This is a genomic window from Pseudomonas sp. NFR16 (assembly GCF_900108875.1).
GTDB lineage: Bacteria > Pseudomonadota > Gammaproteobacteria > Pseudomonadales > Pseudomonadaceae > Aquipseudomonas.
Genome location: NZ_FNYJ01000009.1, coordinates 57,672 through 114,139 on the forward strand (window position 1 = coordinate 57,672; position 56,468 = coordinate 114,139).

The window sequence follows — 56,468 nt, forward strand, 5'->3', positions numbered from 1 at the left end:
GACCGAAACGCTCTGCAGTGAGCCTGTCGCCAGCATGGGGGGAGTCTTCGGGAGCAGCGTCTCCAATGCTCTGGGTAGCTAACCCAAGCCAAGAGCCACTTAGATTCACATCACTGTTCTGACTTGCGGAGTAATTGCCACCAGGCTGATCCCCTACACCGACCCATATCATGTTCATCTGCGCTCCGAAGATGGCCAGTTGCTCCAAGGCAATGAGTTTGTCTCCAGATCGCGAACTCGAGTTGGTAAAACCAGCGCCAATTTTGTCCTTCCACTCCTGCCCCATCCACGGTGCGAACGCGTGTTCGAGAAAAAGCTTGAAGAGGCCGTGCATCGAACCCATGTAGGTTGGGGCGCCGAACACAATGGCATCAGCTGCAGCGAGGCTCTCCATGATCGCTCCATCAAACCATCGCCCATTAGCACCGATCTGCTCTGGAATAATTCGCATGAGTTCTACTTGCACCCCAGCGAAAGCGCTCGCACCTTTCTGGATGTGCTCAGCCACGGTGAGGGTATGCCCATGCCCGGTGGAATAAACAATTGCGACCTTGACCATTTAATCTCCTAACACCCAATCGGCGCTTTGAATAAGGCGGTATGAGCGATAACTGGCGTCCGATGAAACATGCGCAGGCGCTGAAGTCGCCATCTGTTGAATTCACATCTCAAAGGTGTTGTTATCCACACTATGGATGACAAAAAACTCGATCTGAATCTTTTGCTGGCCCTTGAAGCGTTGCTCGCGGAGCTCAATGTCACTCGCGCAGCCAAGCGCCTGAATCTCAGCCAACCTGCTTTAAGCGCTCAGCTCTCTCGGCTGCGAGGGGTATTTGGCGACGAACTCTTGATACCGACTTCGCGTGGCGTATTGCCAACGGCGATGGCACTAGAGCTTCAAGCACCTCTACGTAAAACCCTCGATCAAATGCGGGAGTTGGTGAGCAACGCACGCATCTTCGATCCGTCCACCGCTAGCGCCACCCTGACCATCTCCGCAAGCGACTACATGCAGATCGCGATCCTCATGCCTTTTTTGCTGAAAGTGCATCTTGTGGCCCCCAACGTGAAGGTGATGGTAAGGCAGCTTCCAGACAGCCAGATTCTAAAAACTGAACTGGAGCGAGGCCTGACCGATATCGCGTTCCTGGTGACAGAAGGCTTGGAAGGCAGCGAGCTTCGACACAAGGAGGTACTTTCTGAACGCTACGTTGGCATCGCGAGAAAAGGCAGCATTGGTGAACGACCTATGCCAATCGATCGATTCATACAGTCCAGGCATATCATTGTTTCACCCAGAGGAGACGGTTTTAAGGGAGCGACCGATGACGCACTGGCGGCGGTCGGGCTAACCCGAAAAGTCGCCTTCGCCGTGTCGTCGTTCATGTTCATGATCGAGGCAGTTTCCCAGTGCGAGCTCCTGGCGGTTGCGCCACAGAGACTTGCCGAGCGTTACTCGGACAGGATCGATATGTTTGCCCCGCCGGTACCGGTGGCGGGGTTTGGAATCGCCATGGTCTGGCACGATCGAACCCACAACCACCCTGCCCGCATCTGGCTGCGTACCCTCCTTGAAGAGTTTTGCGCCGAGCACTGACAACTTGCAAACAACACATCCAGCCGCCGGATCAGATCCCGTTCAGCGTCGCATCCATCGTGATCTCGCATTTGAACAGCTTGGCCAACGTACAGTTGGTGCGAGCTCGTTCCGCGCAATGCCGAAACATTTCTTCCGAAATTCCGGGGACTGCAGCTTGAGTGACAATGTGCACCCCCTTGATAGCTGGATGGCCGTCATCGCCATAGCCCAGATCAACTGCCACAGATGTCGTAATCGACTGTGCGACGAAGTTGTTCATACCAAAGTTGTTTGCCAACGCCTGGTTGAAACACCCTGCATGCGCAGTTCCCAGAAGCTCCTCGGGACTCCCCCCCGGGGTGCCTTCAAAGCGGCTTGAGAAGCTATAAGGTTTATCTTTGAGCGTCTCACTTTCAGTAGAAAGCGTACCCACCCCCTCTTTCCACGTTCCCTGCCAAGTTGAATAGCCAGTAGCCTTCATACCCCTTACCTCTCAGCTGAAATGGAAAATTACTAGCTTCATTTTTTAAAGCATACACCAGCGATTGGCCCCACTGACAACGATTTTTTGCGATCAAAGCAAATAACAGTTGGCATTTGCGGACAATGCAAGGCGGATTGACTGCTTCAATTTATAAAGCTACCCTCTCTGCTAGCAGGCGTATGCTTGATGCAATTACCTTTTTGGCTCCTGGCCCGCTTGACGGGAAAACGCCAGATCCAGCCAGGAGTGTCAGATGGATCTTATGAAGCTTCCCCATCCATTATTCTGGACGGCCGCGATTCTGGTCGCAGACCTCATCCTTTGGCGCCTGATTTCAGAAACCCGCAGCCACTGGAAAATCGCTATTAGGTCGGCTCTGTTCCTTATGTTCAGCGCTGGACTACTGGGAGCCGGCCTCACCCCCTTGAACACTGTTCCAGATCAGTTCGATGGTGCCGAACACACGCTAGCCACAACGCTGGCAATTGCCTGGTGGCTTTTTGGAGCTCGCGCCATTACCGGGTTGATGATCCTGCTGCTGGAATCACGGATCGAACGCAAGGGCCATCTATTGCAGGATTTGATCGGCGCAGGGGTTTTTCTGGTTGCGCTCGTTGCAGCTGCGGCCTACATCCTTGACCTTCCGGTCAAAGGACTGCTTGCCACCTCAGGGGCGGTCGCAATTATCTTGGCGCTTGCCGTCCAGAGCACCTTGGCGGACGTATTTTCAGGCATCGTATTGAATGCAACAAAACCTTTCAGGGTCGACGACGTGATCAACATTGATGGCGTGGAGGGGAAAGTCGTCGAGATCGACTGGCGCTCAACCTACCTCCTGACCTCAGCCGGAAGCATGGTCGTCATCCCTAACGCGATGGCTGCGAAAACACGAATCGTCAACTTGAGTCGCCCTGATCACTTTCATTCAGTGACAGTCACGGTAGAGCTCCCTGTTCGGCTTCGTCCGGCCTCCGTCCTGGACTCACTCACCAAGGCATTGAAAGGTTGCCGTGAACTCATGTCCGAACCCGAAGGTAGCGCAGTCGTCACAAAGTCAGGCTTGAGAAGCGTGGAGTACGAAATCACGGGCTACGTACATTCCAGAGACCGGCGAGGCATAGCCAGAAACCAGTTGCATGACCTAATTTATCGTCAACTTGCGGCATCGGAATCCGTGCGGCAAAGCTCCGCACACCCAGTGGCGACGACACGGCAATTGGCCGCGCTGGATAGCGTGAGCGCGTTGCGCACGCTTTCATCCGAGGATCGCCTGGAGCTGGAGCAACACATGCGTTTGAGTTCCTACCCTGCTGGCGCGGTGATCCTTGAATTAGCTGTTGTCCCAGATGCCTTACTCATCGTTGAGTCCGGAGTTGTTACGGTCACCATGGAGCGATCCGATGGCCCATACGAACTGGGTAGGATGGGGCCTGGGGAGCTGATGGGTGAAGGCGGCGTGATTAGCGAATCCCCCACCGCAGTAAGATTTACCGCGCTTACGGACTGCGTCATCTATCGAGTGGATCGCACAGACATAACAGCAACTTTTGACGAGCACAGCGAGCTGCGGCGAGCGTTGGTCGAGCTTGTACGCACTCGCACAAAAGCTCGGGAGCCACTTCTGCAACATCGCCCGCTAGAAGATACACCGACAGGGCTGCTGCATTGGTTTCGCGGCAGGGTGAACAAGCCACGAGATGCTGGCAAGATAAGACGTTCGTAGAGGGAATCTGCTCGGGAACGCAGATCCCTTTGAATGGTTGCGCCTTACCCTCGGGTGATCGCCTCGAATATCTGCGCAACCACCGACGCCCCCTCACCAACGGCCGACGCTACGCGTTTAGTCGAATTTGCCCGCACATCTCCGATCGCAAATACGCCTTTACGATTGGTCTCCAAAGGCAGCACCAACCACTCCCTCTCCACATCTTTTGAAAGTGCTGCGCCCGTGAGTACAAAACCCATCTCATCCGTCTCGACGCAACCACTCAACCATTGTGTATTGGGATCGGCACCGATAAATAGAAATAGGTGGCACAGTTCAACAGTCTGCTGAGATCCAGTGGATCGGTGACGCAGCACTGCACGCTCCAAACCGGTTTGCTTTGAACCTTGCAACTCACTCACCTCCGTATCGGTATGGAGGGTGACGTTTGGAAGAGCAGCAATCCGATCTATGAGGTACTTGGACATCGACGCCTCAAGCCCCCGCCCTCGTACGACCAGATGAAGATGCTTAACCAAGGGAGCAAGGAATACTGCAGCCTGACCTGCAGAGTTGCCCGCCCCAACCAACGCAACATCCTTACCTTTACAAAGATTGGCCTCTATTGGGGATGCCCAATACGACACACCCACGCCTTCGAACTGCCCAGCGGTCTCTACTGGAAGCTTTCGGTAATGCACACCAGTGGCCACAACGATATTTTTAGCCTGGATTACAGCTCCCGTCGTCAACACCAACCGCAGAGGCTGATCAGGCTCGCTGCAATCAAGCTTTTCGACTTGTAAGGGGATACCCATTTTTGCGCCAAACTTCTGAGCCTGAACGAACGCCCGGCTCGCGAGTGCTTGACCCGAAACGCCAGTTGGAAAACCAAGGTAGTTTTCGATTCGCGCCGACGCTCCAGCCTGTCCACCATAAGCTCGCTGATCAAGGACGACGATCTCCAAGCCTTCCGATGCGGCGTAGACCGCCGTCGCCAACCCCGCCGGGCCAGCACCAACTACGGCGATGTCATACACCTTGAGCGGATCGATTTCCGGCGTAATCCCCAGAAAAATTCCTGCTTGCGCGTCAGTTGGTTGCTCAAGCACGTTCCCGTTGGGACAAATCATCAGCGGGAGTTTTTGTTCATCCAGGATACCTATACGCTCAATGAGACCTCGCGTCTCATCGTCCATTTCATCGATACTTACGAAGGAATGCGGGTATCCATTACGAGTCAGGAAACCTTGAAGACGCACTGTCTCCATATCATTTCGGTGCCCTACGATCACCGATCCAACTCGGTCAGATTCAAGCATTCCGACCCGACGCAAGATCAATGCCCGAACGATGATCTCGCCCAGATCGGCCGACCCTATAATTAGAGCCCGAAGATGTGCTGCGTCGAAAGGAACCGCCACACAGCCATCAGGGCCAGCCTTGCCTTGAGCCAAAGCAGCCCGACCTCCGAGCAATCCAATTTCTCCGGTGAAATGCCCTCTGCCGCCACTGCCGATTGAAGCTTCACGACCTAGACCATCACGTCGAACAACGCTGATGGCACCGTCGAGAACCAGCCAGATAGCGGCCCCGTGTGCCCCAACCTCAAATACTACTTCACCAGCAGCAAAGCGTTGCGGCTCTCTGATAGCAAATCGCAAGGCATCATTGATTTGAAGCTCTGTGAGGATGGGAAATTTTTGGTGAAGACGAGCGTCGCTTGAGCTCATGGAAGTTACCTGGAGGAAGAGACGATCAAGGAACCTAAGTGAGAGCGCGGAATACGCTCTCACCTTAGAAGGCATAGCCTTACTCAGGCTGGCAGACGCTCCAGCAGCTCAGCGGTAGTCAAAATCGCATGTGCATAGGTAGGGCCGTTGACATTGAAAGCTGCATGCATGCCTTCAGGGCTGAAAGCGGCAGCGGCGTCACGCACAAGCGTCACGTGATACCCAAGCTCCATTGCGAACCGACCTGTTGATTCAAGACAGCTATTGGCGATCACGCCAACCAAAATCACGCGCTGGATGTCGTGTTGCTTCAACTGCTGATCGAGGTCGGTGTTCGCGAAACCACTCTGAGCCCAGTGTTCATGAACAACAATGTCACCTTTCTGTGGGCCGAACTCGCTGTTGAACTCACCACCCCAGGTACCTACAGCGAAGGCTTGCAGCGGCACACCTTGCTTCTGAAAGGGGGTCATGTGCTGCCAGCCATCAAAATCACCCGCATGAGAGCGGTGGTGCGGCAATACAAAGATCTGCAGGCCAATCTGACGCGCGGCGGGAATGATCTTGCGCAGGTTATCAAACATGCCCGACTCATCAGCGGTGGGCTTGATAGCCCCGTAAAGCTTGCCACCTTCGGACATGAAATCGTTATAGGGATCTACAACCAGCAAAGCCGTACGAGCGGCAGGATATTCAGTGGTCATTCATTTAGTCTCTTTCAAATGGTTTATCGAGACGTGAAATCGATCGGCTGGTCGCTGACATTCCACGAATTACTCGAAGCACAACCTGGTCTACCCATCATGCGAGCTAAAAAAAGCTCGTAGGCGCTGATGCATTACTCAGGCAGCAGCTCAATCAATTCGGCTGTCGTCAGCACAGAATGAGCAAACATTGGTGCGTTAACGTTGTGCGCAACATGCAGCGCCTCTGCGCTGAACGCGGCAGTGGCGTCTCGCACGAGCGTCACGTGATATCCAAGCTCCATGCCGTACCGCGCGGTGGACTCGATACAGGTATTGGCAACCATGCCGACCAAAATGATTTTTTGAATAGCGTGCTGCTTCAGTTGCTCGTCAAGGTCGGTGTTCGCAAATCCGCTCTGAGCCCAATGCTCTTTGACGATGACGTCGCCTGACTGAGGGCCAAACTCAGGGTGCCATTCGCCCCCCCAACTACCCTCAGCAAAAGACTTGCTTTGCTTGGCAGCCTGCTGCATCGGACTCAAATGCTGCCATTTCTCATAGTCGCCCTCGCGGTAACGATGATGAGGGACGATGAAGACCTGCATTCCCGCAGTTCTTACCTTGAGCAGAATGGCCCGTAGATTTTCGAATAGCCCGACCTGCTCCGCCGTATCGTTGATCATTTCATACAACTTGCCCCCTGGGCTGAGGAAATCGTTATAAGGATCAACGAGGAGCAGCGCCGTACGTTCGACGGAATAGGGGTTATGATTCATGAGAGCTCCGAAAAGGAAAGAGCGGCCCTCTTGGCATTTTGGCTTACGTGACGAATCGCGGAAACCGCCCGGAAGGTACTGATTTTATTGGTCAATGCAGGAAATCCGAATCTGCAAGCTTTAAAATATAAAGCAATGATTCGGAAGGTCAAGGCTTCAATAGATGAAGTGAGTAATGTATATTTATTAGGATCAGTTCGAAAATAGCGCAGCTGCATCAGAGATGAGCTGCTATCACACTAGGTAGGAAATGGGAGCATCTTCGTCATGGGTTGGGAAGAGGAAGTAGGTAACACGCTCTGCCCGATTGCCAAGTCTCTGTCGGCCGTTGGGGATCGTTGGACACTTCTGATCATGCGAGAGCTGGTTTTCGGCGTACGCAGATTCGACGATATCCAGGCGCAGCTGGGGGCGTCCTCCTTTCTACTATCTACCCGATTAAAACGGCTGGAGAAAGACGGCATCATTGAGCGCCGACTCTACAGCGCGAAGCCTGAACGATACGAGTACTACGCAACGGCCAAAGGCAGAGCGCTGGACTCTATTCTTCTGATGCTTCGATCATGGGGGATCCAGTACTGCGACCATGTTCCCAACGAAGAACCCGCTGTCCACTTTCGACATAAGGCAAGCGGTGAAGTCGTTGACGAGTTTTGGAAAATTCCTCATCACGAATGGCCATTTTCTTTCGACACATTGGAAGGCCGCATGAGCGTTGGCTATGAGACAGAGCGAGAGATCAAACGCCGCAATTTTAGAAAAACCAAAAAGGCTTCCTAGGGATGGCGGATCCCAGTCATCCACCAGATCGATAGCAGACCCAACATCTTTCGATTTCAAATGATGGCTGCTCCTCGGTGAGACTATTCATGTCGGGCGCAATCCTATCCAACCTGAATCCCCTATTGAGGAGCAGAGCATGAAGATTCTGTTCGTGGTCAGTAGCTCAGAACTCGGCTACTGGCTTGCTGAGCTTACCCACCCTTACTGGCATCTTGCCGAGCGTGGACATGAAATCGACTTCGCCAGTCCAAGGGGCGGAACGCTGAAATTCGACTCTACCAGCGATTCATATTCTGAAAAATCCTGGGAAGCGAATGACTTGGTCAGCAAACGATTTCTATCCGATAAATCTCTGCTGGATCGAGTAAATGCATCTATTGCGCTCGCGGACGTGAATCCGCAAATCTACGATGTTGTAGGCGGCGGAGGTGCTGCTGTTGACCTCTTTCCCAATTCTGAGCTGGCAAAAATTCTTGATCACTTCTGGAACGAGAGCAAATTCATTGGGGCTATTTGCCACGGTGCAATCGCCCTCGCGAATAATCCTGAGCACGCCGCCGGCAAAACGGCTACTGGTTTTTCTCGCAATGAAGATCGACAGGTCGAAGATCTGTATGGGGGTGACTTCATACCAAACTTCCCACAACCGGTGATGAAGCGCGCCGGAATAAAATTCGTCCACACGTCCCCTTGGAACTCGAAGGTAGTGGTGGATGGAAAGCTCATAACCGCTCAGAACCAGCAGTCAGCCTCTGATTACGCAATCGCCTTCACACACTTGCTTAGTGAAAGTAATCCCGTTTTAACCGTCTAAGATCAAAAAAACAGGAGAAAACTCACCAGTTCGCTCCTTCAGGACTCATACACTAATCGCCAGGATGGTATGAACCTTATGAACATTACAGAGGCCACATGCCAAGAGTATCGCGCCAGCAGGCAAAGCTTAACAGAGTAGCCATCGTAGAAAACGCCGCCAGGCTTTTCCGAGAACGTGGTTTCAGAAATATCCCGCTTTCTGAAGTCATGTCTTCCTCGGGACTCACGCTAGGCGGCTTTTACGGACACTTTGAATCAAGAGAAGCACTTACCAACGAAGCCTGTAACCATGCGTTTGAGCAGGCTGTCCAGTTTTGGAGGCAGCTGATTGATGGGGCACCGAACAAGGAAACGGCAAGAAAGCTAATCATCACCGATTACCTGTCTCAACATAGAGTACAGAAAAGCGAGAAAACCTGTCCCGTGGTGGCCTTTTCCAGCGAAGTGTCTCAAGAAGATCATGACTCTATAATTAATGCGACCTATTCTGATGGACTGGCAAAACTCTTAGGAATTTATATGGAGGCCCTTGATGAGGTATCTTCACCTGAAGAGTTAAGACAGCAGGCATTGAATGAATACTCAGTCATGATTGGAGCACTGACCTTGGCACGGGCGGCACGAAGCACTAACTTATCAGAGGAAATCCTGAAGAACGCCCGAATGGTTTTAGGGGTTGACGATGTACAACTGGACAGCCGAAACAGTCCAGCGTCATGATGGCGCACCCTTTGCGGCCAACATATCATCTCAGTTACCAGGTATATGCCCGGCACCGGAAGCGGCATAATCCAAAAGATCCGGTGCAGCTGTAGGCACCGGATTACCTTTTGAGCCTTAGTATTTTCAAAGCTCCCTACCCCATGGCTCGATGACAATCTTTCCGATGTTTCTTCTTTCTTCGAGCGCTCGGTGTGCTTTGGCCGCATCCTGCAACGAATACCTAGTGTCTGCATGTATTTTTAGGTGCCCGGAAACGACGAGTTTCATGAGTGAGCTTCCTGCAGAGTTCAGCAGAGCGGTATAGGCCGGAGTGAAATACCCTGGTAGATAGAACCTCGTAAAACGCTGATTCTGTATAACGCCTGCGCAGCTTTCCAAAAGCGGCGCTGCGCAACTTTCTACTCCGTAATGAATTATCGTACCAAATTCGGCGAGACATTTAACAAGGCGTTGCGCCGTGGAACGGGAAGAACAATATCCAACATCTAAGCCTTTACCTCGGGTCGCGTCAAGCATCTGATCAACCCAATCAGTACTGCTCAAATCCACAGCTAGATCAACACCGACGCCGAGCGCGAAATCCCGTTTCGTTTGGGTGCTGGAAGAACCGATGATCACTGATGCTCCGGCTTGCCGCGCGAGCTGAACCACTTGGATTCCAACACCACCCGCTGCGGCCTCAACAAAAATAGCTTTGCCTTTGAGTGCAACCAAGTGTCGGGTGAGCAGATAAGCTGTCACACTCTGCCCCAGTAGTGCAGTAGCCGCGCCAAACTCAATCTCTTCTGGCAGGTACATAGCATTTGCTGCATCGACTACCGCATAACGTGCATAGCCTTTCGAAGGGACTCGGCACAGAATTCGATCACCGATCTCAAAGCCGAACACAGATTTACCCATCTCAACGATGCTACCGGCAACTTCGTTGCCGGGTTCATAAGGCAACTCCGTAGGTAAGACATAACGGTCAGCGCGCCGTACCGTGTCACCAAACAAGACCCCTGCCGCTTCGACTTTAATCAATAACTGACCAGATCGTGGGGAAGGTACATTTAAATCCAGCAATGTTAGAACATCGGGACTTCCAAAACTTGTAGCAATCACCTGCTGAGAGAGAGACATCGCCATTCCTCACCTTTACATGTGGAAACACGGATTATTTTAAACGCCATACTCGCGCATTAGCACTGTCACTTAAAAGCCCCTCCAAACACGGAGAGGCTGCAGCTTCTTAACAAAACAGTAGCCAATTGCAAAGATAAATACTCAACAGTATGGGAGGCAATCCTCCACAGGACGTTGCTTATTTTTTTCCAATAGCAACAATGGCGCTCAAGAAGCCATTCACAGTGGACACTTCGTGGCCGAACGCAGGATATGAAACTTCCAATGCGACCTTGTGCACAGCCTCATCGAACTCTGCGACCGCGTCAGTTAGATATGTCACATGAAATCCAGATTCTAAAGCCTGTGTGCCGGTGACCTGGATACAGGTGTTCGAAGTAAGACCCGCCAAAACCACATTTTCTACTTTAGCTGCCCGCAGCTGCTCATGCAGATCTGTTCCCTCAAACGCGTTGAAGCTACGATGGCGAGAGATAACAACGTCTCCTTCCACGGGACGCAGAGGCTCATAAAACTCAGCCCCCCACTCGCCGATCCAGAATACCTTGTTCTGCAGTGCCAACTGCCAGCGCGGTAGCACATGCTTCACGCCATCGAAGCTGTGCTCATGAAACCCATGAGGCACATAGAACACTTTTACCCCAGCCTTGCGTGCGCCCTCCAACAGTCGCTGCAACTGCGACCTGAGATTGGTCTTTTCAACCATAGGGCCAATGGAGTCTGCCAGTTTTCCTTTCTCATCAAGAAAATCATTAAGCACATCCACCAGCAATAGCGCTGTACTTCCTGCTAAATAGCTCATGCTCATTTGAAAATCTCCACGGTAATGACGGGTTTGTATTTGACAGCTAGCGGTAATAACTACATCACTCGGCTCTTCTCCCCAACCGCAACCGGCCTGTGCCAACCCTGCCAGAGGAACTACATATCGGTAGAGCAAAAAAGCTTATTCAGCCAGCTCGCTACTGATTTTCGCACTGCGTACCAGTTTATTTTTGCGCCACTCGCCGTGGGCTTTTTTTGATTTTTTCAACGGATGCCATTTAGGGCTATAGCCTTACCTGCTCCATGACTAATCTCAGGAGGAAGGAAGTCTTTGTCAGGGTCATAATCTGGTTTGAAATAGCTCTGTAGTGCTTGCAGATCGTCGGGAGATAATGTGCCCGCAGCCCGCTTAAGCTCAAGGATATCCAACAGGTAGTTATATCGTGAATTGTTGTAGTCGCGCACTGCGGTGAATAGCTGGCGTTGCGCGTCAAGGACATCCACAATATTACGCGTTCCGACGCGATAACCTACTTCAGTGGCTTGGACAGCATTCTGATTTGAAATGATTGACTGATTGCGAGCCTTCGCTTGTTCAACATCAGTGATCACGGCTCGATAGAAATTTCGCGCTGACTCCACCACCCGTCGCCGCACCCCCTCCCGCTGATGTTCACTCTCATCGAGACGTGCGACGGCCTCCGCAACTTGCGAGTTAATCAATCCGCCGCTGTAAATCGGAACATTCAACTGAAGACTAATCGTGCGCTGCTCGACGTCCCCACTGTACCTCGCCCCTGTTTTGCTAGGATTAGTGAAGCCTAAGCTGTCGTTATCACCTTTTTGAAAACGTGCGACGATATCCACAGTAGGTGCGTGGCCAGCTTTACGTTGTTTGACCGTTTCGTGCGCCGAATCAACCGCGTAATTGCTGACCCTTAAGTCCAAATTCTGCTTTGCAGCTGCATCGACCCAGTCGCTTGCACTTGCTGGCGAAGGAGGCACAAGTGGCAACTCATGCATAACCCCCTGCAATGATCGATATTCATGATCCGTGAGGGTGTTCAATGCTTGAAATGCGTCGTCTACCTGACGTTCTGCGACAATCCGATTTGCGCGCGAAGTGTCGTAACTTGCTTGGGCTTGAAGCGTATCCGTTTTGTCTGCAAGGCCCGTCGCAAAACGCGCACTAGCCTGATCTAACTGATATTTGAAGGCTGCCTCCTCTGCTTTGGTCGCAGCCAAACTATCCTGCGCGCGCAAAACTTCAAAATAATCCTGAGCACTACGCATTACCAAGTCTTGCTGTACCACAGCCAGTTGCGCCATTGCCTGGTCATTGACAGCTTCAGCCGCACTGAGCTGAAACCAACGATCCATATGAAAAACAGGCTGGATTAGCGTGGCTTGGTAGGCGTTTCCGCTCCGGTTTGAAGTCACAGACGGCTGGTCAAACGCAGTACGTGTGTCGCCTACCGTCGCTCCCGCAGAAAGGTTGGGAAGCAAATTAGCTTTTGCCTGGGGTACCACCTCCCGCCGTGCTTCGTACTCAGCCCTGGCCGCTGCCAAATACGGGTCGTTCTGAAGCGCTTCGCTGTAAACACTGACCAGATTCGCCTGAGATGCAGAGACATTCCCCGTCACTCCAATACCCAGACCAACGACACAGAGCACGGCCAAAGGCATTGGCGAGTTGCGCAGCATAGAAATTCCTTGGGATAGAAGATGGTCGCCTGACACTTCCCAGAATATACTTCATTTTTTGAAGCTTCAATGTGCTAATTGGATGGGTCGAGCGATGAAAAAACCAACAGCTATTGTCATAGGGGTGGGGGCATTCAATGGGCTAGGTGCAACCCTGTGTAAACTTTTTGCAGCTGAAGGGTTTCACGTCTGGGTCGCCGGGCGAACTGAGGATAAACTTCGAGCTGTCATCGACCAGATTATTTCGAACGGTGGCTCAGCCGAACCGGCCGTCATGGACGCTTCCAACGAGCAACAGGTAGTCGAACTTTTTGCGGCAGCCAACCAACGGCACGAGAACCACGAAGCCCCTAGCCTGGTGGTGTTCAATGGGGGCAGCTTCGCGCGTACCCCTATCAGGGAAATGTCGGCAATGCAGTTCGAAGAACACTGGCGTGGCGGATGCTTTGCTGGCTTTCTAGTGGGCCGAGAGGCATCTAAGACTATGACAATCCACGGTGGAGGTACCTTGCTGTTTAGTGGAGCGACAGCCAGCCTTCGCGGAAAAGCCAATTACGCCCACTTTTCCTCCGCGAAGGCGGGGTTACGAATGATCTCGCAAAGCATTGCAAGAGAGCTTGGGCCCATGGGAGTGCATGTGGCCCATGTCATCCTTGATGGGGGAATCATGCGCGAGCACAGCACAGCCCAAGCAACGCTCAACGTTCGAAACAGACCGGAAAAGAGCCTGATGGATTACGACGCTGTGGCTCAGGTCTACCTCCAGATTCATAGACAACCCCGTTCCGCCTGGACGGCGGAGATTGACCTGCGATCCAACGAAGAAGCGTTCTGAGTTAGCCTGCTTCCTTCTTAAACGGTAGCGAGCATGGCTTGATAGCGCGGTTGCCGTTAGGCCAACCGCTCTGCCCGAAAATCCTTTCATGCTAGAGGAGCTCCCTCGCTCCTCGCCGCTGCCCTGAGCTTTGAGTGGGATGATTTATCAGCCCACTGCTTCTTCCTCATATCCTCAATCCGCTACCACTCAGCGCAAAAAAATACCACGAACATGAATATAGCCCTGACCGGCTATGGGCGGTCTTCAATAAATTACGCCTGCAATGTATATTATGATCATACGAATCGAGATGCCGGGCGCTCAGCCAATATGTCAGGCATTGCCAGTTGTACGATGGAGACAATTAATGGGATGGGAAGAGGAAGCAAGCTCAACGGTCTGCCCTGTTGCGAAATCACTTGCTGCCGTGGGTGACCGGTGGACGCTTTTAATCATGCGCGAACTCAGCATGGGCGTTCGCAGATTTGACGACATCCAAGCTCAACTTGGAGCATCCTCGTACCTGCTTTCAACGCGGTTAAAACGACTGGAGCAGGATGGCATCATCGAGCGTCGTCTATATCGCGAAAAACCGGAACGTTATGAATATTACGCGACGCCCAAGGGACGGGCGCTTGATCCTATCCTGCTGATGCTCCGTGCCTGGGGCATGCAATATTGCACCCACACTCCCGACGAGGAGCCTGCAGTACACTTGACTCATAGACCAACAGGCGAAGTGGTAGACGAGCATTGGCGAATTCCTGAGAACGAATGGCCATTCTCGCTTGACTCACTGGATGCGCGAATCAGTGACCGGTTCGAGGCGGAACGTGAAGCCAAGCGGCGCAATTTCAGGAAAGGCGGAAGGTAACCACGCGCGCAGTTCGCATAGCCTATCTATCGAGCTGCAAATGAAAGGTCTCCTCCTGCTAACAGTTGCCACTCTCTGGTAGCCGATCAGGTCATCAATTGGCGACGGCCTATGCAGAAGATAGCCCTGTACAAAATCAACGCCTAGGTCTCGGAGGTGGTTTTGGACGGTGATGTTTTCAACGTACTCTGCAACTGTCTTCACCCCTAGAACCCGAGCAACGTCAATAAAACATCTGACAGCCGCATCATCTAATGAATCAGTCACCACATTTTTGACAAATTGACCATCTATTTTCAAATAGTCGACTGGCAAAGTCTTAAGGTATCCAAACGATGACGCCCCTGCCCCAAAATCATCGAGGGCGACACGCACCCCAACAGCTCTGATTTGCTTAATGAAATGGGCTGCGTCAGCAAAATTCGTTACGGCAGAGGTTTCTGTGACTTCGAAACACAAGCGCGAGCAAACTGGGGAGCCCGCACTCGACAACACCTCAAGCGTCCACGCATGGAATGCCCGGTCACCGACAGATTGTCCTGATAGGTTGATACTGAGGGTTTCGACTTTGGCGTCCACTGGCAGGGCTTCCATCCACTTGATCGCCTGTATGAGCACCCACCGATCTATTCGAGAAGCCAAGTGAAATCTTTCTGCCGCTGGGAGGAATGCTCCAGGTGGAATCAGGGCGCCATCTGCATCGAGCATACGCAGCAACACTTCCGCGTGAATTCCTTGGGACGAATGGTTGAGAGGCGTAATTCGCTGTGCATATAGTCTGAAACGCCCCTCGTCCAATGCTTGTTCTATCCTCACCGTCCACTGCATTTCACCATGGCGTAAAGCGTAGCCATCGCATGATGGCCACACATTGGAGCGCGCATTCACAACTAATGCTATAGATTTTATATGCCGATTTGGCGAATTTTCGACAATTCTACGTTTGTCCCATCAGCTAGATTGAGCGTCATTGCCGCGCCTGCTCCTCCCATCGTTACACTTGTGACTGTGTCAGGGAGATAGGTTTTCAGGTCAGTGAGCTTCCCATCCAGGCTGCCGGTTGCCTTGAAGCTGTAGTCCCCAGCATCCAGCGTCTTTCCAGCATCATCCTTGCCATCCCACGTAAACTTTACATCTCCTGCCTTTTGCTCTTTTAAATCAATAGTCCGCACAAGGTCACCATCGCTGTTGTAGATCTTGACGGTAGTTTGCGTACTAGAACTCGGCAGATTGACTGTACCGACCAGATCCTTACTAGTATCGACGTGCGTTGAACCGCTATCGACCACAACCGTGCGTCCAACCAAGCTTGAAGCTTGGAGTGCTTGGGACGCCTGATACATTCCCCCGATTGCATCGACAGACGTGCTCAGATTCTGCATCGTTTCAAGACTGCTGAATTGTGCCAATTGCGCGACAAACTGACTGTTGTCTTGAGGATCGAGAGGGTTCTGGTTCTGCATCTGAGTAACGAGGAGCTGGAGGAACGCGTCTTTTCCCAGCGAACTGTCGCCCGTATAAGAATTGCCAGACTTGCCTGAAGAACCTTGTTGCAACGACTTCACAAAATCGCTGGTAGCACTGTTATCAACAGAAGCGCTCATCGACGTCTCCCACTGTTTATATGGATATGCCCTCGCCTGCGGACACACAGAGACGGGCATCTGTTGGCGATTGAGAAACCGCCGTTCGCCTATATCACCCGCCCAAGGTTAGATGGATGACGCAGGACAAAAAAAGGCTGGATTCTCAAAATAATATTCACTTCAAATTATAAAGCAATATCTTTTTATAATCTGATTAGAAGCGGCAAAACTTAGCCGCACGTGGCAATTCCTTGCCCCTGCAATAGGGGCTCCGGTTGCCGGATGCAACTGCCATTCATCCTTTAAAAATTTATTAAATTTTTTTCAGCCGCTTTTTCCTGGAGAAAGTAATTCTTATCCTATTGATTTATATGGTTTTTTTAAGTTTCTCCAGACTGGAGAAGACACAAGGTCGTGTTGCTTTATTTTTTAAAGGGTCGTATCGTAAAACCTAGTTCACAACCAGCGTCGTTGTTCATCTTGCTCTACAGAGCGTTCAAGACGTTCAACAACGGCGCGCTTGAAACGCCGTCTGCACAGTGGAGCGTTCTCTGCCCTGCCGGAAGGGTGGAGTGACTACGAGCATTGGTAACTTCGATGGAGGGTGGGTAATCAGACGCCGCATCTTCCTGCGGAAGCTAACGCTTCAGTACTGAATTAACACTTGAATTCGCTAAAAACAGCGGCGACCCAGTGATATATGCAAAAGCGAGCATACGCCTGCCGGCTTCCTACCAGCACGCCTGATTAACGTTGAAAGGAGATACAAATGGCTAGTCCTATCACCCCGGCCACCGGTCTAGGTTCAGGTCTTGAAATTGGGAAGATTGTCACCGCGCTTGTCGACGCAGACAAGCTAGCAAAACAAACCCAGATTACCACTCAGACAAAACTGGTTACGACCAAATTATCGGGTATCGGTACATTGCAGTCAGCAGTGGCCGCCTTTCAGGACGTTCTGAAAAAGCTTGGAGATAATGACAACCCGGCTTTCAACGGTTTCTCGGCAAAGTCATCTAATGAAAACTCTCTGACGGTTACCTCCGATAACAATGCGGTACCTGGCACCTATAAAATTCACGTCAACAATATCGCCACGAGCTCTTCCGTCGCGACCGCCGCGTTTTCAGGCGGCACCAGCAGTGCCATTCCGACTGGCAACCTGAGTGTCACTCAAAATGGCATTACGCAAAGCTACTCCATACCTTCGGGCGCTACGCTGGAATCGGTAGCCAAAGAGATCAACGCGCAGAGCAAGACAACCAACGTAAGCGCCAACCTCATCACCGACGATAACGGCACGCGCTTGGTGTTCAGCTCCACCATAACTGGCAAAGGCGCTGATATCACCACAAGCAGCGATATCGCAGGCTTCACCATCGCTTCGAATACAGCGTTGGATGCATCTTCCGCTAGCAGCGCAGGGTACATCGGCAACCAGGCTGAAAACGCATCTTTCACTGTCAACGGGATGGCCATAACCAGCAGCAGCAATAAAATTGACAAGACAGTAGGGGGGATGACCCTTACGCTGCTGGGTAACAACACTGATTCAACAGTGAATGTAAGCACCAACGCCGACGGGTTGAAGACCTCGCTGCAATCGTTCATCACAGCGTATAACAATGTGGTCACCGCGATCTCTACTGTGACCAAGGCCACAATTAGCGATACCCCAGATCCAACAACTGGCGCAACCGTGACTCCAGCGGCACTGACCGGCGATTCGATGCCCCGTGAAATCCTCTCCGCGATGCGTGGAGTGCTGACAACCACAGGAGCTGGAGGCGACTTGTCAGTGCTGTCGCAGTTGGGTATCAGCACCTCTCAGACCGATGGTACCTTGTCGCTCGATGACAAAAAGTTTTCCGCCGCTATGGACAAGGGACTGGGCGGAGATGTGCAGCAATTGTTCAGTGGCACCGATGACTCTAACGGATTGCTAACTAGGATGAACACCGCACTCACGCCGTACACCCAAACTGGGGGCCTATTCGACGACAGGAAGAGCAGGCTGACCACTCAGGAGGACGACCTCCAGAACCAGCAGGCGGCACTTGACCTGCACGTTCAGAGTCTGACCGCCACCTTAACAGCCAAGTACAACTCGATGGACTCGCTGGTAGGCCAGCTTAAAGCCACAGCTTCCAGTATAACTTCTTTCTTCGATTCGCTGAACGCACAGAAATCTTGACGACGTATCAGTAGCCTGAAGGCCCGGCCAAGCGCCGGGTTTTTTCTGCTCGCGGCGCACTTGGGTGAATGGATGACAGCGACTCAAGAGTCCTTCACACCGATACAACCCGTCATCGTCTGAGTCCGCAATATCGCGAACGTCGCAACCGTTGGTTTCAAAGCCTCTCGGGCTGAATTTGCCGATCAGTATGCCCAATCCATACGCGGTACTTCAGGTGGGACAGATGTGGGCAACGGCGTATACACCGCCGCAGTGACTCAGGAATTTAGCCAAGGTACGCTGTCTACCGGTACTGGACGCAGTCTTGACCTTGCCATTCAGGGGAATTTTTTTCATGGTTAGTAACAATGGGGAAAAACTCTATACCCGAGCAGGCAACTTCCACACAGACCCAAACGGGTACGTTATCGACAATAATGGCGACAACCTGCAAGGTTATGGCGTCGACGCCAATGGCAACGTGCAGAAGGGAGCCCTGACGAACCTACGAGTGGATAGCTCAAACATGCCACCCAAAGCTACTGGCGAAATTTCTATTGCATCCAATTTAAATTCGTCGATGCCCGTTATCACTAAAACATTCGATCCTAAAGCCACTGATTCATATTCAACCACCATGAGTACAACCATCTACGACAACCAAGGTAATGCGCACACGCTAGATCAGTATTTTACTAAAACAGGAACTAACACATGGAGCATGCATACGCTGATTGACGGACGAAGTATTTCGGATCCAGCAACCGATCCTGTTGTCGCGGATGAAACCGAGTTGAAATTTGACTCTGCAGGCAATCTCATCACATCCCCGTCGCCTACGTCGACTGCAAACATTGGCGTCAATGCCGATGGCACTTGTTATAAAAAACTGGGTACCGGCTGAAAAACATACGACGGGGTCTGTTACTACCTGGACAGCCAATGGTGCAGGCGTAGCTCCCGCAGGCATGAAACTGGACATGCTTGCTACCACCCAAACTGATGCGAGTAGCGGAGCGACCTCAAAGCACCAAGACGGGAATTTTACCGGGCAAATTACGAGCATGAGCGTGGATCACTCAGGCAATATGTTTGCAACCTATACCAACGGAGAATCCCGGGTAATCGGCCAGGTATCACTTACCACGTTTGCAAACGCTCAAGGGTTGGAACCGGCAGGGGAACGATGTGGCGCGAGACTTATGCTTCTGGTACCCCTGTCACAGGGGAGCCTGACTCAGGCACGCTGGGCTACATCAATGGTTCGGCTCTGGAGGAGTCCAACGTTGACCTCAGTGCTGAGCTTGTGGAGCTGATCAAGGCCCAAGCTAACTACCAGGCCAACGCCAAAACAATTTCCACAGAAAGCACCATTCTCCAGACGACGATTCAAATGACCTAAGACTTCGTTCAGCCGTCAGGTAGCCCTTTATGAAGGACTACCTGACCGGAAGCACTTCTCAATGAAGCGATCATTCCACGGGAGCGTACTGCATCTCACCATTGCCGAATGACCAGTCTTCACGCTTCACATCGATCAGACTGATCCAGACATCTTCTTTACGAATCCCGGTCTTGGCATTAATCCCATCTGCCACTGCTTTATAAAACGCCTTTTTCACCTCAATGGTTCGCCCCGCATTCCAGGTAATCTGAATAAAGACTATTTTTGGTGTGTAGGTAACGCCGAGGTATCCGTCCGCTGGATAAACCAATTCGTCTTTGGCGTGCCGGTTTATGACCTGGAATCGGTCATGTTCCGGAACTCCGGCGGCATTCACCATGGCGTCGTAGACGACGTCACCTATTGCAGCGACGGTTTCTAAGCTGGTTTCGGCTGCAACATCAATTCGCGCTAAGGGCATTGGAGCAATCCTTTCTGAAATTTTTTGTGTCACCCGCTATCAGCAAGCGAGGGTTGACCTACCCTATGACATCGGTTTGAATTCATCAAACGCATAGTTTTTCTGGTAATCATGAGGTATTCGCATGCAATTAGAAGACTTGAGGGCCTTTACCGCTGTAGTGGAGTGCGCATCCCTTACAAAAGCTGCTGAAAGACTACGCCTGACTCAGTCGGCGGTATCGCGACGAATCCAAAATCTGGAGGAGTCGCTTGGGACATTGCTTTTTGACCGAACCAGCAGGCCCCCTGTACCAAACCTGATGGGGTTTCGAATTTATGAGGGCGCATTGGATTTGCTTCACGATGCCGAACAGTTGCGGCGGATTCCCCAGGAAACTGCGTCGCCCTGTGGGAAATTTCGGGTGGGTTTTATTCAGGTGGTGGCTGATGTCGTGGTGTTGGATGCAGTGTCATCAATCAGGAAAGCTTTTCCTGGGCTGGATATGCAGGTGGCAACCCATTGGAGTTCCGAGCTTCAACACCTGCTGGCTAAGGGGGAGCTTGATGTCGCAACCCTGTTGCTCCCGGCCCACAGTAGCCCGCCACCGGGCCTCGATGGGACATTCGTAGCGACTCTCGATATTTTAGTGGTGCAAAGCAAAAGGCATCCCGTGGTGGAGCAACTGACCAATATAAGAAGCTTGTCTGACTGTGGCTGGGTCTTGAACCCAAAGGGCTGTGGTTACCGAGCTGCGTTGGAGTCGGCAATGGGAGGACACGGGCAAGTGCTGAAGCTTGCCGTCGATACTCATGGTGCAGCTATCCAGATGCGCATGATTGCGGCCGGCTTGGGACTGGGGCTGCTGCCGAAAAAAGTATTTGAGGAAAGCTCACTGAGCGACGAGTTATCAATTGTCGAGGTATCGGACTTTTCGCTTCAAATGAATATTTGGGTCGTTTATCCGTTGCAACAGGGAAATCTGAAGCAAGCCTACGATCTGCTCAAGCGACACGTCATCGATACATTTCGAGTTCCATCTCAGTAAGGGGCTGCTTCTAGGCGGGAATCCACCCCATTCTGCACCCCTTTCATACTCTCCCCCGCTTTGGCCCAATCATTCGTGCCTCCCTGTGCCTCTGACGCCCCATCAAACAAGAATTTTCATTAATTGCCTTGTTGCTTTATTTTTTGAAGTGATCGAGCATACATTTCGTCATTCACTCATGTGCTCCGCATGCGACTGGAGAAAGATCTGATGAAAACTGGAACCGGAGATGGCTATGAGCAGCGTTGAAGATGTCGGATCCTCGGTGACTCTCACAGCGGTCAGATCCATCACTGCGGAGGAAATCAAGAAGGCCAAGGCTGGGATAATTGGGGGTTCTGACGGCAACCTTTTTGCAGTCGCCCATGACGATGATCACTCTGCCCAGTCTGAGCCTGTGCAAGAGGTTAGCTGGAAAGCCTCACAGGCAGAAGCTCTTCGCTGGTACGACAATGAATGCGAACAGTTCGCGCGACTGAGCGTCGACCTCCAAGCTAAGCGGGCAATCTCCATCAAAAATGTAGAGGAACTTCTGTAAGCCTGATGATGGTTAGGAACCACCATCACATTGTCAGCCGCCATTTAACCTTTGATAGGAAATGTGGAATGAGTTTGCGCGAGAGGATCGTTGGTGCTTGGAAATTACGCTCGTACACTGAGACACCGGTGGATGGCACTGAACCCTTTCACCCAATGGGCCCTAACCCAAAGGGTATAATCATGTACACACCCGGTGGATACATGTCAGCGCAATTCATGCTCGCTGAGAGAGCAAACTTCGCTGTCAATGATTTCTATCAAGGGACTGTTGAGGAGTACAAAGCAGCCGCCTCGACCTACGTTGCATACTCAGGCCCTTTTGTGGTCGATGAAGAGAAAAGTATGGTCACCCATAGCGTGTTCGTCTCTTTGTTGCCAAATTGGATTGGAAACAATCAACCCCGTTTGGTCAGCCTTTACGGCACAGTGCTCACCCTTTCGACCGCTATCCCGATTCAATCCAAAGGCAAGTCGGTGGTTTCCAAACTCGTCTGGCATCGTGCCGAGCCTGCCTGAGATATCGATTCGCCCTTGCTCAAAAGGGGGCACTGATCGCGTACATTTCAACCCCCCGCATCAAGCCCCCTTCCTAATGAAGCACCAAATAGCAATCGGTAGCCGCACCTTGTGGCTAGACGTCGACTGCTGCCAATGCCTTCCCAACATAGTCAACGAATACTCTGACCTTTGGCGACAGGTGTCGGCTCGATGGCCAAACCAGGCTCAACGGATTTGGTCTCCTGATACTGTCGTTTAAAAGAGCTCTCAGAGTGCCGCTAGCCAGTGGCTCACGCGCCAGGAAGTCAGGCATGCAGCCTATCCCTAACCCGGCGATCGTAGCCCCACGTAATGCCTCCATGTTGTTGCAGGTAAACACTGTCTCAGGATGCGGTTCCGGCTTTCCAGGTGTCAGGGACAACGGCAGTTCCTGAAGCTTTCCACTGGTTGGAAACCGAAATCTGATCGCAGTGTGTCTCGATAAGTCTTCAATGCACTCAGGGATGCCATGCGCCTCAAGATAGACCGGAGCAGCGCAGATCAGCATCTGCACAGAGCGAAGCGGTCTGGACATGAATCGAGAGTCCGACAAGGGCCCACTTCTAATGGCTACATCTACTCCCATGTCGATCAAATCAACCATGTTGTCATTGAAATCTATATCCAGATCTATGTCAGGAAAGCGGCTGAGGAATTCAGGAAGAATGGGAAGCAGCAGGTGATAGGTGACCGTTGGAGTGCTAACGCGTAACCGACCACGCGGCTTTTCGGTGCTGCGCGAAATAGTGGCTTGTGCGTCGTCCAGGTCGTCCAGGATTCGCCGGCACCGCTCCAGGAACTCTTTTCCTTCATCCGTCAAACGCAAACTTCGAGTGGAGCGCTGAAACAAACGGACGCTCAGCTGCTGCTCAAGCCTGGTGATGCCCTTCCCGACCGCAGAGGCAGATAGCCCCAGAGCTCTTCCTGCGGCAACGAAGCTACCGAGTTCGGCGGCTCTTACAAACGCCATCAGTCCGCTTAGCCGATCCACATTCGCCCCTTTCAATTCAATCATTTCGTTCCGGTATACGCGGAATTTAAAGCGTTTTTTAAACGATTACGACGTCTTTATCCTCTGCCGATCTCCCGCAGGCTCGCGCAACAAATGCCAGTCGCCTGCATCGTAAGATCGAGGAAATCAATAATGCCAACGTCAATAGCGCTGACTGCGATGCAGAAAACGCTGATTCTGATCGCAGTTTGCATCGCATCTATCACCATGCCCTTGAACTTCACGGCAGCTGCAGTCGCGATACCGGCGATTGGCCGAAGTTTTGAGGGCACTCCCATGGCCTTGAACTGGGTGACCAACGCGTTCATGTTGACGTTTGGGAGTGGACTGATGGCCGCCGGCGCGCTTGCTGACCACTATGGTCGCAAGACTGTCTTTATTGCAGGTATTTCCGGATTCGCAGTGTTTTCTGCGGCATCGACCTTCGCCCCAAACCTTCTTTGCTTTGACCTCTTGCGCGCAGCTCAGGGCGTTGCTGCTGCAGCGGCATTTTCTGGCGGGATGGCTTCGTTAGCGCAAGAATTTGACGGCGCCGAACGGGTGCGAGCATTCAGTTACGTCGGCAGTAGTTTCGGAATCGGGTTGGCTTTTGGCCCCATTGCTTCTGGACTGATGATCTCCACTGTCGGCTGGCAAACTGTTTTTCTTCTGATCACCTTGTTTGCAGTGATTGCTACGGTGCTAGGTGCGCGATACATGCGGGACTCGCGCAACCCGGATGCGAACGGTGTCGATTGGCCCGGTGCGCTGAGCTTTACCTGGGCTTTGACTGTGTTCACTTACGGCATTCTTAAGGCGCCTGAAAATGGGTGGAGCGATCCTGCAGTGATCGGCTTGCTCGTCTGTGCTGTGGTGTCCTTCGCCGTATTTGTGCTGATTGAGAGAAGGGTCGCGCAACCCATGCTTGATCTCTCTCTTTTTCGCTATCCGCGATTTGTAGGCGTACAGCTGCTGGCCGCCGCTCCTGCCTACGCATATGTCGTTCTACTGATCCTGCTACCCATTCGATTTGTTGGAATTGATGGCATGAGTGAGATCGCGGCTGGCCAACTGATGATTGCGCTTTCTGCTCCCTTGCTGTTTCTGCCGATCGCAGCAGGTCACATGACCAGATGGTTCAAACCTTCCACCATTTGCGGCCTCGGTTTGTCGGTTTCGGCAGTTGGTCTCTTTTGGCTGAGTCACAAACCAGTCGGCAGTACACCCCTTGATGTAATGCTGCCTCTGTTGGTCATTGGCTCGGGGATCAGCCTGCCGTGGGGGTTGATGGACGGCCTTGCGGTCAGCGTAGTGCCCAAGGAACGCGCAGGGATGGCCACAGGAATATTCAGTACCACCAGGGTCGCTGGCGAAGGTGTTGCCGTGGCAGTCGTCAGTGCCGTGCTTTCAGGATTGACCGCACAACATCTTGCTGCGTCAACAACCGAGCAGTCGAAAAACATGAATGAGGCCGCGCAACGACTTGTCACGGGAGATCTCGCGACAGCAGCCTCTATCCTGCCAGACACCGCTCATGAGTTGCTAGTTGCTAGTTATAGTACTGCCTTCAGTACTCTGCTGTTGATTTTAACTTCCATCACCGTCCTGACAGCCGCAGTGGTTTTCTTATTCCTGGACAGAGGAAATGTTGAGGACGAAACAGACGTTGAACGCACAAACCTTGATCAGCCGACCTGAATACGCGAAGAGAGAGACCGCCTAATAGTGCTTTCCGGAAGCTCTCATTAGAGCCAAATTCCCCCTAATTCAGTCTATTAGGCAGGCCTCAGGCACATCAAGCAGATGTGTCTGAGGCCCTTGCCGCTCTTATGCAGAACGTTAAGATTTCCGCCTTGAACGGCATCGATATCGTGCGGTAGCGATTGGGAGAAGGCGCCGACAGGGGTTGCTGGAAGGATTCCCTGTTATCGACGATTTGCACGCGGGCATGCTTATGACGGTGCTGCTCAATACCATACACGTGAACACAACTTTACTCCGACCAAATCTAGCCTCGGTCGATCGACGCGAAGATCCCCGCTCCAATGAAACGCTGGAATCGCTGGTGAATGTCCCTGACGGCATGTCCCTGCTTTGGTTCTAGTAGGATGTGGGCTAATAGATATCAGAAATGCCGGCGGCACTGCCTAGGGTGGCGTTTGCGTGGCGTATCTGGCTATACAGACTGCCCACACAGCATCGAGCATCAGAGGGGTATTCATCTTTGGCGCGCTGACCTGTCGTGATGACAGCATTGACGCAACAGCCGGAACTGCATTGAAAGCGGCTCGCTGGAGAAGCAGTCAAACCCAAGCCGGCGAAATATAGAAAAAACCCGTATCATTGATACGGGTACGAGGTAAACTTACTCACAGCAAGCACTCAATGCACGCACTCACAAGCATTTTGAACACTTTGAATTATAGCAACAGAGCCTTGATTCAAACGCTCTCTAGTAACTTGAGTTCAGGCTGAACCATTCTGACGTCGACATCGATTATTTGATATTCGACCAGATCATTAGCAAAGTACGGATCTTCGGAGATGATGGAACGGAGCTCTTTTTTATCAACTCCCTTGGACATGATCATACCGCCCAAGCCATTAACCTTCGCAGAGGCGAGAAGAAATACGCCTTGATCCACGTATTTCTTTACCCATTCTACATGTGCGTCTCTATAAGGCTCAACACTACCGAACTTCTCGGTCAAACTGAGATGTAAAAAATACATATAATTTACCTGTCTATTAGTCGCTAAAATTTATTAGCGCTTCGCAGCACTGGAAACGTCTTCTTCTGCGGACTTTACGAAGAAATCTATCGTGACCTTCTCGCCATCGATAGTATATGTCCCGCCCGCCTGGACGACAGCTACATCGGTAACGCCAACAAATGCAAGAATATGGCGCATGTAAGGCGTGAGAAAATCATATGGAAAAGTGGGAGTATCAGCTAGGTAAACGCCTGCACTAGCCACGATGAGTGTCGCCTTCTTCCCACTTAGCAGGCCCGTATAAGAACCGTCTGAGTTCGCTTTGAAGGTAACGCCGGCTCGAACGATATTATCAACCCACGCCTTCAGCGCCGCAGGCAGCCCAAAGTTATACATAGGGGTAGCGATGAGGTAATGATCACAACGATTCAACTGTTCGATAAAATCATCACTTATCTTTAACGCCGCTTTCTGCGCTTCATCTCGAACATCCACCGGAGTGAAGACTGCGCCGATCCACTCGATATCTACAAATGGTGGTGCTGATTCTGACAAGTCACAATGATATACTTCGCCTTCCGGATGATGACGTTGCCATTCGAGTTCAAACTTTTGACTAAGAGCCTTTGAGACCGACTGCTCGCCCCGCGCACTTACGTCAATTCTTAATAAATTTGTCATGAAATCCTCTGCACAAGTGATGTCATTGATAGGGGTAAAAGCGAAGTATTCCGTCCATTGATAATCTATTTCGTGGATGCACAGGTCTTCACGTTTTAGTTCATCCTGACCCGGATAGTAGCTTCAGTTTTTAAAGCGGTAAAGAAATGAATTTTTGCCAGTCCCGGATCAGTACAGCGCCGCATTGGTTGGCTTTTGCGTCTCGCGCTGCGGCAGGTTCGCTATCCGAACGCGTATTCGTTTGCGAGAGCCAAATAGCCATCTGCGTGGATGAGGTCAGCTGCGCCTAACCATCAGGGACTGCCAAGTCGTTCCGAAATCTCAAAGATCCAAGGAGGAACGGTAATGCTCGCTTTTTCCCACCCTTACCACCCTTCGAGAATCTCCCGCCAACCGCGTCGAATGGCTTCCTGACAAATCCAGCTCTTTCAGCTGCCCGCTGAATATGCGCGGCCCTCCAGTCTCTTCTCAGAACAAGCTGATTGAGCCGTCCAGAACGTAAGGCCCGGAGTCACGCAACAGTGAAAAATGTTTTTAAAAGGGCTCCGCATCCTGATCCTGCCCCTGTAGTATCAATTTTTGAAGCGACAGATGACGCGCGCCCTGTCCTTACCTTGTGGCTCCTAATCCCTACGTCAGCGTTACGTCGGGTCAGCTACGACCAACATAAACACGCCGCTGTAGGCCAACGTTCCCTTTGGGCAATGAGTCAGCGGCAAACCGTGATCAACGCCGGAGGTTTCGATGCAGACATTACTGATCAATGGTCAGGATCACGCTGTGGATGTCCCTGATGACATGCCACTGCTCTGGGTATTGCGTGATGTACTGGGAATGACAGGCACTAAATATGGCTGCGGCATTGCTCAATGCGGCGTTTGTACCGTGCATCTGGACGGACAAGCCACTCGCTCATGCGTACTGCCCGTCAGCGCAGTAGCAGGACGCAGGGTCTCCACAATCGAGGGGATGGCAGAGTTGCCGGTGGGTCAGCAAGTGCAGAAGGCTTGGCTGGAGCATGAGGTCGCTCAGTGCGGCTACTGCCAGCCTGGCCAGATCATGTCTGCCGTCGGTCTGCTTCAAGCCCACCCCGACGCCAACGATGAGCAGATCACGACGGCCATGGCCGGCAATCTTTGTCGTTGCGCGACCTATACCCGCATTCGCGCAGCCATCAAAAGCGTGAGCAAGGCCTGAGGAAAATTCCCATGACAGATAATGATCGAATGGTTGCGAAGGTCTCACGCAGAAGCATTCTTAAGGGCAGCGCTCTTTCATTGGGTGGTTTATTTATAAGTGCCTGGCTACCTCCTATGGTCGGCCGCAGCTTTGCCGCCGCAACGGTCGCGACGGCCCGGCTGGGAGACAATGCTGCGCCAGGCTTCGGTGCATATGTGAAGGTCGCGCGCGACGGTCGCGTTACCGTGATATCACCGAAGATCGAAATGGGCCAAGGCGTACAGACAGCCATAGGCATGATGGTCGCCGAAGAGCTAGAAGTGCCGCTCAGTCAGGTGAGCATCGAAGAAGCGCCTCCCAACGGGGCTCTGTATACGGACACACTGCTGCAGTTCCAGGCGACTGGTGGCTCGACTTCGACCCGATTCACTTGGGAACCGCTTCGGCGAGCGGGCGCCACCGCTCGCATATTGCTGGTTCAAGCTGCGGCACTACGATGGAAGGTCGCTCCAAGCGAATGCCGAGCTCTAAGCGGTCAAGTCTTAGGGCCTGACGGCCAACATGCAGATTACGGAGACTTGGTAGACGCAGCATCTCTGCTTCCGATTCCAAATGACGTAGCTCTCAAGCCCATCGCAGATTTCAAACTGTTGGGCACTCCCGCGCAGCGGCTCGATACGCCAAACAAGGTCAACGGATCTGCGCAATTCACGATCGATCTAAAAATACCGGACATGCTGATTGCCTCCTCGCTAACCTGCCCGGTGTACGGCGGCAAGCTCAGAAGCGTCAAGGACGAGGCGGCACGTAAAGTTCAAGGCGTACGAGACGTAGTTCGACTGGACAATGCGGTAGCGGTGACAGCTACCAATTTCTGGGCTTGCCAGCAGGCGCTAAAAGCTTTGGAGGTCGAGTGGGATTTCGGGGCCCACGGTTCCGTAGATTCTGCTCAGCTGGACAGCGCCTTGCTCGATGCAAGTTCCAGAGATGGCGTATTTGCTAAGCAAACGGGCGACATTACAGCGGCTATAAAAAGTGCGCCTAATCATTTCGAAGCAGTCTATCAACAACCATTTCTTTCGCACTCACCCCTGGAGCCCATGAGCTGCGTCGCCCATGTTCGCCCTGATATGTGTGAGCTGTGGGTCGGTTGCCAGGCACCCATTTTTGCGCAGATGGGTGCTGCTAAAATCAGCGGCATGCCCATGAAAAAGGTGGTTATCCATAACCAGCTCATTGGTGGCAGTTTCGGTCGCCGGCTTGAGTCCGACTTTATCTTTCAAGCCGTTGATATCGCTCGACAAGTCAGCTATCCAATCAAGCTGATCTGGAGTCGCGAAGAAGACATGACCCACGATAAATATCGCCCCCATTATGTCGACCGTCTCAACGCAGCGTTGGACAAAGATCTTCGACCGGTGGGCTGGGAGCACCGTATTGTAGGTGCCTCAATCGTCGCGTCTTACCTTGGTCAACTGCCGGAAAGTGGCGTAGATGGCGACGCGGTCGAAGTAGCGATCGAGCCAGTCTACTCACTGGAGAGCCTGCAGGTGCGCTACATCCGGCAAGATCCTAAGGCCATTCCGGTTTCTTGGTGGCGTGGTGTAGGCCCTTTGCGCAGCACCTTCCCAATCGAATGCTTTATCGATGAGCTAGCACGCAACGCGAAAGCCGATCCCGTGGAATATCGATTGGGTCTGATGCAGGAGCAGCCACGTGCACAGGCCGCATTAAGGAAAGTAGCGGAACTGGCTAACTGGAAAGAGGCGTTGCCAGCCGGCCACGGACGTGGCGTGGCAGTCAGCGCAGTGTTTGGCAGTTTCGTCGCTACGGTGATTGAGCTTGAGATGCAGGGAGAAAAAGGCATTCGCATAAAACGGCTGACCTCCGTGGTCGACTGCGGATTCGTCAACAACCCGACTTCGGTTAGATCGCAGATGGAGGGCGGCACTTTGTTCGGATTATCAGCAGCTCTGTTTAACGAAATCCTTATAGAGAAAGGCCAGGTAGTGCAGCGCAACTTCAATGCGTACAGGCAGATTCGGATGAGCGACGCCCCTGCAGTACACGTGCATGTGATGCCCAGTGTTGAAAGCCCTGGTGGAATTGGAGAAACCGGCGTGGTGCCAGCCGCAGCTGCGCTGGTGAATGCGCTTCATGCTGCTTGCGGAGTCCGTGAGCGTCGGTTGCCACTCAGCCGTTTCGGCTATTTCACTGTTTAAGGGGCGCCGTCATGAAAATGCTTAAATTTGTGCTCGCACTCTTGATCGGTGCATTTGCATTGACAGCGCAGGCCGCCGATCCGGCGCTGGTCAGCAAAGGGGAATACTTGACGCGTGCTGCAGACTGCCTCGCGTGTCATTTGGCTCCAGGTGGTAAACCGTTTGCCGGAGGCCTGTCTTTCAAGCTGCCGTTTGGCACGCTGTATTCCCCCAATATCACCCCAGATAAGGAAACCGGGATTGGTAACTGGAGCGACGATGAGTTCGTCAGCGCATTACAAAAAGGCGTAGGCAAGGATGGCAAACACTACTACCCGGCTTTTCCCTATACCTCCTATACCCTGATGTCCCGCGAAGACATTCTCGCAATCAAGGCCTACCTGTTCAGTCTGGAGCCGGTCAATCAGCAACCACCGCAGAACGATCTTTCGTTCCCGTTCAATCAACGCTGGGGTATGTTTTTCTGGAATCTGGTTTTCGCATCAAACGAGCGCTTCGTACCCGATAGCAAGCAGTCAGCAGAGTGGAATCGCGGGGCATATTTGGTTCAAGGGCCGGGTCACTGCGGTGAATGTCACACGCCGCGCAATGTGTTCCAGGCAATGAGCTCTGGGAAGTCGCTGGCAGGCGGAGAAGTCGGCAATTGGCGGGCTTACAACATCAGCTCAGACGTTAAGTACGGGATTGGCGCATGGCCTCAAGAATCGTTGATCAGCTATCTGTCGCAAGGTTACGCGCCTGGTTATGGTGGGGCTGGCGGGCCAATGGCGGATGCTGTTGAACACAGCTTGCGCTTCCTCGACCCTGCGGACGTTAAGGCGATTGCGGTGTACCTCAAATCTACGCCAGCGCAAAGCCAGGGCATTGCCAGGCCCGCACCAGCGGTCGCTGATCAACCTGGCGTCCCATTGGGTCACAAGCTTTTCTCGGACGCTTGCGCCGCATGTCATCGTCCGGATGGCAGTGGCAATCAGTCACCGATCGCCATGCTCATGGGGCTCAAGACTGTCAACGACCCAGCGGGCACCAATCTGATCGCCACGCTGCTGGAAGGCCACACGCCATCTGCGGTGCGAGCCGATCAACGCATGCCCGATTTTGGCCGCGCATACAACGATACCGAGCTCGCAGCCGTTAGCACATTCGTGTTGCGTCGCTTTGGACAGAGCGGCGCAGAAATCAGCGCCAAGGACGTTGCGAAAGGACGGGGAAACTCGTTGCATTGATCTCTGCTAAACAGCCTCGGACTTTACATGTCCGAGGCCACCCTTATACCGAAGCCCCCAATTCACCTTTGCGCGCAGGCGGCGCTTCAAGTCCCTTGGACTCCCGGGCAGAACGTAACCATTCATTTAAGACGGTTTTCAATAAGCGTCTTAGCGTCCAAGCATGATCCCCAAACCTAGCTCGATAAAAACCGTACCGGCCACGTAACGACATCATCGGGGAATGGCACCTGTTCTCTTCCACAGAAACGCCGCTGGATGGTAATGCGCCAGCTCATCCTCTGGGGCTGCACTCTAAAGAGTTGTTAATGTAAACACCGGACGGTTAGGCGCCATCTTCTGGGGCGTCATCAGCTCGCATTAGGCTGACGACGCAAAGGTCAGTTATTTAGAACGTCATCGTCAAACGACAAATCGCGCCACCAACGTATTCAGGTTGGTGGCCAGTCGAGACAACTCATGACTCGCAGCGCTTGTCTGATTAGCGCCGGCTGCTGATTGAGTAGACAGATCACGTATATTTACAAGACTCCTGTCAACCTCTCGTGACACCTGTGCTTGCTCCTCAGATGCACTCGCGATGACTAGATTCCGTTCGTTGATCTGAGCAATGGACTCGGTGATCTGGCGCAGGGCGTCTCACGCTGCGCTGGCAAGGCCAAGCGTGGATTGAGATCGTGCGGTGTTGCGTGCCATATATTCCACTGCGCCGGATGTGCTGTTCTGAATACCAGCCACCATGTCCTCAATTTCTTGCGTGGATTGAGATGTTCTGTGCGCCAATGCTCTGACTTCATCGGCTACCACAGCGAAACCTCGCCCCGCCTCCCCGGCCCTGCCCAGCATTCGCAGATACACCCGCAAATCCTCCGATAGGCCCGACCTCTGCAAATCTGATGGGCTCACCACAGTTTTGAATTATCTCGGCAGCAGGGCCGGGATTCTCTGCTCCATCATTCTGCTCGCTCATCGTAAACTGCACTCGTCGGATTGGGGGTCATGTCGAATTGACGCCGGGGACAGTATTTGGGCCCGACGTCCGTAGTCGTCCGGCCCGCGCCCCAAGGTAAATAGAAGATCCGGGTTTCTTCGAAGACGACATCGAATATTAGCGCCCCGTGGGAGCCGTCATGGCATATCCACGTTCACCAACATGAGCTCTTCCTCTGGCTTACTCTCATCGTAGTGAAGCTCTGGAATATCAGCTTCATCCGGCACCATCATCATCAACATGGCTTTGGCTTGATTGAATGCCATGGGGATTGAAAGTCCAAAGCCTATCGATGAGTAGAACTGAGATGAGAAGACACGTGCTGCGTAATCACCTATCTCTCTGTTCATCCCTATCGCAGCATCTATTTTGCCAACAAAGCCCTTGGCTTGGTTGTAGGAAAAGCAGGTATTGAAGAAGACCAGTCTTACGCTTCGCGAACTGACGGCAATCGCATTGACAATGGCCTCCTTGGAGATAGCCCAAGGGCCGCCTTGATCGTCTTTGAGCACCAGTTCATCATTGGGCGTTCCATGACCCGAGAAGTGCACGACGGTAGGCTTTAACTCGTTAATAGCCTGCAGAATATCCATGGCTTGCACAGCCCAGCGAGTCTGAAAGTTAACCGAGTCACGGTATTCCGAGGCCCTGATTCCTTGCTGAATGGAGCGTGACTCCTCATCCAGTGCCAATGGGCTCGAAGAACCGCTGACCGGATCGGATGCGAAGAACAACACCGTTATCCTTTCAGGCAGGGCCTTGAGCATCTCAATCTGCTGGGCGGTCGCGGCATGCATATGTTCATGCCTCACGAGCCCTGCGTTGAGATGATTCAGCTGGCGCGCGCGGGCCTCATCAGCACGTTTGTCCGCTAGCTGCTGCTTTTTCAGGTCATCGTCGCGTTTTTTCTGAGCGGTATCCTCTTTCTTGCGGGCGTCATCGAGCTTCTTCTGGGCCTTAGCCTCTTCCTGAGCGACCTTGCCTTGGGCGCTGACAAGCTTTTTCTGCTCATCAGCGATCTTGCTTTCGATTCGAGCAATCTCAACCATGGCCTTGCCGTGGTCGTCAGCGTGGCGGACAGCCTCGCGTTCCTTGGTGCTTCTGGTGGACACGCTTGATGCGCGAGCGGCAGCTAAAGAGGCATCCTGTTTCTTCTTCAACGCTACAGCTGCCTTCGCAGCCACTTTGCCCTTGTCACTTTGCAGCTTGGCGATGGCTTGCTGATGCGATATGACTTGTCTGCGATACGCTTCAATGCTCATTCATACTCCCGGTGCCAGGTCTGTCGCCCATCACCGACCGGTCAGCCCACAACCGTGCCGGTAGAGTTACAATCCACGATACAAGCTCTTGAGCCCTATCTCACCTGGAAACGGATCGCGGTATGGAAGAAACCATCGGCTACCTGCAGAACCGTTTCAAGGATGAGCAATCCAGGTTCGATCATTTCGAAAACAAGTGCGCAAAATTCCTAACTGCCGTATCGATCGTGATCGCAGCACTGAGCGCGTTGGCCGGCCTGAAGAATGGCCTGCTGTTTCAGCTGTCGTCCCCGATCTCCGTGCTGATTTTTTGCTCATTCGCTGCAGCTGCCATCTGCATCGGCTGCTCATGGGGCCATGCCTTCAGCGCCTTGCGGATCAGTGACTGCCCTGCCCTTCCATCGAGCAGGGTCACGGCTGAGTATCTGAGGAACGTTGATGCTGATCAGCAACAGCTACACATTTATAACTGCTACATCGATACCCTGGAAAAACTCAAAGCTGCGATCGACGAAAAGTCCAAGCCGTTAGAGCTCGCCTATTCAGAGCTCGTATACGGTGCGGGTTTCATCGCCCTACTTGCAGCGCTCATTACTCTCAGAGAACTCAGCGCATGACCGATTCGAGGAAACCCCAGAACAATCAGAATCAAACACCGCCACCGCCTCCCACGACTGAATATCAGCGAAGATCCGAAGAGCAGGTGGTCAACCGCACCACACCGCCTAGGAAGCGTTGATAATGTGTGCCGGCCTCGAAAAAGGGCCGGCAATCCCAGCCCGCCAGTAACCCCCCTCCCGCAGAGGGTTGAGGCATCTGCCGTCGAGTAAGCCTCTGAAACGCTGCCCAGTACCACGAGCCCCCATGAACCTCACCCACGCTACCCTCGTCCTGCTTTTAGCGGCGAAGATCCACGGCACAGATGCGGGCGTCAGGGCCGCAGCCAAGAATGTGGTCAAAAAACTCCCTCGCAGTCAGCGCGACCTCATCTACCTCGTCATCGATAGCAAGCAGCCACTCGAAATGGTCTGGCAAATCGCGCTGAATCTCGACGCTTGATCCCCATTGGCACCATAACCGGGCGAAACAGGGCGAAACGCCGTCCGGTATCCGCACATCCTGAACAACCTGATCATCGACTACTCAGGCCATTGATCTCGGAACGGTGCCCAATACGACCCCTTTCGCCAGGTATGAGTAAGTGCAACGCATCGAGTAGAAACGAAGATCGAGGCCCGTTACGTTGGTAGAAGCCGGGTGCGTCCGCCCCGGTTAACCATGAAAAACGGAGCACAAATGCAATGACGCCAGTAAAGGGTATCGACCCTCGCATCACCACACCCGAAATGCAGACTGCACACCGCTACATGAACCGACTGGGCGGCCTCGCAAGCATGATTCTCGGGATTATGTGGGCTTTGGCAAACGTGAAAGTCACACCATTCGTAGCTGAGGTCGCAGGTATCTGCTGCTTTGCCTACATCATGTACATCGGTCGTGATTACCGTCGGCAATACAACGAAATCGCCAAGGCATTCACTGGGCTTAACTGGATGCGTCTCGTGTTGAGCGCCTGGCCAATGCTTGTGGTCATCGTGATCGTATCGGGGTTGCTGTCTAAAGGCCTCAGCTGGCAGCAGATAGGCGAGTACAAAGAACACCTGCTTGCCCTAGCGGCTTTCCCACTGTATCCCTGGCTCAAGCAGTGGTGGGAAGGTCAGTAATCGCGGTGCGGCCTGCCCTGGACTGACATGATGTAAACCGCCCAGGACATACTCGCAGCATCCGCGTAGCTGCGCACAAGGAAGGTCGAACATGGATCGTTCGACCATCCCGATTGACCTGCTTCAGCCCAGTGCGCAACTGAGCACCCATTCTAGAGACCAACCTCTGTAGGCTCTTGATTCGATATTTCCCACTCCCGCAACCGCTGAGGCTGAGGCTGAGGCTGAGGCTGATCCCAGCATTCCAAGCAGTCGTAGCCAAATGTCAGGGTCTCGGAGCTAACTCTTCCAGGTCGAAGGTATCTTGAGGGAAGAACAGCCTGAATTTTTCCAGACAGTTGCCCATAAGCCTGGTCGTGTCTTCGTAATCCCCGCTGTAGCGCCCTGACTTAGGGTTGATGAGCCAGCCGCCATCCACTTTCTTCAGCTCGCCCGCAATGCGCGCTGGCTTGAACTTGGTGATGCAAGGATGGCCACACGGTTTCAGTTCATCACCAATCAACAAGGGGATTTCTTCACCAATGAGCAGTGCACCATCGTGGGCTATTGCCCAAATCAGGTAGGTCAGCTCTTCCTGCGCGAACCGATCATGAAGCTCCATAAGTCGCCTGCGCTGGGGATCACGCAACACCTGCCGAGTAGGGTTCGTGGAAATCTGGCCGTCCAGAAACTCTTGTTCCTTCAGCTTGATCGGCGCGCGAAGTGGGCCATAGGTTTCGTCGAGGTAATCTTCCAGCGTCTCTTCACGATCACGCAACCGCGACAGGAATGACTGATAGAAGTGAACGGGCGCTGCGCGCTCGGCAATGTATGAGCCGTGTACTGCGAAGATCTTCAGAAGCGGTGTGCTCAGAATAACGTTATCGACGTAGATGGCCGAAACAGCGTTACCCTGCGGGATATCGCTTGCGTCGATGAAGACGCGAAAAGCTTTTACCCTGCCGTAGAAAAACTGCACTTCCCACTGCAAGCGGGCGAAGCTGGAAGTCAGGAACTTGACTTTGGCTCGCTTCCAGGCATCCAGAGCATCCGCACTAACCACAACAGACTCACCCGTCGAAGGATCGACATACTCGGCTGGAGCAGCATGCTTTCTGATTTCCTGCCGAATTTCGGAGATCGAACGCAATTTCACCGCGTAGGTGAGCTCCTCAACTGCCGGGCTCTCTGCCTGCTCCTGCGCTGGAGTCTCTGGTTCAGTCGACGAACTGGACAAAAGACCGGCCAAGTCTGCGAATGCTGTTGAAATTTTCTGGCCGGTGTAATGGGCGTAAAAAAATGGCAGCCTTGCCTTGGTGTCAGTAGGCATCGCAAGAAATTCTGGGACAATCAGCTCGTGAGGATCCTTCCATTGATTGGTGCCTTCGATCATCCGTTGCAGCCCGAGCGCCCAATCATCGGCACTTGCTTTAGGATCATACCGGTTGAGCTTTACCAGCTTCGCACGCGCATAAGGCCCTAGACGGTCATCGTGCACGTAAACGACGCTGTCGCTGTCCACTTTGTAGCCCAGGATACATACCGCATGCCCGGCATCGTAGTCTTCCAGCGTTCCCTCATCGGTGACCTTGGAGACTGAGCCCATCACGAGCAAAGGCAGATGGCTGTCGATGTGCCCCGTGACGGTGGCCAGAAAGTCTTCTTCCGACAGCTTTTGCTTTTTCAGATCCTCGGAGTGATGGCGAAGCCCTTCGACATCAAGGCAGCGCAAGATCTGCTTGTTGGTCAATTCCTTGTTGGGGAAGCTGTTGGAAGAGCCGTCAATGTGGTTGATCGCATTGAGGGTGATCTCGCTGCAGGAATGGATGGCTTTGACGTCCCGCCACTTCAGCGAGTGCAGCGATGACCAGATCGCGGTCGACGCACAGGCCGATACCACCTTGTCCTGTTCCTGGAAAGCGATAGACCAAACACTCAGTTTGATGCCGAACAGATCCACCGTGTATTCACGGGACAACCGGCATTTACGTTTGCCGACCTGGCCGGTCTGGCCAATCTCGACAGCGGGTTCCTGAACCTCTGGCTCAGACTCAACCGCTGCGCTCTCAACCACCGCGTTGTTGGCGTCCGCTTCGACCATCTGAGCGACTACCGGCGGCGCATCTAAATCCGACATGACCTTCAAGCAGGTCTTACCAATGAACGTCTTGGGCAGTGGCTTGATCACCATGAAACCCAGGTAGCTCGTATTGAGTTCAAGGGCCAGCTCTTCTGAACCTTCACCAGCCTCAAGTATGGTGTCGATAAGCTTGTGATCCACGGGCCTGGTGAAGAAATGCATCCGCGCGCACTGGTGCCCAGCATTCCCGAATCGCTTCACATAGTAGTGAGAGAAGTCTTCCAGATAATCCTTGTCGACGTAGTTGCGCTCAAGCAGCACAGAGACGGCGCCCATGTCCTTCAGGTAGTTGAAGATGTAGTCGACTTGGGGCTTTTGAAGGATGTCAGGGAAATCTGAGCCGAAGCATTGCGTCACCAGATTGCTCAGGGTCTGCTTCTCGAAGCTGGAAATCAGGAAAGGATTCATTGGCATAAAAAAAGCAGCCATCAGGCTGCTTTTCCTTACAAAAAAGGTGAGTTAAAGGCTGCAGGTCTTCGCGAGCAGCGCGTGGCCGACTGCCTTGTTGGCAACCTGCTTCTCAATCTTGTGGTCATAATCACGCTGACGCTGGCGAGCTTGCTCAAGCCGGTCGTTACTGTCGCGGTTAAGATCGCGAACGCGTGAAAGGTCAATCAGTGCCTGTAAGCTCATGGATTCTCTCGCTGAAAATGCACGTTGATTCAAATTAGCATGCGCAAACACAAGCGCACAACCGTCGAACCGTAGCCAAATGCATACGCATTGGCGCAAATGCGCGCGCAAGCGTTAAAAACGAAGGTCGGGCATTCTATAGCCGAAACATGCGCCCCGAAAGCTATTTTGAAACAAACCTTACGAATGGTGCGTTAAACCAATAGCGAAATCGAAGCGTATGTCGCATGCATCTGTTCGACTGCGACAGTGCGTTGATGTTCCGCTTCCGCCTGCGTGAGCGCTTGTGTGACCAGCGTCTCCTGCAGGGGAACCTATGACTGTATCGACCCAATTCACCTGAACTTGAAGCCCGCCAACCCTTGAGATTTGGCTCAATACCGAACAGCAAGAGTAAAGACTGAACAGCAGGAGCAAAGCCGTCGGTGAGCAATACCGCCATCAGCGAGTGGAATCCCCTCAAAGCTTCGACCCAAGCACCGTTTGCAATCAACTTCAAAATGGACGCAGCTTCTACCTGCTACCTTACTGAAGACTGCAGCCAGCGAGGCCAAGGTGCCTCGCCCGGATCAGCATCGAGATCGAACAACACGATCAGAATCGTGGCCCCTGCCATGGCTTGGCGCCAGGCTTCTTCTTGGCAGGTGCATTGACGACGCGGAGCAAAGCCTTCTGATCGACATCCCAGAAGTCAGCGGACTCATCAATGTAGCGGCTCGCCTTCTCCATGACTCTCACTTTGGCCTCCTTACGATCCACGTACCAGTAGCAGGCTTGATTGCACGGGTGATTGCAACGTAGGCCGTGCGCAGGGCCTCATGGCATTGCGAGGTGTCGTATCCACAAGGGTCGCCCTGGCTTCCCATCTTGGCCTGCCTGTAGAGGTCATTCTTGTAGGGCGAGGAGGACTTGACCTCGCAGTCGCCCAGCAGGAAAACCGCATCAGCCTGCAGCCCTTTGGAGGCGTGATAAGTGAGGATCTTGATATCGTCCTTACGCCCTTCGTCAGCGGCGCGCTTGGTCGGGCGATCAAGCTGACGGGATATCTCGTCCCTGTCTTTCCTTCTGCGCGACAGGAGAAGGATGGTTTCATTTTGTTCGTAGTGCCGAAGAACTTCTTGCTTCATATGCCCGTAGTCGGGGGCCAGCACCTTCACCGGTGCCTTGTCGTTCATGACGCGAGGGTTGGCCGCAAGGCCTCCCTTGTCGGAAGCGCCTCCGGTACGAATGACGATCTGTTCCGCAGCGTCGATGACCCATTGATGGGATCTGTAGTTGTCCCGAAGCGTCACAGCAGTCGTGGAGGGGGACGGGAACTGCTTGTCAAAGTCGGTGAAAAAGTGAGGTGAACTGCCCCGTCAGCCATAAATGCTCTCCCAGTAATCTCCCACCGCCATCAGCGACGCATAGGCAGGAGGCCCATCCGTCAGAACCCGCATGTTGCGGCGTTCGATTTCGGCAAACGTCGCTCGCACCCAGGAAATCGTGTTCGCGCCCACATCCTGGAACTCATCGATCATCAGCGTCGTCATGGGCTGAAGTACATGAGGCGGGATGACACGCAGATTCAACGCGCCTCGCTCACTAAACATCGCGAACATGGCGTTGAAGGTCATGACCGGCGGACTCATGTCCCGGAGCATGTCTTGGAATCTATTCCAGAAGATGCTCAGGGCCGCAAAAAACCGGCGATCCGGATCGTCGTTCGTCAATTTCATTTTCTTGACCGCCTCGATGACATCCAGACCGAGGTTTTCCATGAAGGATGCAGACGAATAAAACGCATCCATGATGGGCTGCCCGCCCAGCTCGCCCTGCACTTCGTAGTTGAATTTTGGGCAACTGGTCGCAAGGTGTTTGATGGCATCAACGGAGCCAGCAGCTTCTTTGTAGTTCTTCAGGTAGATCACCGGCGAAGAACAGAACGCCTGAAACAGCAGACGTTTGTCTTTGACGTTGCTGTTCATGTACGAGCTCTGACCAGGCGTTTTGAGTCCGCCAGGTTCGTTGTTGTCTACACCCAGGAGCACATACGCACCTAACTTTGGAATATAACCGTCGGCATGAAAGGTTTGCCCCAGTATGGATACGTCTCTGCCCGCTGGATCGACGCCCTCGATCGGCCATCGCCCTGCTTTGCTCCAAAGCCCCTCCAAGGCGTTGCATAGGGTTTGATCTAAGGCGGCCATGTCCTTGGCCTTGCGTTTGCGATCCAGCACGTCAGGGTGATCCTAGTCGAGCTGCTCAAGAATGATTGATCGGCGAACGAGATGACCTATGAGCTCTTTGAACACGGCGTTGCCGGCATAGAGTTCGTGGTAGCACCGGTTCATCAGATCCAGCTGTTCCGACTTCAACTTGACGTTGAGCATGGAACCGTCTTTTTCATCCTCATCATTTTTGTTGTCCAGGAACTCAAACGCCCTGACTTTTTCAAGGCCCTTGATGCTTCGGGTAAATGCAAGTATGCGGGAGTGGAACGTGCGAACGATGTCCAGGGACTCTTCTTCAGAGATTGTGCGCCCCCACTTTCCAAAAACCTCTCTAACTTTCCCTGCGAAATCGTGCTTGGACTCTTTCGTGAACGTCACCACTGTCAGGCTTGAAAAATCCACACCCAAGTAGTGATTCAGCAGCAGGAGCCTCAAGACCATGGTTGTAGATTTTCCGCTACCGGCGCCGGCGACCACCGAAGTGGTAGGCGTGGTGGACAGGATCATTTTCCATTGCTGCTTCGAAGGTTGTTGGTGCTTGGGCAGATTACGAGCCACATCGTCAATGAATCGCTGCCTCACCTCCGGCGAAATCCTGAAGTTCCACTCCTTGAAGAGTGTTCGCTCCTTGTCCCTTGGAGCACCTGGCTCTGACATAGGGCCTGGGCGGAGTACGACGATTTGTTTGCCGTCCTCAACGCCACGATCGTAACCCGCCCTGTCACCGTCCTCTCGACCTTCAGCCCAGCCGACCTCCCGTCCCCGACGCCAGGCAGAGGCTTGTTCGATGCCCCAGCTGTCCAACAACCGGTCGAGCACTCTGTGCATCCAACGCTTGTTGACGTCGTGATCAGGTTTACGGATCGGTTGAGACACGGGTGGCTTGGGGGTTGAGACATCCACTGCGGGTAAGACTCCAGGACGAATGTGGGCCCACCCCTTCGTGCAGGTGAGCTGGAAGCAGGTCGAGCAGCCTACCATCACCCACATGCGGTGCCACTGCGAAATAGTCCTTAGAACCTTGACCTAGAGCGGATGAATGGTCAGCGTCTCGCCCTACCCGTTATCGACAAAATCAGAGTTAACCTGAACCAGCCCTTGAATTAAGGCAGAACGCCATCACATAACTAATACCGGTGGCAATAAGGAATTCATCCAGGATTGCCCGGACTGAAGGAGCAAGACCATGGCAAAACCAACCACGATTCGAGAGATCAACGACAAGTATTCCTACAAGGATGAAAACCCGAACGGCAAGCGTGATGCCGCGTTGGTTTCGTGTGCCCAGTGTGATGACTACAACGAGCTCCAGTACATTTACGACTCCAAACTGCTGCCGCTGGTGAATGGCGGGAAGGTTACCAAGCAGGCGGCAATAGACGCACTTTCGCAGTGCTGTGAGGAGTTGGCCAACCCTCGCACGCGCGTGAAGTTCTACGCCCTGCTGACCAAAAAACTGGGCCACACGATCGGTTAACTCGTGAGCCCCTGACAGCGTCAGGACTCAATGGCCGTCCAAGCGGCGGCCTACGCTCATTCCTGTAACTCGCGCGTCCCCCATTCTGCTCTACCGATCCGATACGCCCGTCGGTTTACCACTGCCGTAGGTGCCAAGTGTTCGCCGAGGTATTTCAGCAGGATGCTGACCTTGGGGAGTCTTTCCTAGGTTTTGAGCCACACCAGGTTCATCGGCAGCCCGTCCGTGGCGAGCTCAGGTAGCACTTCCACCAAGCGGCCTTCATCCAAGTGTGTCTGGACAAGCCAGGTCGGCAATTGCGCGATACCGTGCCCAGCCAATGTTGCAGCCACCTCCCCTTCGCCATCTCCAACAGCAAGTCGCGGATGAATCAACCGGCGCTGCTGATCGTCTGACAGACGGTCACCGAAGTACCACGCGCCCACCTGACCATCGGTGTAGCCGTAAGCAACGCAGAGGTGATCCTCAAGATCGGCTTCATCCAGGAGCTTGCCAAGTTCCTGCAGAAACTAGGTGCAGCGCAAAAGACCATACGCTGAGCGCCAATGAACCGATGGCCAAGCCCTGGATACCGGGCATCCGGGCCCCCAATTCGCACCACGATGTCGATGCCCTTGTGAACGGGGTCGATAAAACGATCCGAGAACGAAATGTGCGGCTGCAGCAGCGGGTATTCCTTGAGGAAGCTCAGGATCAAAGGCAGCTCATGAAGCACCGTATGAAGCAGGCAGATCGATGCGTAACCGGCCATGGGGCATCTCAGCGAAGAAACAAGCTTAGAGACGCATGCGAGCTTGCTTGGCGTGGCTCTTCGAGCACGGCTGTCGTGAATCAAGCCACCAGCAGGCGTCTTGGCCCTGCGGGCTTCCATCCTCACGCGCTCGTATTTGCTTACAAACTACAGCGCCATTCGCGTTTTTGGCTCGGCAACAAATCGGGTACGGTAATGGGGAATGGAAACCCAGACTTTTACTGAAGGACGCTCTCTCGTGACAACCCTATCTTCGCTAGTCGCCGAACGCCTGAACAACCGTAAATTCCAGGTCGCAGGCAATGCTCATGGCCTATCCGGCGCCGGCACTGTTTTTGAGTACCAAGTCGATGGTACTGCGATCACCAGCACCTACCAAGGCGGGAAGATCCAGACAGGTCATCAGGTAGGACATGTGACGGGCCCAGATACCTTCGATCTGCTCTTCCATTGCATCACTAGAATATCGTATTTTTCCAGTCGAAAACGAGCCCACCAGCCTTTTGAACAGAGTTAAAGACTGATGAGCATTTAGGTACTCAGTGCCAGTCACCTACGAGAATTGTCTCAACATATACCTCACCATCAAGGCAAGGAAGCTGATCAACAAATTTGTTTTTCAAACAGCGCCAAAACAGAGTCTTAAATGCCACTAAGCCAGCATTTAAATCAGTAAAGACGACAGTTATAACAACTGCCGAAAGCGCCGAATCTTGAGCACAATCACGGATTGACTTCTCGTACATCAAAATAGTCTTAGGTACGGAGATCGCAATTATCAAATGATACTCCTGATCACAAAGTTGAAATTGGGGGTAATACAGGTCAAAACTCACACATCCCACTTTTACGGTATGCCATCCCCATTCCCATCGACTAGCAGGCAGCGCGGGACTCGTAGCGACTTGCCATACTAGAATTTCGTTATCACAACGACTGCGCTCACGTCTTTTGCTCATGTCATCTTCAATACTTTTCAGGGAATCACACTGCTGAAGTATTTTGTTTTTCTGCTTTTCGATCTCTACATCCGCGGAATTATGCGGACGCGAACGTTTAGCTTTTGCGAACTCCTTGTCCTCCGGACAAACCAATTCATTTGGGCCACGGACAGGTCTAGTTTCACGACTTCGTTGCTCCTCTCTCAGAAGGCGAATGCGATAGTCTTCCTTCAGCCTCAGCCTAATAAAATCTTCCTGTGTTGTATCTCTGAATTCATCACTAACTATTTCTGCGGAACAGGTTTTGGCGCAACCAAAAGCGAAAGGACTAATATCGGGATTACTCTTAATAAAATCTTGCGCGTACCGATCTACATCTCCCATAGATAAGCTATATGCTCTAAACGCCTTCTCAATGCGCTCCTTAGCATCTTGATTGAGCCCATCCTGTAAGAAGAGAACTATATCTGCCTTTACATCCACCTTTCGACTCGCAGATGTTGCAATTTTAAAAACGCTAATTTCCTGCCCTTTGTCGAGGAGCACCCAGTATTGGATAACACTCCAAGGCACATCAATATTTGAAATAGCTCCTCCTAGACCAAACGCTGGCACTGGAGATTTCGTGTAACCTGAGAACTCTGGAAGCGGCCAGCTCCACTGGCCGCCGGTATTTTCACTTTGTACAAATTTAACAAGCCCTGCATCAGAGAAATCAACTTTTGAATCACCAAGATATATCATTTTTATTCCCTCAATCTATCAGGTAGGCCCGGCTTCACTGCTGATTTCGAAGGGGGGGGGGGAGCGCCGCTATCGGCGCTAATCAACAATAGGCGGTAATCGAGCTCTACGCTTTGCTATTTTTTTGACGAAAATCAGGCGCAGGTTGCAATATTTCTGAGTCAGATTGTCCCTGTTCACGGAAGCTCTTCACTCTAGTAGCATTTCGGAGTTGGAATCCGCTTGCCAACCCTGCACATTACTGTCCAAATCTGCTACTCGGGCACTAAGACCATACGTTCAAAGCCTGCTTGTAGATCGCCACTCATGAGGAGGGGCTATTGGTGATCACCAAACTGAGCAGCCGCCCGCACTCCCTCCAGGCAATGGAGCACCTGGCTTCAGGGTACGGCTAGGAAATTCAGTCTACGGGTGCCTATTAATTTTTATCGCTAGTTGAGCAACTACAGCGGTCTCACCCGGCCTGAGACGCCATATGATTAATGAGAGGCTAACTTTTTAATAGCTAGCAAGGCATGCCCCACTATAACTTGGTCTAAGTTTTTAGGACGGCCTTAACGAATTCCACTGAGGAGCAGCCTATGGAATAGCAGGTCAACAGTGCTTGTGAATGGGACAAAAATTCCGAGGCCAAATTACGTAATGGCGAGGAAGCTTTTTTTGGACTGCAGATACTTCGCTAGCAGAAGCATCTCAAGAGATACTTCGCCGCATTAGCAAAATCTGAACCCAGTGCAATTTATTAACAAGATCCGAAGCCGGGAGATTAGCGTCGTCAAAATTTGTCGTTATTATTCTCGCGAGCCCTACTGAATATTAACCAGGGCATGCAAACAGCTGGAGCTACTTGAGCCCCTAAAGTGCCACTACACCCCAAGCAGCTACTTTACAATCCACTCGCTTATTATTGTGAGCCGCTCCCACCCGCTCACCTGCTCAACGCTATGCCAGTTTTTTTTATCTGAGTAAAACGCAATCAGCCGGTTAGCTATAGGCTCTACTACAACTGCCGAATCGAGAGGTGCTGTAGACGAGCGGTGTAGAAAAAGCCTCCCTTTGCATCCAGGCGACCAATTTGGAGATACGTATAATATTACAACGAGTGACCTGCCCAATGGGGTGAAATCATGATGCCGAGGAAAAGCAGGGACTTCTTCATTGGCGAGTCGCAACTGAATCATACTTTTGTCGTTTAGATCGATATCTTTACCGCACAGATTTCTGACGAAATGATAAAAATCCAGCGAATAAAAAAACTGCGCAACAGTTGACTCTGTGAGTAAGCAATAGTGAACCTTATTATCATCGCCATCCAGAACTCTGAACTCGTGAGAATGCAGTAACAAATGCTCCTGCATCGAACTGAACGATTTCGGATCTAGAAAATCATCTACAACCCAATGAGGCCAAGGCGCGAATCTCCTAAAACTGCTACGGACACTCTCAACTTCGGCCAACACGTCTTTTGATATACAAAGAGCATTCATGTATTTTTTTCTCTGGATGTAAGATCTGATCCCAAATCAGGATCAGATCAAATCTTCAGTCTTTTGACTCAGGCTTATCAACTCCACCGTCTTTAATGCCTTTGTTTAGACGCTCGACCTTTATTGCTTCCTTCAACTCTTTCAAGAGCTCTTCGATTTGGGGAAGAATCTCATCGACATCACGCTGCACTCCATTCGCATTACCTCCATTGCGGCAGAAATACTCCATTTGATCCAAGAAATTATCCACATCAGTGGAATTTGGATAAAATCGCACTGGATTTATTAAGGCACACTGGTACACGAAGTCGATAACCATGCAATCTCTCCTAGACTAATTGCAGAAAATGGATGCACCAACCAAGCTCCATTCGTACGTCAGCTAGACTGCATGGGCACACATGCAGGATAGACCAAAATTTTGAGGCGATAGGGTTTGATAGGCTCCCGAATTGATAGGAGGTATCGACTGATACCCCTGAACACGGTGCAGGCCCAAGTATGCGTACCCGCCCTAAGGTTGACGTGGATGAGTTATCGCCGTCAACTCATCGAGCTAGATGAAAAACGACTCGATTGTCTTGGGGATCCTGCCGCTGCGACGAGTGGTCGTAGCCAAGCCGCAAGCCGAGAAAGCTCATGCTTTCTGCTTAGGGATGCTCCGATCAACTTGCCGCGCAGCGATGGCGGGCCGTATTTCGCCAGGCAATCAGCGCTATGCCCTGAAAACGGCCTAACGCAGCGTGCGGCAGAGCATTTTCCGCTCGGTTTTCCGTGTTAAGCGCGCAACTCACCCAAACCCATCAATAGTTTTCGAGCCATCCACAGGTTCGACAGGGCGAACAGCGTGGTCAGTTGGGCCGTGTTTTTCATCAGCCCACGAAAGCGTACTTTCACGTAACCAAACTGGCGCTTGATGACCCGAAACGGATGTTCGACCTTGGCCCGTGTCTGCGCTTTGCAGTACTCGATCTTGCGCTTGGCTTTGTACAACAGGCTGCGTTTGTTCAGCTTGGAATACGTGCTGCGCCGAGCCGCGATTTGCCAGATCACGTCACGATTTTCGTGCTCTTCACGCTTCTCGACACCGGTATAACCTGCGTCCGCATAGACCGCGTTTTCTTCCCCGTGGAGCAGTTCGGCGACTTGGGTGACATCGGCCACATTGGCCGCAGTGCCGTGGACGTGATGAACCAGTCCTGACTCAACGTCAGCGCCGATGTGGGCCTTCATGCCGAAGAAATACTGGTTACCCTTCTTGGTCTGATGCATCTCGGGATCGCGCTCGCCGTCTTTGTTCTTGGTCGAGCTTGGGGCATGAATAATGGTGGCGTCGACGATGGTGCCCTGGCGCAGCGACAGGTCTTTTTCCTGCAAATAACCGTTGATGACTGCGAGGATGGCAGGCGCCAGTTGATGCTTCTCCAGCAGGTGCCGGAAGTTCATGATCATGGTGTCTTCCGGGATCGGCGCACTCAGTGTCAGACGCGCGAACTGACGCATGGGCGTGATTTCGTAGAGCGCCTCCTCCATGGCCGGATCACTCAGGGAAAACCAATTTTGCAGCAGGTGAATGCGCAACATGGTTTCCAGTGGGTAAGGTTTTCGACCGCCACCTGCCTTGGGGTAGAAAGGTTCGATCAGCCCCAACAGCCCTGCCCAGGGCACGACCTGATCCATCTCGGCAAGGAAGCGCTCGCGGCGGGTTTGCTTGCGCTTGCCGGCGTACTCGAAGTCAGAAAAGCTCATTTGGCTCATGGGCGGCTCGGATCAGGTGGTCAGGCGATTTTCGCATGCCCGGGACTTATTCGGAGAATCCCTAGATGCTTCACTCCTGGGGTGGCTCACAAGCTCTCAATCTTGACGACTTCATGGAAGAGTCGTAGGGGAATCGAGAGTTGAGGTCGTAGACGTCCGCAACGCGGAGCGGCTTAGCTACGACATACGTCCGCCAACGGCGGTACACCAATCGAACCCGTCATATGTACTGGACTCACCCATCGAAAGGGCATTCAACATGAAAGACGCACTGACCGCCGCATACAGCAACCTGATCCAGAATCAAGTCGAACTCGCTTCGACGCTTCAGTCCATCGTTGATGAAGCAGTACAACGTGGTGCACCTGAAGGCCACATCAACCAGGTGTGTCAGAGAATGGAGAGCTTGGCTTCACAGCTCAACGCCTTATCCAAGAGCTTGTTGGAACGTAACGACGAAATCGAGAACTGCCAGCGCGATAAGAATCAACCTGGCACTGCTTCCACCTGAACGATCCGCCCCTCGGCCACATCATTCACCATACCCTGCAGCCGAATTTCCTCCCTTTGAAACATCGCGATCATGCGGTGCAACGCCTGGGCATCTGGGTCATTCCCAGCTTGGCTCAACCTCTCAGCAATGCGCACGAGCTCCACAGCTGACCACTTCAGGTCAGCAGCAATCCCCTGCAAATCTCTACGCAAGTTTTGGTTTGTATCACTCATCTCAGCTCCCATTTTTCGTCCCTAGTTGGCTTTGACAGTCCAAAGCTGATCCAGCCGCGTCGTATAGCTCTGACTCATCAAATCGCGGCGCATCGCCCAACCTGGATCCTTGGGAACACTGGCCACCCGAAGCGTCCCCCTGCCCCATCTACCGTTAATGTCGTCCAGCACACTCATCAATGTATCGGCCATAGCCGGCTGCGAATGAGCGAAGAGGTCATCGGTAAACTCGCCTGGCTGACGCAGATCCATCAACAGCACTTCAGCTTTGCTGTACTTGAAGCCAGGCCTAAAGAGGCGATTAACCGCCTCGGTAGCAGCCTTCGTCATGAGCCGCACATCATTGGAAGGATACGGAAGCTCGACCAAAGCGCCATTCGCATACTTGGCCTCCTCAGGATTGAACATGCCCGTACGGATGCTCACGCGGATCTTCTTGCACAGTGAATTTTGCGCCCGAAGCTTCTCCCCCGCCCGCTGGGTATACGTGGCCACGGCCTCTTTAATCGGCTCGATGTCGGTCAGACGAGTGCCGAACATTCGGCTACAGCAGATTTCCTGCTTGGGCGGATCAGCCTCCCCGAGCTCCAGGCATGAAGTGCCGGCGAGTTCACGTGCAGTCTTCTCGATCACCACGCTGAATTTCTGCCTGAGCGTCCAAGCATCGGCCTTGGCCAAGTCCATCGCGCTCTTGATGCCCATAACTTCGAGGTGAGCTTTCATCCGCTTGCCTACGCCCCACACCTCGCCCACATCCGTGTTACGCAGCGTCCAATCACACTTGAATTGATCGCACAAATCCACCACACCACCTGTCTTGTCCAGGAGACGCTTGGCGGTGTAATTCGCAAGCTTGGCCAGCGTCTTCGTACGAGCGATTCCCACCCCGACCGGAATCCCTGTCCGCTTGAAAAGAGTCGCGCGTATGTGACGACCAAAAGCTGTCAGATCACCAGGAATGCCGGTGAGATCGGCGAAGGCCTCATCGATGCTGTAGACCTCCAGCGCCGGCACCATCGACTCGATAATCATCATCACTCGCTCACTGATATCACCGTACAGCGCATAGTTGCTGCTGAACGCCACGACCCCGTTACGACGCAAATGATCTTTGATCTGAAAATACGGCTGGCCCATCTTTACGAACGGCTTGGCGTCATAGGAACGCGCAATCACACAACCATCGTTATTGCTGAGCACCACAATTGGCGTTTTGGCGAGATCGGGCCGGAAAACCCGCTCGCAGCTCGCGTAGAAGCTGTTGCAGTCGATCAGCGCAAAGACGGGTTTAGGAGTTGTCATGATCGCGAACGCTGTACTTCACCACACCCCAGATCACCAGCTCATCTCCCTCCATCACGTGCATGGCCGGAAATTTAGGATTTTCCGACAATAGAATCACTGCGTTCTCACGAAGATGCAGTCGCTTGCACAATGGCTCGGTATTGAGCGCGGCGATGACAATGTCACCCGAAACGGGCTCGACGCTTCGATCAACGACGACAAGGTCACCGGAATAGATACCAGCGCCCTGCATACTGTCCCCTTCGATTTTGACCAAGTACACGTGCGGCGCACGGATGTCGAACAGCTCATCCAGCGAAATGTGCTTCTCGATGTGATCGGCAGCCGGAGATGGGAAGCCTGCCGGCACCTTGAACGAGTAGAGAGGCAGCTTTTCGCCGCCGTTTTCTAATGGGCCGAGGATTGTGATGCTCATGATGCAAGCCTTGTCGTGAATTACTGTACGTATATACAGTTAACGTTCTGCTTGGCTTTCGGTCAATCTCGTAAGAGCGAAAATTCGACAGGTGACATCATGTGCGGACGCTACTCGATCTACGAATCGATGGATCATTACCTCAAGGAGCTTGCACCAAAGCAGTTGGTGATCAATGGCGGTCAGCGAGCCGGTTGGAAGATGCATTTACACGCACTGATTACCTTCCGATGGAAAGCACGGCCTCCCCTGTTCCGCGAACTTGAGTACCATGCCCCATGAGCACGTACAGCGTGTTGACGCTCTCAAACAACAAACCATGTGTGAATGATTTCATGAAGGTCGTCCTGACCCAATCGCCACGCTGCCGCTTATTTAGACTGTGAAACAGAACATTGCTCGCGTACACGATCTGCGGCGAGAGTCCATCCTGGGCAAGGAACTGTCGAAATGCTTCGTCGACGTCCACCTCGATGATTCTCCATTCTGCAACGATGCAGAAAGGCTTTTGCCCTCCGTGCACAGTTGCGACCGCGTCCTCCATCGATCCTGTGAAACCTTCAGATGGCGTTCCCGCATGGGTGAGCAATCCGGTCACCGTGTTGATCGCATCGCTCATTGCTTACCTCACTTGAGACATCCCATCGCGTAACCTTGGGAAAGCCTCATCAAGCGTGAGGCCTTCTCGTTTTGAATCCAGTAACAGGGCAGTGTTTCGCAATGAGTCAATTCAAATCTCATTCACGGTGTCAGTCCCTTCGCCCGGGATGGGCTGGACAGAAACTCGCCTGACCAAACCATCAACGTCTCGACGCGCCTGGAGATAGCCTGGTCGATCAGTCACTTCACTGGCATCAATCGAGACGCGCGCGTCCACAAATCGGAGCGTTTTCAGGCTTTCAGTGAGTCGATCACCGCCTGTTCTTCAAGGCAGATGCGCCTTGCTTGAACATCCACAGCATCGGCGTCCTGGTTAACCTCGAACTCAATGGAGCACCCGTCCGTTGGTCATTTCGCCATTTTCATGCTGCCAGTGCACAACCACGTAAGTGCTCCCCGACCAGGTTTCGCAAAGTAGGTACCCCTCCGACAGAAACACTTTCTGAATCGCAGACGTCCGAATGTGCGCCCCCTGCCGGAAGCGGCGTCTTGCATCGTTAAAGACTAGTCCCGTCAGGACTGGAGATCTGAATTCGGTGCAACACAAGTACCCCGTGATCGGGCACCCAAAATCGACTCGTTGTGCCACTAACACGCTGGATGGAACCCCCACTGCCTGAACCCCTTATTTTTCAAAATGCTGGAACAAGGCCAGCGGGCCTCTTAGTGAACTATGTCGAAACGATCCAGCGCGCCATTCTCATGAAGCCAATGAGCAACGACATAACGCCCACCATCGTCCGCCACCACCACTTCATAACCCTCCTCCCAATATCGATCGGATATGGGTGGAGTGTGGATAGGCAGCCCCTCTGGCAAGAGGTTGCGATGATCGCAAAAGAGCAGGCCTGTCATTCTAGGAGGCCTCTCCAACGCACAGATCAGGTAGCCGACGATGTCTGTATCCAGAACAGCCCTTCGCGCCCGCTCAACGACAGCGGGAAGTCGGTAGAACCTGAAGTCGTTCAGGGAAGCACCAAATGACTTAACCCAATACGTCGCCTTTAAGCCGTCCTTTTGCTCAGACATGACGCTTGAAGCCCAAGGCGCAGGTTCGACATTTTTCAATTCACGAGAACCTCTGCCGAATCAGCACGTGAAGGGCCATAGGACGGATTTAAACCACGGCGCTGCATCACCCGGATATCACCTCTATCGGCCCGAACCTATCTCGGCGCCCAGCAATAACGCCGGTATTGAAAGCGAAATTCGCCCAAGTTCGATTTATCTATATATTGGTCGTGGATCGGTCGCATGACCGATGTCACGCCCCAATCAAGCCACCTCTAGCTCGAGTGCCACGCACAAACACGTCGGCCCTCACGCGGCCTGCGCCCTGATCGTCTCACGACCAAATATATAGAGTTGAGTGACGCATGGCAAACGCGGCATATCGTCGGTTTTGTGAGTAGGCCCAAAATGTCCTTGCGTAACGCCTTGGCTTCAGCGCTGCAGCTTCTGAGAACAGAGCGCGGATTGTCGCAGCAAGACCTGGGTGGCAAGATCACCAGTCAACACATCAACCTGGCGGAAAACGGGAAGACATCCCTCACCACCGATTCGCTCGATGAGATCTGCAGATCGCTGCAGGTTCATCCAGTCGCCTTCTTGGCACTGATGTACGCGGCACACGAACAGACATCGGCAGCCGATGTCCTGGCGACCGCCCAAGCCGACCTGAATGCCATGGCGTTGCTCAACAGTGCGATCAATGCGGCGCCGGAGAAAAAACCTCATCCGAGGGTAGCCAAGGCAGCGCAAGTCACCACTGCAGTTCAGGCACTGAAAGGTGCCGGCCACAGCCGTGTCGAGATTGCCAAGGTGTTAGGACTTTCAGAGCCAACTGTGAGACGCCACTGGAATCGTCCTCAGCCGTGAACCTGAATGTTCTCGCCCTGCCCGGAAGCCTGGGATGGGACGTCTGGAACTTCCCAGACATCCATACTAGAGCCGTCTGTACCCTGTCACCGCGCAAACGTCGTTCCCAAAAACTGAGAGGTGCCATGTAACATTCTGGGCTCGCGGAAAGGAGAATCAAATGATCAGACTCCCCTTTCCATTCTGTAATGCGAGGTGAAGCTCTTCCCTTCATCTATTGCTGCCTAGGCCCCTGTCCTGCATGACGATTTCACAGTTCTCCATCCCCAATGGAGCCATCAAGAAGAATGTAAAACGCATTGTTGACCACTGGATAATCGTCAGCGTAATGCTCAGCGGCGCCGCCACACTCTTCGGCTTTGCCATCTTGTCCACGTACCTGAACGCTATCGGTCTTCCCGGACTGTTCCCCTCGGCGCTGGACACCAAGACCGCTCTCATACCCTGGATGCTGCTGGTCGGACTCCTGGTCGTCGCCTACATGTTCGTGCTCACCATGAACTCCTCGATCTTCGCATCGGGAGCCACGCTGTTTAACAAGCAACCCTATGCCCAGATCAAAATGGTCAGGATGCTTGTGCTGCCATTATTGGCTGGAGTCACCGTTCAGATGATCACCATCGTTTTGGAGATCCACCCATTGCTCACCATTTTGGCGTCGGCCTTGGCGGAGACCGTGGTGTTCATCATGCTGATGCGCAGGGAAGACTTCAGCGCTGCAATCCATGTCGCGGGGTATTTGGCCCAACCTGAACGGGCCAAAACGTGGCAGGCCCGCTACGGTGCCTTACTTCCGCTTTTCATCGTGGTGTTTTCAACGGTGCTGTCAGCGGTGTTCCCCGTCCAGCTTGTGCTATCGACCTACCCCACGCCCGACGACTTTGGCAGCACAGTCAAACTGACCGTGCTGGCCATCTTCGTCTCCTGCTTGGCACTGGCTCCAGCCGTAGTATTCTTTGCGCTTGGGGACAACTTGTTAGCGAAAGTGCGAAACACCTCAGCAGTGCTCATGATCCTTACAATCGTTACGCTGAGCATGGCTCCTCGGACGTTCCCGGCCATGGTCTACCGAACTGCATATTTGATGGGTGTCAGAGAGACAACAACCACGTCCTTTCTCATCACCGATACATACTCGGTGGAGCGTTTCGATTCCGATTGGGGTGAAGTGACCGTCGACAAGGATCGGCCAGTGGTTCGAGGCTTCCCCCTGCTCAGCCTTGGCGACTTTCTTATCCTGTGCCCAGCCAAGCTGGTCAACACGGAACTCTCCCAATGGCCTTCGCGCTCCGCTGCATGCTTGGTGACCGACACCAAGACAGCAAGACGCGTCCCCGAGAAAATGGCAAAAAAAAGGTGGGACAACATTCAGATGTACAACGCGTGATCTGAGCGGTGGGGCTTCGGAAGCCGCGATACGTGCGAGAGTGTGATGGCGGAGGCAGTGCCGCGAGAGGTGGTCAAGGTCGGGGAGGCCGAATCGGCCAGGTTGCCGAGATGAGCGGGCCTAGGGCGAGAAAAAAAAGATGATGAACTCAACGAGGAGACCAGCGAGTTCATCACCTAAGGTCACAGGCTATTAATCGGCAAACTCGAAGCCAAAATCGCACCCGCTCCAGAAGAGTTTGTGAAGTGCGATGTTGGCCAAGCAAGGCAAGTGTCTGGTACCACTCAACCTCATTTGTCAGTCTGGCGATGCGGGGTAATTGGCCTACCCGACAAGTATGTCGACTTTCGTCGCGCGTTGCGTTGGCCAAGCACGAAGGGGGATATCACCTAACACGAAGGGAGAATTTCCGGTGATGGGGTATCGATTTGGCTGGCGCTAAATGCCAGATTGGCCGGCCAGCCTCCTCCAACGCCGGTAGTCGGCAAGTGTGCGGCATCGGCGTAGACTGCGCGTTTTTGAGCACATGGATGTTGCAACGCCGGATCAGAAATACCTTTCGTTGCTGTCAGCGGCTGCAGATCTCTTTGAGCGATTCGCCCCCTTGTTAGGCTTCGCGGCACTCGTGGTATTCGTGCTGTTGAGAACCCGATCGTTATTTTTCGTGTTTTACCGAATCCAAAGCCTGATCGGCGGAGCCCAAGCATTCCATGATGAACGAGTGCAAAGGCATTGGAAGTCATTCGAGGACATGCAACGGCTCAACCTGTGGTTCGGTTTGAACCTGACTTCGTCACGCGCGATGCATTAACTGTTCGCCTGGATGGATCGGCACAATCTGAGTGTCGGTGAAATTTCCCGGTCAATGACGTTTTTTGATGCCAACAAACTCGAATTTACCTTCCCCAAAAACTGGTACTTGAAGCTTGATCTGATCTGGCAGTCGTCGGCATGGGTGATTTTGGGTTTCGGGGCGATCATGTTTTCCTGGTCGGACTATGCATTGCTGTACGTGAAGAAAATCCACACCCTGTTTTGGGTTGCTGGAGGGCATGCATACAGCGCCGGATACCCGATTAGCTCATACGTCGTTGACGCTGGTAGCTGGCACCTGCGCGATGACTACTGCCTTTTTACCAACGCAACCGCGCCGCTCGCCGAAGAGTGGGACAAGCAGGTCATTTGTCACCTGGTTCTGGGCAATCGAGAAGATTATGTACAAGATGCGATTCAGAACCAGCACTGGTTAGGGTGGTTCCTTGCCGTTCTTTTTCTGTACGTTTCCTTTCGCCTAATGCGTTATCTGATCAGCAGAAAACTGGCGCACAACATCCACGAAAGAGTGACAGCTAATGCCCGGCAGAGATTGGTCAGGCAGGGAACATCAACGGGTCAGGTATCCGGCCCCCCCCTCTGATCCCGCTTGATGGGTGATAGATCACATGACTCATTTCAAGGCGTTAAGCTTCTTGAGAGGTGTTCCGATCGATCACCGTCCGAGCGAACTGGACGAGGTCTTGAATTTTCCCGCGACCGGAGCGATCCAGGTGAAACCCCATAACGCCAGCGTCGCGAGGCCCATCGCGGTCACACCGTTGCGAATCTCCGATCATTAGCACCCGGCCTGATGTGTCACTGAAATAGTGGCCGGGTTCCACGCCGATCTGGTCGCAGATGAGTCGGTAAATACCGGGGTCGGGTTTCGTAACCCCCGCTTCAAAACTGAAAGCATAACCGTCCATATGCGGGAAGATTTCTCGGACTTTTGGGCCATAAGGGCCGGCAAGGTTAGAGCAAATTCCGGTTTTAATACCAGCCGCGCTCAAGAGCGATATAGCTTCGATTGCATCCGCATACGGCTCGATCGAAGACAGCTCCACCTCCAGTCTGCGGTAAAGCTCTTGGCGCCGCGACGGCGTCAACGCCACTCCAAGGGTTAAAGCCATGTCATCGAGTGACAGGTTCGCCGTCATCGCGATGTGAAGGCTGTCGGATTTTAGCTCGACACCTTGGCGCCGGCCCTCACGAATCAACTCGCGGTACGGGTTCGTCCGTCGGCTGATGCGCACTATGGTACCGAACGCATCGAAGACGACGCCGCTGATCACGGCGTTGGAGTCGCTGGTGATTCGCTGCTTGCGGCTTTTGCCATGGCTCACCTCAAATAGTCAGAACTGGCGCACGACAGCCGAAAGGGACATCGACTTGCGCCGGCCATGCCCCAGCAGGACATACAACTTGTTCTGCGTCTGAAAAAACATTTCATCGGTGAAACGCAACAAAGGTGTCGAGCGAAACCAATGGGACTTGGAATTCGTAGAGCTATCGAATAGCACATTGAAGACCAGCAGCATGATTGGCTGCATGCCCTCCAAAGCAAGCTCCTCGACGACAAGGTCAGGAGCATCCAAATCGAGCCAAACCCATTCGTCAACAATGCAAAAGCTGCGATCGGGGAATTTTTCCTGGGTGACCCGGATGGCTTCTTCAAGCTCGATATCTGCGCCCTGCATAACGGAGCTCGGGCCGATCATCTGCTGCACGTCAATGTCCGACATGGATTTTCCTTTTCCATAAATGGCGGGTTTGGGCCTTTTTGGCTTTGGTGAGTGTGGTTTTTGGAGCTTGGTGAGTCTGTGCTTTTTGCTCTCAGGAGGGGGTTATGCGTTCGAGTCAGAACCGT

At 52.9% G+C, this 56,468-nt stretch carries 55 protein-coding genes and 5 pseudogenes (2 of these 60 cut by a window edge); 25 read left to right on the plus strand and 35 right to left on the minus strand.

Annotated elements, in window-relative coordinates:
- Positions 1-559, minus strand: partial view of a flavodoxin family protein gene (locus tag BMZ10_RS26315; protein ID WP_093469452.1) — the 5' portion only. The gene continues 131 nt to the left of window position 1, outside the view; the window shows 559 of its 690 coding nt (coding positions 1-559); its start codon is at positions 557-559; the stop codon falls past the left edge of the window.
- A gap of 132 nt (positions 560-691) precedes the next feature.
- Here BMZ10_RS26315 and BMZ10_RS26320 point away from each other — a divergent pair, with 132 nt between their 5' ends.
- Positions 692-1,597 (plus strand): LysR family transcriptional regulator, encoded by a 906-nt coding sequence (locus tag BMZ10_RS26320; protein ID WP_093469454.1) that lies wholly within the window; start codon positions 692-694, stop codon positions 1,595-1,597.
- A 31-nt stretch (positions 1,598-1,628) separates the two neighbouring features.
- Here BMZ10_RS26320 and BMZ10_RS26325 read toward each other — a convergent pair whose 3' ends face one another.
- Positions 1,629-2,060, minus strand: a complete 432-nt coding sequence (locus BMZ10_RS26325) for an OsmC family peroxiredoxin (RefSeq protein WP_093469457.1) — start codon at positions 2,058-2,060, stop codon at positions 1,629-1,631.
- A 256-nt stretch (positions 2,061-2,316) separates the two neighbouring features.
- Between BMZ10_RS26325 and BMZ10_RS26330 the strand changes: the two genes are divergently transcribed.
- Positions 2,317-3,786 carry a mechanosensitive ion channel domain-containing protein gene (locus BMZ10_RS26330; RefSeq protein ID WP_093469460.1) on the plus strand — a complete coding sequence of 490 codons (1,470 nt, stop codon included), beginning with the start codon at positions 2,317-2,319 and terminating at the stop codon, positions 3,784-3,786.
- A gap of 44 nt (positions 3,787-3,830) precedes the next feature.
- Here BMZ10_RS26330 and BMZ10_RS26335 read toward each other — a convergent pair whose 3' ends face one another.
- From BMZ10_RS26335 to BMZ10_RS26345, 3 genes are all read right to left on the minus strand, one after another.
- Positions 3,831-5,501, minus strand: a complete 1,671-nt coding sequence (locus tag BMZ10_RS26335) for an FAD-dependent oxidoreductase (protein ID WP_093469709.1) — start codon at positions 5,499-5,501, stop codon at positions 3,831-3,833.
- Positions 5,502-5,584: 83 nt separating this feature from the next.
- Positions 5,585-6,205, minus strand: a complete 621-nt coding sequence (locus tag BMZ10_RS26340) for a cysteine hydrolase family protein (protein WP_093469463.1) — start codon at positions 6,203-6,205, stop codon at positions 5,585-5,587.
- Positions 6,206-6,339: 134 nt separating this feature from the next.
- On the minus strand, positions 6,340-6,963 hold the full coding sequence (locus tag BMZ10_RS26345) for a cysteine hydrolase family protein (protein ID WP_093469466.1): 624 nt from the start codon (positions 6,961-6,963) through the stop codon (positions 6,340-6,342).
- 267 nt (positions 6,964-7,230) lie between these two features.
- Between BMZ10_RS26345 and BMZ10_RS26350 the strand changes: the two genes are divergently transcribed.
- From BMZ10_RS26350 to BMZ10_RS26360, 3 genes are all read left to right on the plus strand, one after another.
- Positions 7,231-7,743: a winged helix-turn-helix transcriptional regulator gene (locus BMZ10_RS26350; RefSeq protein WP_093469469.1), complete on the plus strand. Its 513-nt coding sequence runs from the start codon at positions 7,231-7,233 to the stop codon at positions 7,741-7,743.
- A 139-nt stretch (positions 7,744-7,882) separates the two neighbouring features.
- Positions 7,883-8,560 (plus strand): type 1 glutamine amidotransferase domain-containing protein, encoded by a 678-nt coding sequence (locus tag BMZ10_RS26355; RefSeq protein ID WP_093469472.1) that lies wholly within the window; start codon positions 7,883-7,885, stop codon positions 8,558-8,560.
- Positions 8,561-8,658: 98 nt separating this feature from the next.
- On the plus strand, positions 8,659-9,282 hold the full coding sequence (locus tag BMZ10_RS26360; protein WP_093469475.1) for a TetR/AcrR family transcriptional regulator: 624 nt from the start codon (positions 8,659-8,661) through the stop codon (positions 9,280-9,282).
- Positions 9,283-9,408: 126 nt separating this feature from the next.
- Here BMZ10_RS26360 and BMZ10_RS26365 read toward each other — a convergent pair whose 3' ends face one another.
- The 3 genes from BMZ10_RS26365 to BMZ10_RS26375 form a co-directional block, all read right to left on the minus strand.
- A complete protein-coding gene (locus BMZ10_RS26365) occupies positions 9,409-10,407 on the minus strand; it encodes a quinone oxidoreductase family protein (RefSeq protein WP_177182233.1) in 999 nt (332 codons plus the stop codon).
- A 181-nt stretch (positions 10,408-10,588) separates the two neighbouring features.
- Positions 10,589-11,218, minus strand: a complete 630-nt coding sequence (locus tag BMZ10_RS26370; RefSeq protein ID WP_093469479.1) for a cysteine hydrolase family protein — start codon at positions 11,216-11,218, stop codon at positions 10,589-10,591.
- A 221-nt stretch (positions 11,219-11,439) separates the two neighbouring features.
- The gene (locus tag BMZ10_RS26375) at positions 11,440-12,879 is read right to left on the minus strand and encodes a TolC family outer membrane protein (protein WP_093469481.1); all 1,440 of its coding nucleotides are present in this window, start codon (positions 12,877-12,879) and stop codon (positions 11,440-11,442) included.
- Positions 12,880-12,973: 94 nt separating this feature from the next.
- On the opposite strand from BMZ10_RS26375, the gene BMZ10_RS26380 reads away from it, so the two are divergent.
- Both BMZ10_RS26380 and BMZ10_RS26385 read left to right on the plus strand, forming a co-directional pair.
- On the plus strand, positions 12,974-13,714 hold the full coding sequence (locus tag BMZ10_RS26380; protein WP_093469712.1) for an SDR family NAD(P)-dependent oxidoreductase: 741 nt from the start codon (positions 12,974-12,976) through the stop codon (positions 13,712-13,714).
- 349 nt (positions 13,715-14,063) lie between these two features.
- A complete protein-coding gene (locus BMZ10_RS26385) occupies positions 14,064-14,570 on the plus strand; it encodes a winged helix-turn-helix transcriptional regulator (RefSeq protein WP_093469483.1) in 507 nt (168 codons plus the stop codon).
- On the opposite strand, the gene BMZ10_RS26390 is transcribed toward BMZ10_RS26385, so the two are convergent.
- Positions 14,490-15,398: an EAL domain-containing protein gene (locus BMZ10_RS26390; RefSeq protein WP_093469486.1), complete on the minus strand. Its 909-nt coding sequence runs from the start codon at positions 15,396-15,398 to the stop codon at positions 14,490-14,492. The two genes, BMZ10_RS26385 and BMZ10_RS26390, sit on opposite strands and share 81 nt — an antisense overlap.
- A 77-nt stretch (positions 15,399-15,475) precedes the next feature.
- Positions 15,476-16,174 (minus strand): flagellar hook assembly protein FlgD, encoded by a 699-nt coding sequence (locus tag BMZ10_RS26395; protein ID WP_093469488.1) that lies wholly within the window; start codon positions 16,172-16,174, stop codon positions 15,476-15,478.
- A gap of 751 nt (positions 16,175-16,925) precedes the next feature.
- Between BMZ10_RS26395 and fliD the strand changes: the two genes are divergently transcribed.
- Both fliD and flgE read left to right on the plus strand, forming a co-directional pair.
- Positions 16,926-18,350: a flagellar filament capping protein FliD gene (gene fliD, locus BMZ10_RS26400; protein ID WP_093469491.1), complete on the plus strand. Its 1,425-nt coding sequence runs from the start codon at positions 16,926-16,928 to the stop codon at positions 18,348-18,350.
- A gap of 129 nt (positions 18,351-18,479) precedes the next feature.
- Positions 18,480-19,734 (plus strand): annotated as a pseudogene (gene flgE / locus BMZ10_RS26405) (flagellar hook protein FlgE); the annotation flags it as partial.
- A 70-nt stretch (positions 19,735-19,804) separates the two neighbouring features.
- On the opposite strand, the gene BMZ10_RS26410 reads toward flgE, so the two are convergent.
- Positions 19,805-20,197 (minus strand): tautomerase family protein, encoded by a 393-nt coding sequence (locus tag BMZ10_RS26410; RefSeq protein ID WP_093469494.1) that lies wholly within the window; start codon positions 20,195-20,197, stop codon positions 19,805-19,807.
- Positions 20,198-20,321: 124 nt separating this feature from the next.
- Between BMZ10_RS26410 and BMZ10_RS26415 the strand changes: the two genes are divergently transcribed.
- The 3 genes from BMZ10_RS26415 to BMZ10_RS26425 all read left to right on the plus strand — a co-directional run bounded on the left by BMZ10_RS26415 (position 20,322) and on the right by BMZ10_RS26425 (position 22,280).
- The gene (locus BMZ10_RS26415; protein ID WP_256214599.1) at positions 20,322-21,224 is read left to right on the plus strand and encodes a LysR family transcriptional regulator; all 903 of its coding nucleotides are present in this window, start codon (positions 20,322-20,324) and stop codon (positions 21,222-21,224) included.
- Positions 21,225-21,459: 235 nt separating this feature from the next.
- Positions 21,460-21,762: a hypothetical protein gene (locus BMZ10_RS26420; protein WP_143070343.1), complete on the plus strand. Its 303-nt coding sequence runs from the start codon at positions 21,460-21,462 to the stop codon at positions 21,760-21,762.
- A gap of 68 nt (positions 21,763-21,830) precedes the next feature.
- Complete coding sequence (locus BMZ10_RS26425) at positions 21,831-22,280, plus strand: lipocalin-like domain-containing protein (RefSeq protein WP_093469500.1); 450 nt, start codon at positions 21,831-21,833, stop codon at positions 22,278-22,280.
- 115 nt (positions 22,281-22,395) lie between these two features.
- On the opposite strand, the gene BMZ10_RS26430 is transcribed toward BMZ10_RS26425, so the two are convergent.
- Positions 22,396-23,316: a LysR family transcriptional regulator gene (locus BMZ10_RS26430; protein WP_256214600.1), complete on the minus strand. Its 921-nt coding sequence runs from the start codon at positions 23,314-23,316 to the stop codon at positions 22,396-22,398.
- A gap of 129 nt (positions 23,317-23,445) precedes the next feature.
- On the opposite strand from BMZ10_RS26430, the gene BMZ10_RS26435 reads away from it, so the two are divergent.
- The gene (locus BMZ10_RS26435; RefSeq protein WP_093469502.1) at positions 23,446-24,990 is read left to right on the plus strand and encodes an MFS transporter; all 1,545 of its coding nucleotides are present in this window, start codon (positions 23,446-23,448) and stop codon (positions 24,988-24,990) included.
- A gap of 743 nt (positions 24,991-25,733) precedes the next feature.
- On the opposite strand, the gene BMZ10_RS26440 is transcribed toward BMZ10_RS26435, so the two are convergent.
- Both BMZ10_RS26440 and BMZ10_RS26445 read right to left on the minus strand, forming a co-directional pair.
- Positions 25,734-26,024 (minus strand): YciI family protein, encoded by a 291-nt coding sequence (locus BMZ10_RS26440; protein WP_093469505.1) that lies wholly within the window; start codon positions 26,022-26,024, stop codon positions 25,734-25,736.
- A 33-nt stretch (positions 26,025-26,057) separates the two neighbouring features.
- The gene (locus tag BMZ10_RS26445; protein WP_093469508.1) at positions 26,058-26,687 is read right to left on the minus strand and encodes an FMN-dependent NADH-azoreductase; all 630 of its coding nucleotides are present in this window, start codon (positions 26,685-26,687) and stop codon (positions 26,058-26,060) included.
- A 744-nt stretch (positions 26,688-27,431) separates the two neighbouring features.
- On the opposite strand from BMZ10_RS26445, the gene BMZ10_RS26450 reads away from it, so the two are divergent.
- From BMZ10_RS26450 to BMZ10_RS26460, 3 genes are read left to right on the plus strand one after another with little or no spacing between them, the layout of a single operon-like run.
- Entirely contained in the window at positions 27,432-27,884 is a 453-nt protein-coding gene (locus BMZ10_RS26450) for a (2Fe-2S)-binding protein (RefSeq protein WP_093469511.1), read from the plus strand.
- An 11-nt stretch (positions 27,885-27,895) separates the two neighbouring features.
- On the plus strand, positions 27,896-30,088 hold the full coding sequence (locus BMZ10_RS26455; protein ID WP_093469514.1) for a xanthine dehydrogenase family protein molybdopterin-binding subunit: 2,193 nt from the start codon (positions 27,896-27,898) through the stop codon (positions 30,086-30,088).
- A gap of 11 nt (positions 30,089-30,099) precedes the next feature.
- Positions 30,100-31,314 carry a c-type cytochrome gene (locus BMZ10_RS26460; protein ID WP_093469517.1) on the plus strand — a complete coding sequence of 405 codons (1,215 nt, stop codon included), beginning with the start codon at positions 30,100-30,102 and terminating at the stop codon, positions 31,312-31,314.
- A 402-nt stretch (positions 31,315-31,716) separates the two neighbouring features.
- Here BMZ10_RS26460 and BMZ10_RS28085 read toward each other — a convergent pair.
- Both BMZ10_RS28085 and BMZ10_RS26470 read right to left on the minus strand, forming a co-directional pair.
- A pseudogene (locus tag BMZ10_RS28085) lies at positions 31,717-32,151 on the minus strand (methyl-accepting chemotaxis protein); the annotation flags it as partial.
- 291 nt (positions 32,152-32,442) lie between these two features.
- Positions 32,443-33,567, minus strand: a complete 1,125-nt coding sequence (locus BMZ10_RS26470) for a hypothetical protein (RefSeq protein WP_093469520.1) — start codon at positions 33,565-33,567, stop codon at positions 32,443-32,445.
- 122 nt (positions 33,568-33,689) lie between these two features.
- Between BMZ10_RS26470 and BMZ10_RS26475 the strand changes: the two genes are divergently transcribed.
- The 3 genes from BMZ10_RS26475 (at position 33,690) to BMZ10_RS26485 (ending at position 35,291) form a co-directional block, all read left to right on the plus strand.
- Positions 33,690-34,184 carry a hypothetical protein gene (locus BMZ10_RS26475; protein WP_093469523.1) on the plus strand — a complete coding sequence of 165 codons (495 nt, stop codon included), beginning with the start codon at positions 33,690-33,692 and terminating at the stop codon, positions 34,182-34,184.
- A gap of 247 nt (positions 34,185-34,431) precedes the next feature.
- Positions 34,432-34,626 carry a DUF7740 domain-containing protein gene (locus BMZ10_RS26480; protein ID WP_093469526.1) on the plus strand — a complete coding sequence of 65 codons (195 nt, stop codon included), beginning with the start codon at positions 34,432-34,434 and terminating at the stop codon, positions 34,624-34,626.
- Between the two features lie 242 nt (positions 34,627-34,868).
- Positions 34,869-35,291 (plus strand): hypothetical protein, encoded by a 423-nt coding sequence (locus BMZ10_RS26485; RefSeq protein ID WP_093469529.1) that lies wholly within the window; start codon positions 34,869-34,871, stop codon positions 35,289-35,291.
- A 265-nt stretch (positions 35,292-35,556) separates the two neighbouring features.
- On the opposite strand, the gene BMZ10_RS26490 is transcribed toward BMZ10_RS26485, so the two are convergent.
- The 6 genes from BMZ10_RS26490 to BMZ10_RS26505 form a co-directional block, all read right to left on the minus strand.
- Positions 35,557-37,839 carry a hypothetical protein gene (locus BMZ10_RS26490; RefSeq protein ID WP_143070344.1) on the minus strand — a complete coding sequence of 761 codons (2,283 nt, stop codon included), beginning with the start codon at positions 37,837-37,839 and terminating at the stop codon, positions 35,557-35,559.
- 30 nt (positions 37,840-37,869) lie between these two features.
- Complete coding sequence (locus BMZ10_RS27810; protein WP_177182234.1) at positions 37,870-38,043, minus strand: hypothetical protein; 174 nt, start codon at positions 38,041-38,043, stop codon at positions 37,870-37,872.
- A gap of 594 nt (positions 38,044-38,637) precedes the next feature.
- The gene (locus BMZ10_RS27815; RefSeq protein ID WP_177182235.1) at positions 38,638-38,781 is read right to left on the minus strand and encodes a hypothetical protein; all 144 of its coding nucleotides are present in this window, start codon (positions 38,779-38,781) and stop codon (positions 38,638-38,640) included.
- Positions 38,778-39,335, minus strand: a complete 558-nt coding sequence (locus BMZ10_RS26495; RefSeq protein WP_093469535.1) for a 3'-5' exonuclease — start codon at positions 39,333-39,335, stop codon at positions 38,778-38,780. Before BMZ10_RS26495 ends, BMZ10_RS27815 begins: the two co-directional genes overlap by 4 nt.
- Positions 39,336-39,401: 66 nt before the next feature.
- Positions 39,402-40,262, minus strand: coding sequence for a hypothetical protein (locus tag BMZ10_RS26500; protein WP_093469538.1), 861 nt, complete (start codon positions 40,260-40,262; stop codon positions 39,402-39,404).
- Between the two features lie 12 nt (positions 40,263-40,274).
- A complete protein-coding gene (locus BMZ10_RS26505) occupies positions 40,275-41,159 on the minus strand; it encodes a UvrD-helicase domain-containing protein (protein ID WP_177182236.1) in 885 nt (294 codons plus the stop codon).
- 283 nt (positions 41,160-41,442) lie between these two features.
- Here BMZ10_RS26505 and BMZ10_RS26510 point away from each other — a divergent pair, with 283 nt between their 5' ends.
- Positions 41,443-41,733, plus strand: a complete 291-nt coding sequence (locus BMZ10_RS26510) for a hypothetical protein (protein ID WP_093469544.1) — start codon at positions 41,443-41,445, stop codon at positions 41,731-41,733.
- Positions 41,734-41,789: 56 nt separating this feature from the next.
- On the opposite strand, the pseudogene BMZ10_RS26515 reads toward BMZ10_RS26510, so the two are convergent.
- Positions 41,790-42,488, minus strand: a pseudogene (locus BMZ10_RS26515) (LysR substrate-binding domain-containing protein); the annotation flags it as partial.
- Positions 42,489-42,686: 198 nt separating this feature from the next.
- On the opposite strand from BMZ10_RS26515, the pseudogene BMZ10_RS26520 reads away from it, so the two are divergent.
- Positions 42,687-42,944: pseudogene (locus tag BMZ10_RS26520) on the plus strand (hypothetical protein); the annotation flags it as partial.
- A gap of 79 nt (positions 42,945-43,023) precedes the next feature.
- Here BMZ10_RS26520 and BMZ10_RS26525 read toward each other — a convergent pair.
- The 4 genes from BMZ10_RS26525 to BMZ10_RS26540 form a co-directional block, all read right to left on the minus strand.
- Entirely contained in the window at positions 43,024-44,169 is a 1,146-nt protein-coding gene (locus BMZ10_RS26525; protein WP_093469547.1) for a hypothetical protein, read from the minus strand.
- A gap of 881 nt (positions 44,170-45,050) precedes the next feature.
- Entirely contained in the window at positions 45,051-45,656 is a 606-nt protein-coding gene (locus tag BMZ10_RS28435; RefSeq protein ID WP_093469550.1) for a 2OG-Fe(II) oxygenase, read from the minus strand.
- 55 nt (positions 45,657-45,711) lie between these two features.
- Complete coding sequence (locus tag BMZ10_RS26535) at positions 45,712-45,975, minus strand: hypothetical protein (RefSeq protein WP_093469553.1); 264 nt, start codon at positions 45,973-45,975, stop codon at positions 45,712-45,714.
- Between the two features lie 458 nt (positions 45,976-46,433).
- Positions 46,434-47,414: an IS5 family transposase gene (locus BMZ10_RS26540; RefSeq protein ID WP_093469556.1), complete on the minus strand. Its 981-nt coding sequence runs from the start codon at positions 47,412-47,414 to the stop codon at positions 46,434-46,436.
- Between the two features lie 259 nt (positions 47,415-47,673).
- Between BMZ10_RS26540 and BMZ10_RS26545 the strand changes: the two genes are divergently transcribed.
- Positions 47,674-47,925 carry a hypothetical protein gene (locus BMZ10_RS26545; protein WP_093469559.1) on the plus strand — a complete coding sequence of 84 codons (252 nt, stop codon included), beginning with the start codon at positions 47,674-47,676 and terminating at the stop codon, positions 47,923-47,925.
- On the opposite strand, the gene BMZ10_RS26550 is transcribed toward BMZ10_RS26545, so the two are convergent.
- The 5 genes from BMZ10_RS26550 to BMZ10_RS26575 all read right to left on the minus strand — a co-directional run bounded on the left by BMZ10_RS26550 (position 47,901) and on the right by BMZ10_RS26575 (position 51,588).
- Complete coding sequence (locus BMZ10_RS26550; protein ID WP_256214601.1) at positions 47,901-48,140, minus strand: hypothetical protein; 240 nt, start codon at positions 48,138-48,140, stop codon at positions 47,901-47,903. The genes BMZ10_RS26545 and BMZ10_RS26550 overlap by 25 nt on opposite strands.
- A gap of 21 nt (positions 48,141-48,161) precedes the next feature.
- On the minus strand, positions 48,162-49,442 hold the full coding sequence (umuC, locus tag BMZ10_RS26555; protein ID WP_093469564.1) for a translesion error-prone DNA polymerase V subunit UmuC: 1,281 nt from the start codon (positions 49,440-49,442) through the stop codon (positions 48,162-48,164).
- Positions 49,429-49,860 (minus strand): LexA family protein, encoded by a 432-nt coding sequence (locus BMZ10_RS26560; RefSeq protein ID WP_093469567.1) that lies wholly within the window; start codon positions 49,858-49,860, stop codon positions 49,429-49,431. Before BMZ10_RS26560 ends, umuC begins: the two co-directional genes overlap by 14 nt.
- Before the next feature lie 220 nt (positions 49,861-50,080).
- On the minus strand, positions 50,081-50,479 hold the full coding sequence (locus tag BMZ10_RS27595; protein WP_143070346.1) for a DUF6957 family protein: 399 nt from the start codon (positions 50,477-50,479) through the stop codon (positions 50,081-50,083).
- 704 nt (positions 50,480-51,183) lie between these two features.
- Positions 51,184-51,588: a hypothetical protein gene (locus BMZ10_RS26575; protein ID WP_256214602.1), complete on the minus strand. Its 405-nt coding sequence runs from the start codon at positions 51,586-51,588 to the stop codon at positions 51,184-51,186.
- A 357-nt stretch (positions 51,589-51,945) separates the two neighbouring features.
- On the opposite strand from BMZ10_RS26575, the gene BMZ10_RS26580 reads away from it, so the two are divergent.
- The 3 genes and pseudogenes from BMZ10_RS26580 (at position 51,946) to BMZ10_RS26595 (ending at position 55,202) form a co-directional block, all read left to right on the plus strand.
- The gene (locus BMZ10_RS26580; RefSeq protein ID WP_177182237.1) at positions 51,946-52,398 is read left to right on the plus strand and encodes a helix-turn-helix domain-containing protein; all 453 of its coding nucleotides are present in this window, start codon (positions 51,946-51,948) and stop codon (positions 52,396-52,398) included.
- Between the two features lie 241 nt (positions 52,399-52,639).
- Complete coding sequence (locus BMZ10_RS26585; protein ID WP_093469579.1) at positions 52,640-53,785, plus strand: hypothetical protein; 1,146 nt, start codon at positions 52,640-52,642, stop codon at positions 53,783-53,785.
- Between the two features lie 526 nt (positions 53,786-54,311).
- Positions 54,312-55,202 (plus strand): annotated as a pseudogene (locus BMZ10_RS26595) (DUF6216 family protein).
- A gap of 43 nt (positions 55,203-55,245) precedes the next feature.
- Here BMZ10_RS26595 and BMZ10_RS26600 read toward each other — a convergent pair.
- The 3 genes from BMZ10_RS26600 to BMZ10_RS26610 form a co-directional block, all read right to left on the minus strand.
- Positions 55,246-55,944, minus strand: a complete 699-nt coding sequence (locus BMZ10_RS26600; RefSeq protein WP_371266305.1) for an HAD family hydrolase — start codon at positions 55,942-55,944, stop codon at positions 55,246-55,248.
- Between the two features lie 9 nt (positions 55,945-55,953).
- Entirely contained in the window at positions 55,954-56,343 is a 390-nt protein-coding gene (locus BMZ10_RS26605) for a DUF6957 family protein (RefSeq protein WP_093469588.1), read from the minus strand.
- 102 nt (positions 56,344-56,445) lie between these two features.
- Positions 56,446-56,468, minus strand: the 3' portion of a protein-coding gene (locus tag BMZ10_RS26610) for a hypothetical protein (protein ID WP_093469591.1). It continues 307 nt past the right edge of the window; the window shows 23 of its 330 coding nt (coding positions 308-330); its start codon lies off the right edge, out of view; its stop codon occupies positions 56,446-56,448.

Coding starts and splice junctions, on each gene's coding strand:
- BMZ10_RS26410 (WP_093469494.1), bottom strand. CDS start 20,197: ATGCCCTTAGCGCGAATTGATGTTGCAGCCGAAACCAGCTTAGAAACC.
- BMZ10_RS26345 (WP_093469466.1), bottom strand. CDS start 6,963: ATGAATCATAACCCCTATTCCGTCGAACGTACGGCGCTGCTCCTCGTT.
- BMZ10_RS26440 (WP_093469505.1), bottom strand. CDS start 26,024: ATGTATTTTTTACATCTCAGTTTGACCGAGAAGTTCGGTAGTGTTGAG.
- BMZ10_RS26525 (WP_093469547.1), bottom strand. CDS start 44,169: ATGATATATCTTGGTGATTCAAAAGTTGATTTCTCTGATGCAGGGCTT.
- BMZ10_RS26550 (WP_256214601.1), bottom strand. CDS start 48,140: ATGAGTGATACAAACCAAAACTTGCGTAGAGATTTGCAGGGGATTGCT.
- BMZ10_RS26320 (WP_093469454.1), top strand. CDS start 692: ATGGATGACAAAAAACTCGATCTGAATCTTTTGCTGGCCCTTGAAGCG.
- BMZ10_RS26510 (WP_093469544.1), top strand. CDS start 41,443: ATGGCAAAACCAACCACGATTCGAGAGATCAACGACAAGTATTCCTAC.
- BMZ10_RS26605 (WP_093469588.1), bottom strand. CDS start 56,343: ATGTCGGACATTGACGTGCAGCAGATGATCGGCCCGAGCTCCGTTATG.
- BMZ10_RS26430 (WP_256214600.1), bottom strand. CDS start 23,316: ATGATTGAATTGAAAGGGGCGAATGTGGATCGGCTAAGCGGACTGATG.
- BMZ10_RS26335 (WP_093469709.1), bottom strand. CDS start 5,501: ATGAGCTCAAGCGACGCTCGTCTTCACCAAAAATTTCCCATCCTCACA.
- BMZ10_RS27810 (WP_177182234.1), bottom strand. CDS start 38,043: ATGAGCTTACAGGCACTGATTGACCTTTCACGCGTTCGCGATCTTAAC.
- BMZ10_RS26325 (WP_093469457.1), bottom strand. CDS start 2,060: ATGAAGGCTACTGGCTATTCAACTTGGCAGGGAACGTGGAAAGAGGGG.
- BMZ10_RS26370 (WP_093469479.1), bottom strand. CDS start 11,218: ATGAGCATGAGCTATTTAGCAGGAAGTACAGCGCTATTGCTGGTGGAT.
- BMZ10_RS26535 (WP_093469553.1), bottom strand. CDS start 45,975: ATGGTTATCGACTTCGTGTACCAGTGTGCCTTAATAAATCCAGTGCGA.
- BMZ10_RS26380 (WP_093469712.1), top strand. CDS start 12,974: ATGAAAAAACCAACAGCTATTGTCATAGGGGTGGGGGCATTCAATGGG.
- umuC (WP_093469564.1), bottom strand. CDS start 49,442: ATGACAACTCCTAAACCCGTCTTTGCGCTGATCGACTGCAACAGCTTC.
- BMZ10_RS26445 (WP_093469508.1), bottom strand. CDS start 26,687: ATGACAAATTTATTAAGAATTGACGTAAGTGCGCGGGGCGAGCAGTCG.
- fliD (WP_093469491.1), top strand. CDS start 16,926: ATGGCTAGTCCTATCACCCCGGCCACCGGTCTAGGTTCAGGTCTTGAA.
- BMZ10_RS26425 (WP_093469500.1), top strand. CDS start 21,831: ATGAGTTTGCGCGAGAGGATCGTTGGTGCTTGGAAATTACGCTCGTAC.
- BMZ10_RS26455 (WP_093469514.1), top strand. CDS start 27,896: ATGACAGATAATGATCGAATGGTTGCGAAGGTCTCACGCAGAAGCATT.
- BMZ10_RS26460 (WP_093469517.1), top strand. CDS start 30,100: ATGAAAATGCTTAAATTTGTGCTCGCACTCTTGATCGGTGCATTTGCA.
- BMZ10_RS26340 (WP_093469463.1), bottom strand. CDS start 6,205: ATGACCACTGAATATCCTGCCGCTCGTACGGCTTTGCTGGTTGTAGAT.
- BMZ10_RS26390 (WP_093469486.1), bottom strand. CDS start 15,398: ATGCAGTGGACGGTGAGGATAGAACAAGCATTGGACGAGGGGCGTTTC.
- BMZ10_RS26385 (WP_093469483.1), top strand. CDS start 14,064: ATGGGATGGGAAGAGGAAGCAAGCTCAACGGTCTGCCCTGTTGCGAAA.
- BMZ10_RS26435 (WP_093469502.1), top strand. CDS start 23,446: ATGCCAACGTCAATAGCGCTGACTGCGATGCAGAAAACGCTGATTCTG.
- BMZ10_RS26365 (WP_177182233.1), bottom strand. CDS start 10,407: ATGTCTCTCTCTCAGCAGGTGATTGCTACAAGTTTTGGAAGTCCCGAT.
- BMZ10_RS26415 (WP_256214599.1), top strand. CDS start 20,322: ATGCAATTAGAAGACTTGAGGGCCTTTACCGCTGTAGTGGAGTGCGCA.
- BMZ10_RS26560 (WP_093469567.1), bottom strand. CDS start 49,860: ATGAGCATCACAATCCTCGGCCCATTAGAAAACGGCGGCGAAAAGCTG.
- BMZ10_RS26375 (WP_093469481.1), bottom strand. CDS start 12,879: ATGCTGCGCAACTCGCCAATGCCTTTGGCCGTGCTCTGTGTCGTTGGT.
- BMZ10_RS26450 (WP_093469511.1), top strand. CDS start 27,432: ATGCAGACATTACTGATCAATGGTCAGGATCACGCTGTGGATGTCCCT.
- BMZ10_RS26475 (WP_093469523.1), top strand. CDS start 33,690: ATGGAAGAAACCATCGGCTACCTGCAGAACCGTTTCAAGGATGAGCAA.
- BMZ10_RS26395 (WP_093469488.1), bottom strand. CDS start 16,174: ATGAGCGCTTCTGTTGATAACAGTGCTACCAGCGATTTTGTGAAGTCG.
- BMZ10_RS26485 (WP_093469529.1), top strand. CDS start 34,869: ATGACGCCAGTAAAGGGTATCGACCCTCGCATCACCACACCCGAAATG.
- BMZ10_RS26350 (WP_093469469.1), top strand. CDS start 7,231: ATGGGTTGGGAAGAGGAAGTAGGTAACACGCTCTGCCCGATTGCCAAG.
- BMZ10_RS26540 (WP_093469556.1), bottom strand. CDS start 47,414: ATGAGCCAAATGAGCTTTTCTGACTTCGAGTACGCCGGCAAGCGCAAG.
- BMZ10_RS26480 (WP_093469526.1), top strand. CDS start 34,432: ATGAACCTCACCCACGCTACCCTCGTCCTGCTTTTAGCGGCGAAGATC.
- BMZ10_RS26330 (WP_093469460.1), top strand. CDS start 2,317: ATGGATCTTATGAAGCTTCCCCATCCATTATTCTGGACGGCCGCGATT.
- BMZ10_RS28435 (WP_093469550.1), bottom strand. CDS start 45,656: ATGAATGCTCTTTGTATATCAAAAGACGTGTTGGCCGAAGTTGAGAGT.
- BMZ10_RS26360 (WP_093469475.1), top strand. CDS start 8,659: ATGCCAAGAGTATCGCGCCAGCAGGCAAAGCTTAACAGAGTAGCCATC.
- BMZ10_RS26585 (WP_093469579.1), top strand. CDS start 52,640: ATGACGATTTCACAGTTCTCCATCCCCAATGGAGCCATCAAGAAGAAT.
- BMZ10_RS27595 (WP_143070346.1), bottom strand. CDS start 50,479: ATGAGCGATGCGATCAACACGGTGACCGGATTGCTCACCCATGCGGGA.
- BMZ10_RS26470 (WP_093469520.1), bottom strand. CDS start 33,567: ATGAGCATTGAAGCGTATCGCAGACAAGTCATATCGCATCAGCAAGCC.
- BMZ10_RS26420 (WP_143070343.1), top strand. CDS start 21,460: ATGAGCAGCGTTGAAGATGTCGGATCCTCGGTGACTCTCACAGCGGTC.
- BMZ10_RS26545 (WP_093469559.1), top strand. CDS start 47,674: ATGAAAGACGCACTGACCGCCGCATACAGCAACCTGATCCAGAATCAA.
- BMZ10_RS26355 (WP_093469472.1), top strand. CDS start 7,883: ATGAAGATTCTGTTCGTGGTCAGTAGCTCAGAACTCGGCTACTGGCTT.
- BMZ10_RS26490 (WP_143070344.1), bottom strand. CDS start 37,839: ATGGCTGCTTTTTTTATGCCAATGAATCCTTTCCTGATTTCCAGCTTC.